The organism is Planomonospora parontospora (assembly GCA_014647935.1).
Lineage (GTDB): Bacteria > Actinomycetota > Actinomycetes > Streptosporangiales > Streptosporangiaceae > Planomonospora > Planomonospora parontospora.
On the sequence record BMQD01000022.1, the window covers coordinates 1 to 57,464 of the forward strand.

Below are 57,464 nucleotides of genomic sequence, written 5' to 3' on the forward strand. Positions count from 1 at the left end.
GTGGTACCTGCCACGACCAAACCTCTCTCGGTTCGATCTCCACGTTACGAGGGGAAGCTCAGCGGGGCTAAGCCGTGGATGTGGGGGCGTCCGCCACCGGCTCCCCGGCGCCTGCGCCGCCGGTTCGTCTACATGCTTTGAGGAACGCAGCACTAGGTCACGGATCGTGGACTCGCGGGTCCGTCCGCGGCTGCGGGTACTCCGGTCCACGGCGGGACCGGCCAGGACCGTCAGGACGAGCAGGCCGGACGCATGCACCACCGGATCGGCCACCTCAAGGACACCTCAAGGACACCGCGAGGCCACGGGGAGGCCACCGTGAGGCCGCCAGGTCGTCGGCGCGGATGCCGGCTGTTCCAGCGGGCCGGTCGCCCGAGCCCGGCTGCCGATGATGACCAAAACATCACCTGATATCCCCTATGACATGCTTTGCCGAGGGTAGGCAGGAAGTGGTCCGGCGACCGGCTGCGCCGCGGTGCGCTGTCTCCTGAGCCGGCACGTTTCTGGTGACCCCGGAAGTGGGTGGAGTGCGATGACGTCCTGGCCGCGGCCGGACGACGAGGCCGAGCGGGTACGCGAACTGGAGGAGCTGCACGCCCTCGACGCCGTCCCCGAGCCGCAGTTCTCCTCCATCGCGACCCTGGCCGCGCACATGTGCGGCACCCCGATCGGACTGGTCAACCTGGTCGGGCACGACACGCAGTACCTCAAGGGGCGCCACGGCATCACCTGGACCGAGATGGACCGGCGCGATTCGTTCTGCCAGTACACCATCTGCGGCGACCAGATCATGGAGATCCCCGACGCCCAGGCCGATCCCCGCTTCCGTGACAACTCGGTCGTGGTGGGGGAGCCGTACGTGCGCTTCTACGCGGGAGCGCCGGTGGTCAGCGGTCACGGTCACGCACTGGGCACGGTGTGCGTGGCCGACACCCGGCCGCGCCTGCTCTCGGACGACCAGCGCCAGGCGCTGACGACCCTGGCGGGCAACACCGCGGGGCTGCTGCAACTGCACCACCACGCCCTGCGGTCCGAGCAGATGCTGGCCCGGATGCGGGAGGTCGAGGAGCTGAAGAACCAGTTCCTGCGCACCGTCAACCACGAGCTGCGCACCCCGCTCACGGCGATCAGCTCCTACCTGCAGATCATCTGTGACGGTGACCTGGACGAGGCCACCGAGCAGAGGTTCCTGCGCGTCATCGAGCGCAACAGCGACCGGCTCCGTGACCTGCTGGACGAGCTGCTGCTGATGGCCAGCCTGAACGCCGGCACCGCCGCCTTCGCCCCGGGGCAGGCCGACCTGGCCGCCCTGGTCCACCGTACGGTGGCCGCCCTGGCCGAGCGGGTCCGCACCGGACAGCTGACCATGACCGTGCACGCCCCGCGGGCGGTGATGGCGTGCGCCGACGCCGGGCGGGTCCAGCACGCCCTGACCCAGCTGCTGGACAACGCGATCAAGTTCACCCCGCCCGGCGGCCGCATCGAGGTGGCCGCGTGGAGCGATCCGGCCCCGACCGTGGAGGTGTGCGACACCGGCATCGGTATCGGTGCGGCCGACATCGAGCACGTCTTCGACGACTTCTACCGCGCGCCCGAGGCGGAGGAGCGCGCCATCGGCGGCACCGGCATCGGCCTGTCCATCACCCGCAAGATCGTCGAGTTGCACGACGGCACCGTGCAGATAGACAGCCGCCCCGACAGGGGCACCCGGGTCCGCCTGATCCTGCCCGCCCCGGTGCCGTGCGGGTAGGGCGCCGACCGGTTCGGCCGCACGCGCGGACCGTCCCCGACCGGCCGCACCCGAAGGGCCGATCCGGTGGCCGGGCGGGCGGGCCCGGCGGTCGCGGGCGGCGTCATCGCGGACGGGACGGGACGGGTGAGGGCGGGACGGGCGAGGACGGTCGCATCACGACGGCAGGGGTCATCGCAGCCGGTGCTGCAGGGCCGGAGCCAGTTCGGTGGTGGTGAGCAGGAAGGCCACGATGTAATCGACGAGGTGGTCGCGACCGGTGTCCAGGTCGCCGCGGAACCAGTCGGTCAGCAGGTCCCACAGGCCGGCGGTGACGGTCAGGGCGGTCAGGTGGAGATCGGTGGCGGACAGGGGGACCTCGTCCAGCAGTTCACGGGCCTGCGCGGTGAAGACGCCCGCCAGGGTCCGGATGATGCGGCGGCGGCGTTGCTGCAGCAGTGGATGGGCGGAGAACTCGTGGGCCAGGATGCGGCCTCGGCGCGGGTCGGCGGACAGGAAGTCCACGATGGCCTCCACCACCGCGCGGGCGCGGGCGCGCAGGCGGTGGGGGGCGGCCGCGGCCGCGGCCAGGATCACGGCGGTGCCCTGGGCGGCCTGGCCGTCGACGACGGCCAGCAGCAGGGCGTCCAGGTCGGCGAAGTTCTCGTAGAAGTAGCGGTCGTTCAGGCCGGCCTGCCTGCACACGCCTCGCACGGTCGCGGCGGCCCAGCCGTGGCGGCCCAGTACTTCCAGGCCGGCCTCCAGCAGTGCGGCGCGGCGCTGAGCCCGGCGTTGTTCGGCCGACATCCCGCGGTAGGGGCGTGCGGAAGGGGTCGAGGAGGTCACGACATCCGATTGTGCCGCAGCCCTTGACACCCCGGCTAAATCTGGTGATCGTTGACACCAGAATTTCTGGTGTCAACGATCACCAGAAACGAGTCCCCCTGCCGCGCAGGGAAAGGCGGTCGCCTGTGACCACGCAAGAGCCGGCATCCTCCGTCCCCCTCACGGTGGCGGCCATCGACCTGAGCGACCTGAGGTTCTGGGCCCGGCCACCGGCCGAGCGCGCCCGGGCCTTCGCACTGCTGCGGGCCCAGCCGCACCCGCTGTACTTCCGCCTGCCCAGGGTTCCCTTCCTGCGGCGGGACCCCGGCTCCTGGGCACTGGTCCGGCACGCCGACGTGGTGGAGGCCAGCCGGCGTCCCGAGATCTTCAGCAGCGAGCCCAGCGCCACCAGTCCCACCGACATGCCGGGCTGGATGAGCGGATACTTCACCTCGATGATCGATATGGACGACCCGCGGCACGCCAAGATCCGCCGGATCATCTCCCGGGCGTTCACCCCCAAGGTGCTGGCCGCAGCGGACGACGACATCGCACGGCGGGCCGCGCGGATCGTCGAGGAACTGATCGCGGCGGGCCCGGGCGACTTCGTGGCCCAGGTGGCGACGCGGCTGCCGGTCGAGGTGATCTGCGACATGCTCGGCATTCCGTCTCGCCACCACGCCCAGGTGGTGAAGTCGACCAACATCGTGGTCGGTTACACCGATCCCGAGTACGTCGGTGCGACGGCGGACTACACCGGAGCCGAGGTCAGGGTCTCACCACTGCGTGTGATCCGCGTGCTGACCACGGTGATGCTGGCCGGATGGCGGCTGCACCGGCTGGCCGCCCGGCTCGGCCGCCGGCGCCGGCGTACGCCGGCCGATGACCTGACCTCCGCGCTGGTCAACGCCAACATCGACGGGGAGCGGCTGAGCCCGCGCGAGTTCGCCGCGTTCTTCCTGCTGCTGGTGGTGGCCGGCAACGAGACCACGCGCACCGCGATCGCCCACGGCCTGAAGCTGTTCACCGACCATCCCGACCAGCGGCGCCTGCTGCTGGAGGACTTCGAGGGCCGCATCGGCGGCGCCGTGGAGGAGATCGTGCGCCACAGCAGCCCCGTCATCTTCATGCGCCGCAACCTCACCCGAGACGCCGAGATCAACGGCCACCACTACCGGGCCGGGCAGAAGGTGACGTTGTTCTACGCCTCCGCCAACCGCGACGAGGCCGTTTTCGCCGACCCCGACGCCTTCGACATCACCCGCTCACCCAACCCGCACGTCGGTTTCGGCGGGCCGGGACCGCACTTCTGCCTGGGGGCGCACCTGGCCCGCCGCGAGATGACGGTGATGTTCCGCGAGCTGTTCACCCGCCTGCCCGACATCGCCGCCGGCGAGCCCGACCGGCTGCTGTCCAGCTTCGTCAACGGCTGCAAACGCCTGCCGTGCACCTTCACCGTCCCGCGGACCGTCCCGGGCGAGGGCACGCCCGGCGGTGATCGATCAGGAACCGGACCAGGCCGATGCCGGATGACGGGACGTCCGTAGCCGGTGCCCGCGGGCACCGGCCGGCATCGCCTACGCGACGTCGGGCCGGGTCATCAGCGGCGACCGCAGATGCAACGCCAGATCGGGACCGGTCAGCGGCACGACGTTCCACGTCGCCACCGCCGTGCCCGCGGCGGCGTCGACCACCAGCCGGACCCGGTGCGGGGTGGTGATGACGTACAGGTCGGCGGCGAACGCCCCGCCCTGCCAGGCGCCGGTCGCGACGACCGGGCGGCCCAGCGGAGAGCTCTCCTTCCACCGGCCGTGGCCGACCGCCACCTCCAGGGAGGCCCCGAGCCGCAGGAGCCATCCGCCGTCCACCGGATCGACGGTCACCGCGGTCCCGCCGGGCAGCGGCGAGTCCTCGCCGCAGGCGTCGATCCGGGCCTTGGCGGAGCGCTCCGGGGCGGCCCGGCCCGGCACCGGCGCGAGGGACAGCCGCCGCAGCCGCTCGGCGAGGATCTCGTCGTCCCGGGTGCTCGCGGAGTGGTCCAGGCCGGGCAGCAGGCACTCCCACAAGGGGTCGAGAACGGCCTCGATCTGCGTTTCGGCGGCGGTCACGGCGACCACGAGGTCGTGCGACGGGACGACCACGCACAGCTGGCCGAAGGCGCCCTGGCCGCGGTAACCGTGACGCGACATCCAGAACTGGTAGCCGTATCCGCAGAGCGCGTCGGGACTCTCCGACCAGCCCTCGACCTGCAGGGTCTCGATGTGCCGTCCGGTGGCGAGCTCCACCCATTCGCGCGGGACGAGCCGCCGGTCGCCCCAGAGGCCGCCGCGCAGCAGCAGCTCACCGAAGGCGGCGACGGCCTCGGTCGTCAGGTGCAGCCCGTGGAATCCGAAGGCGGCGCCGCTCGCCACCCGGTCCCATTCGGCGTGCTCGACGCCCATCGGTGTAAAGAGGCGCTCATCGAGCAGCTCCGGCAGGGTGCGGCCGGTGACCCGTTCGACCATCCGGGCCAGGACGAAGGTGGTCGCGTTGTCGTAGGAGTGCCGGGTCCCCTCGGCTTCGGGGAACGGGACGCGCAGGAAGCCCTTGACCAGGTCGCCCGGTTCGAGCCGCCAGGCCTCGTCGAGGCTGTCGCCGCGGTGTCCGGTCGTCATGGACAGCAGATGGTGGACGGTGAGGCGGCGTCCCTGCGCCGAGATGTCGGCCGGGACGTGGTCGGGCAGCACGTCCACCACCCGGTCGTCCAGCGAGAGCAGCCCGTCGGCGATCGCGAGCCCCACGGCGATCGAGGTGAAGGACTTGGTCAGCGAGTAGAGCAGGTGCGGGCGTCCGGCCGAGTACGGCGCCCACCAGCCTTCGGCGAGGACGTGGCCGTGGCGCACGACCATGATGGAGTGGCACTCGGCGGATCGCGCTTCGAGCCGGTCCAGCAGTGCGGTGATCGAGCGGGACGACACCCCTGAGGCGGCCGGTGTCGAGCGCGGCAGCAGGGCGCGTTGAGAGGGCATGCGGGGAACCTAACAAACCCACCGAATATGCCCAATCGATTTATGCGGCCCGGTTCGCCGTCCAGGAGTGCTCCGGTGATCACCGCCGGCGGTCGCGAGGTGGTCCGCGACCGCCGGCCCCGGGGCGGGGCGGCACCCGTCCCGCCCCGGAGCCGGTACCGCCGTGCCGGAGGAGCGGGGGTTGCTAGTCTCACCGCTGTGACGGTCAGAAACTCCCACTGCTCCTTCTGCGGTACGGCCTACACCCCGGACCAGGCCTGGCCGCGGACCTGCTCCGCGTGCGGGAACACCTCCTACCTCAACCCTCTCCCGGTCGCGGTGATGGTGCTGCCGGTGGACGAGGGCCTGCTGGTGGTCCGCCGTGACGTCGAGCCGCACCGGGGCGCGCTCGCCCTGCCCGGCGGCTTCATCGACCTGGGCGAGTCCTGGCAGCAGGCGGCCGTGCGGGAACTGCGGGAGGAGACGGGCATCGTCGCCGACGCCGCCGACGTCCGGCTGTTCGACGTGCTCAGCGCCCCCGACGGCACCGTCCTGGTCTTCGCCCTGGGCCCGCGGACCGCCGCGTCCGCTCTGCCGCCGGTCGCCCCCACCGCCGAGACGTCGGAGTGGCTGGTGATCGACCGGCCTCGGGAACTGGCCTTCCCCCTGCACACCCGGGTCGCGGCGGCCTACTTCGGCACGCGGCGCGGAGCGGCTTGAGTGCGGCGCGAAGAGGCGGCCCGCGGGGATGCCGTGCGGCGGACCGGCCCGGCGGGACGAGAGCAGGGCGGACCGGCCGCCGGGCCCGCCGGTCGGTGTGCATGAGCGACCACGATGTGTTCCTCGCCGACTGTCCCGCCCGCAGCACGCTGAACCTGATCGCAGACACCTGGTCGGTGGTCGTGGTGTTCGGGCTGGGCGGCGGCCCCCGGCGCTACAGCGACCTGCGCGACCGGATCGGCGGGATCAGCAACAAGATGCTCACCCAGACGCTGCGCAAGCTGGAGCGCAACGGCCTCGTCGAGCGGCGGGATCTGGCCACCGCGCCCGCAGGCGTGGAGTACCGGTTGACCGAGCTCGGCCGCAGCCTGCTCGGACCGGTGACGGTGCTGGCCCGATGGGCCGAGGACCACGCCGAGGAACTGGCCGGAGAGGACGGCGCCTGACCGGAGAGGGGCGGCGCCTGACCGCGCAGGGAACCAGGTGGTTCCCTGCGCCTCCCTAGCGTTACCGCCCATGAGAATCGGAATCTTCGGCGCCGGGGCGATGGCCGGCGCGCTCGGCGCGCGGTGGGCCGCGGCGGGGCACGAGTTGATGATCACCGGTCGTACGGCGGCCAAGGCGCGCGCCCTGGCCGACGGGTGGGGCGCTCGCACCGGCGGCTTCGGGGAAGTGGCCGAGTTCGCGGACGTCGCCCTCATCGCGGTGCTCCACCAGGGGATGGCGGCCACGCTGGACCGGATCGGTGACGCGCTGCGCGGAAAGGTGATCATCGACTGCAACAACCCGGTCGAGGTCGGGCACTTCACCCTGGTCACCCCGCCCGGCCGGTCGATGGCCCAGGAGATCGAGCGGGCGACCGGCGGCCACGTCGTCAAGGCGTTCAACCTCTGCCACGCGCGGGTCTGGCGAATGGACCCGCCGGTGTTCGACGGCCGCCGCCTCACCGTGCCCTACTGCGGTGACGATCCCGCCGCGCTGGACGTCGCGCGCCGGCTGATCACCGACCTCGGCTGCGAACCGCTGCCGGTGGGCGGTATCCGGCACGCCCACCACCTCGAAGCGATGGCCGCGATCGTGATCTCGTTGCTGTTCGGCGGGCACGACCCGCACACGGTCTTCAACCTCGTCGACCGCACCACCGTCGCCACGAGTGTGCAGCCGGCTTCGCCGGATCGCCGCCCGTGACCGCTTCGCGGAGTTCGAGCCGGAGCCCGCCCTCACCCACGGATCCGACCGGCGGCCCGCTCCCGTGACGCCGATGGAACGCCGATGGAACGCGCAGGACCCCGCCGGCGTTGTCACTGTCGTACGGCGTCCGCACGAGTGAGGAAACGATGCGCCTTCTACTCTTCCTGGCCTTCCTGGTGGTCCCGGTCCTGGAGATCTGGGCGCTGATCCAGGTGGGGCAGGTCATCGGCGGCCCGCTGACGGTCTCCCTGCTGCTGGCCGACAGCCTCCTCGGCGCCTGGATCGTCCGCCGCGAGGGCCGCAGGGCCTGGCAGAGCCTGCAGACCGCGCTGCAGGGCGGCCGGATGCCCGACCGGGAGCTCGCCGACGGCGCCATGATCGTCGCAGGCGGGACGCTGCTGCTCACCCCGGGCTTCCTCACCGACGTCGCCGGGTTCCTGCTCGTGCTGCCGTTCACCCGGCCGCTGATGCGCAGGCTCGGCACCTGGTTCTTCGCCCGCAGGATCCGCACGCTGGCCGCACGGGCCGCCGGTCCCGGTCTCGCCTTCGGCACGCCGTTCGGCCCGATGGGAGCGTCCTTCGACGAGGCGGCGCGCGGCCGGGCCGGCGGGTCCGGCCCGGTGATCCACGGTCAGGTGATCCACGACGAGCCGGCGGGACCGGCCCCGCGAGACTCCGGCCGCGACCTCACCGGTCGCTGACCGGCGGTCGCGCTCCGGGAGGGAGCCGGCCGCCGGCCGGTCGTGCGATCCGGACCGCATGACCGGCCGGCGGCTCTCACGACGAGCTGAGTTCGGCCAGGCGGCGCAGGGAGAGCCGGAACAGCGCCTCGTTCAGCGGGCGCAGCAGCGGCCAGCCGAGCCGCCCTGCGGCGCCGAACGGCAGGTCGAGTTCCTCCTCCCAGACGATCGTGCTGCCGCCGCCCTCGCGGGGCAGCACCCGGAAGGCGCCCTTGCCGCGCACCAGCCGCCCGGTGTGCCGGACCTCGACCACCGCCGGCGGATCCCAGCGGGTGATCTCCATGGTGTCCAGGAAACCGAGCGGGCCCACGCCGGTGAAGGCCGCCAGCCTGCTTCCGGCGCTGCGCCCGTCGCCGGCCGCGACGTGCGCGCGGGTCAGGACCATCCACTCGTCGTGCCGCGGCCAGTCGGTCAGGACGGCGAACACCCGCTCGGGGCCGGCCGCCGCGTCACAGGAGACGCTGATACGGGTCTTGGTCACGACCACGTCCTGCCCGGGAACCGGCCCGCTCTCACCGGACGTCCCCGGGCCCTTCCCGGCCCGGGGGCGTCCGGCGTCCCGCCCGCGCCCGGCGGCCCCGCCTCGCCGGGGCCGCCGCCGTACGCCGGGAGAGCGCGGACGGGACGGGAAAGGCCGCTCGGCTACGGGGCCGCGTCGGCGGGAGCGTCGACGTAGATCTCGCCGAACTCCACCGCCGGGGGAGTGAGGCCCGCGAAGTTCCGGTCGACCGCGGCCCTCTCGGCGGTGTTCGGGTAGGGGTTGGTGCAGCCGGTGCCCGCGCTCGACCCCGACATCAGGTCGGTGCACCGGCCGGTGCGCCGGTCGGGCAGGCCCAGGATGTGGCCGATCTCGTGGGTGGCGATGCGCAGCGGGGCGTAGCCCTGACCCGTGGCCTGCCGGCCCATCCAGACCGTGCCCCGGCCCCGCCCGACGGGCTGGGCGCGGGGCCAGCCGTTGTCCGCGAGGACGACGAAGTCGGCGGGGCTTCCCGCGACGAGGCGGACGTTGCTCACGCTGTCGTTCCAGATCTGGGCCGCCTGATCCACGGCCGAGCGGAACTCGGCGGCCCGGCTCGCGTCGTAGCGGACGACGCGGACCGCCGCCTGGGCGGTCCGGTCCGTCTGGACCGCAGGGGCGGGGGAGAGGGGAGCCGCCTGGGCGGGGGGCGCGGTCGCGAGGAAGGCGAGTCCGAGGGCGAACGCGAGGGCGGAACGGGGGATCCTTGACATCCTTGACATCTCTGTCGGGCCTCCTCGGCCGATGGGGGGTGGTCAGGCGAGGTGCCGTCACGATATTGACCGAGGAGTTCGCCGGGAATCTGGCAAAAATTCCCTATCACGGTGCTATGGGGGCCTGGTGGGAGGTCCCCGGCAGGCTCTCTGACAATGATCAGCATAAAAGAGTCAAAAGGCAGTTATGGGTCATATGCGGACGATTCTGTAGGATTTCCAGCCCACGGCCACGGCCGATCCGCCAATGGTTGGAGCACTCGATGCCGGATGGGCACTACGGCGTCCTCGGAGGCGCCCTGGACGGCCGCCACGGATCATCCGCCGCGCAGGCGAGGCTGCCGCGCCGGGAGGCGGCCCTCCGCTGCACGCAGGAGAACGCGCACCGCCGCTGCATCCTGCCGCCCGGCCACGTGCTGGACCACGTCTACCCTCCCCGCGGGCTCGGCGCCTCCTGACGAGGCGGGCTCCGGCCTGCCGCGGCGCGTCCGGGCCCCGAGACCGTGCGGCCGGCCCGGCGCCACGGATCTCCGACCGCCGAGGCCTCCTGCGGCAGGGAGATCGCGGACGTCTAACATCGGGCGGGTGGATCTCCTGGGGACGGACGCGGGCGAGCGGCCGCGGACGCCGGTGGAGGTGTTCGAGGAGCAGCGGCCCCGGTTGCGCGGTCTGGCCTATCGGCTGCTCGGCTCGGCCGCCGAAGCCGAGGACCTGGTGCAGGAGACGTTCCTGCGCTGGAGCCGAGCCGGCCGTGTCGATGTTCCGGCCGCCTGGCTGACCAAGGTGATCACCAATCTGTGCCTGAACCAGCTCGCTTCGGCGCGGCGGCGCCGGGAGAGCTACGCGGGCCCGTGGCTGCCCGAGCCGGTGCTCACCGGGGACGGCGTGCTCGGTCCGCTGGAGACCGCCGAGCAACGCGAATCGGTGTCACTGGGCCTGCTGGTCCTGCTGGAGCGCCTGAGCCCGGCCGAGCGGGCCGTCTTCGTGCTGCGCGAGGCGTTCGGGCACAGTCACGCCGAGATCGGTGACATCGTCGGCCTCGACGAGGCGTACTCCCGGCAGCTCCACCGCCGGGCGAGGGCGCATGTCGGCGAGTCGCGCAAACGGTTCGACGCGGACCGCGAACAGCATCGCCGTATCGTCGAGGGGTTTCTGGCCGCGACCTTGCGCGGTGACGTGGCCGGGCTGGAGCGGCTGCTCGCCGCGGACGTGGTCGCCTGGGCGGACGGCGGCGGGTCGACCGCGGCGCGGCGGCCCGTGTGCGGGCGTGAACGGGTGCTGCGTTATCTGCGTGGTCTCAGCGTCCGGCCGGAGGCGTCCGCGGTGACGGCGGCGGTCGCGGAGGTCAACGGCGAGTTCGCCGTGCTCCTGCGGCACGCGGGCGAACTGCGCGCGGTCATGGCCGTGGAGATCGGCGATGGCCGGGTCGACACGGTGCGGACGCTGATGAATCCCGCCAAGCTCGCGTTCGCCGCCGCTCAGCTCGTGTGAGGACGCTCACACCCGGGCGGTGTCACGAATCGGGCGGCCTGCCGGTTCAAATGGGGACTCGATCGGAGGAACCATGGCAGAGCGCGTTGTGGTACTGGGCGCCGGTTACGCCGGGCTGGCCGCCGCCAAGCGGGCGGCCCGGCGGTTGCGCGGCACCGATGCCCGGGTGACGCTGGTGAACGTGAGCGACCGGTTCGTGGAGCGGGTGCGACTCCACCAGCTGGCGGCCGGGCAGGTGCTCGCCGACCTGCCCCTGCGCGGCCTGCTCGACGGCACCGGTGTGGAGCTGGTGGTGGCCGGGGTGACGGGACTCGACCTCGGCGCGCGGGTCGTGCGGCTGGACACCGTCCCGTACGAGGTGGGCTACGACGTGCTGGTCTACGCTCTCGGCAGCGGCGCCGACCTGGACGCGGTGCCCGGGGCGGCCGAGCACGCGTTCACCCTCGCCGTCGCGGGCGAGGCGGTCCGGCTGCGGTCACGCCTGACCGAGGCCCGCACGGTCGCCGTGGTGGGCGGCGGACTGACCGGAATCGAGGCCGCGGCCGAGTTCAAGGAGGCGCATCCGCAGCTGGAGGTCCGGCTGATCTGCGCCGGTCCTGTCGGGGACGGGCTCTCCGCGACGGCTCGCCGGCATCTCCACCGCGCCTTCCGGCGGCTGGGCGTCACCGTGCACGAGCACACCCCGGTCGCCGAGGTCGGCCCGGACGGATTGTTCCTGGAGGACGGCCGCGAGGCACCCGCCGACACCGTGGTGTGGGCCGCCGGCTTCCGCGTCGCCGGCCTGGCGGCGGCTTCGGGACTGGCCGTGGACGGGCAGGACCGCATGCTGGTCGACGCGACCCTCCGCTCGCTCTCGCACCCCGGGGTGTTCGGCATCGGGGACGCCGCGAACGCGCAGGCCGCGGGCGGGCGATCGCGGATGTCCTGCCAGACCGGCCTGCCGATGGGACTGCAGGCGGGCGACGCGGTGGCCGGCCTGGTGACGGGACGAGACCTGCGCCCGGCCAGGATCCGTCATCTCTGGCAGAACATCAGCCTGGGCCGCCGCGACGGCGTCACCCAGTTCACCCGCGCCGACGACAGCCCGCTCGGCGCCGTCCTGACCGGCTGGGCGTCGGCACGCCACAAGGAGGCCGTCATCCGCGGCACCGTGTGGAGGCTGCGCCATCCCGGGCCCTGCGGTCCGGGCGCGTGATCCGTCACCGTCCGGTCCCCGCCCGGGGCCGGCGGAGGCAGGGGCAGGGTAAGGAGATCCCACTCCCCGCCACTTTCAACGTACAGCGCACAGGGGGGCTTGCGGCAAGACCCGGGTCCTGCCGCAGAATCGGCGGCCGGACGCGGTACCGACGAGGAAGCGGGGGCACGGCGTGGATGCGTTGACCGAGCGGTACGTGGTGGATCTTCAAGAGGTGGACGAGACGCAGGTCGCGGTCGTCGGCGGCAAGGCCGCGCAACTGGGCGGGCTGTCGCGGATCGAAGGCGTCCGCGTGCCGGCCGGGTTCTGCGTGACGACGGCCGCCTTCCGGCGGATCATGACGGAAGCGCCGTCGGTCGGCGACCGGCTCGACCGGCTGTCGCGCCTGGACCCGGACGACCGGGAGCCGATCCGCACGCTCAGCGCGGAGATCCGCCGGACCATGGAAGGGATCGCCGTCCCGGACGACCTGGCGGCGGCGATCACCCGCGCGCTCGCCCGGCTCGGCGGGCGGACCGCCTGCGCCGTGCGGTCCAGCGCGACGGCGGAGGACCTGCCGACGGCCTCCTTCGCGGGCCAGCAGGACACGTACCTGAACGTCGTGGGGCCGGCGGCGGTCCTCCGCCACGTCAGCCGGTGCTGGGCGTCGCTGTTCACCGAGCGGGCCGTGACCTACCGCCTGCGGAACGGCTTCGACCACCGGAAGGTCCGCATGGCCGTGGTCGTGCAGCAGATGGTCTTCCCGGATGCGGCCGGCGTCCTGTTCACGGCCGACCCCGTCACGGGCGACCGGAAGGCCGCCACCGTGGAAGCCGGCTTCGGCCTCGGCGAGGCCCTGGTCTCCGGCCTGGTGAACCCGGACGTCTTCAGGGTGCGCGACGGTGAGGTCGTCGCCCGGGCGGTCGCGGCCGGCCGGCGTGCCGGCCACGCCCCGCCGGCCGGGGGAACGCGGGAGGCGGAGGCCGACCCGGAGCGGCAGGGGCGGCCGGCGCTGACGGATGCGCAGGTCGTGCGGCTCGTCCGGCTCGGGCGGCGGATCGAAGCGCATTTCGGCCGCCCGCAGGACATCGAATGGTGCCTGGTCGGCGACGACTTCCAGATCGTGCAGAGCCGGCCGATCACCACGCTGTTCCCCGTCCCCGCGGCCCGCGACCGGGAGAACCACGTCTACGTCTCCGTCGGCCATCAGCAGATGATGACCGACCCCCTGAAGCCCCTGGGACTCTCCATGTGGCGGCTGACGGCCATGGTGCCGATGCACGAGGCCGGCGGGAGGCTGTTCGTCGACGTCACCCGGCGCCTGGCCTCGCCCGCGAGCCGCGCCGGCCTCCTGGACGTCATGGGGAGAGGCGACCCGCTGGTCAGGGACGCGCTGGAGACCGTACTCGACCGCCACGACTTCGTCCCGACGCTCCCGGACGGCGGTCCGGGCGGTCCCGGCGGGTCACCGGCCGGCGGCCCGCCCGCCCCGATCGAGACCGATCCGGCCATCGTCGCCGAGCTGATCGAGCGCAGCCAGGCCTCCCTCGCCGCCCTGCGGCGCGACATCCGGACGAAGACCGGACCGGCGCTGTTCGACTTCCTGCTGGAGGCGTTCCAGGAGCACAAGCGGGTCCTCGGTGACCCGTTGAGCATGCAGGCGATCATGGCGGGGATGGAGGCCACCTGGTGGCTCAACGACCGGCTGCGGGAATGGCTGGGCGAGAAGAACGCGGCCGACACCCTCACGCTGTCCGCCCCCGGCAACGTCACGTCGGAGATGGGACTCGCCCTGCTCGACGTCGCCGACGTGATCCGCCCGCATCCGGAGGTGGTGGCGTTCCTGCGGGGCGTCGAGGACGACGGGTTCCTGGACGGGCTGCCGGAGCTCCCGGGCGGGGCCGAGGCGCGCCGCGCCATCGAGTCCTACCTCGACCGGTACGGCATGCGCTGCGTCGGTGAGATCGACATCACGAGGCCGCGCTGGCGCGAACGCCCCGCCACGCTCGTGCCCGCCATCCTCGACAACGTCAGGAACTTCGAGCCGGGCGCCGCCGGGCGGCGCTTCGAGCGAGGACGGCAGGAGGCGCGGAAGAAGGCGCAGGAGGTGCTCGAACGCCTGCGGGCCCTGCCGGACGGGGAGCGCAGGGCCGACGAGACCGGGAGGATGATCGACCGGGTCCGGACCTTCATCGGCTACCGGGAGTACCCGAAGTACGGCATCGTCAGCCGCTACCTCGTCTACAAGGAGGCCCTGCTGGAGGAGGCCGGGCGCCTCGTCCGGGCCGGCGTGCTCCCTGAGCGGGAGGACGTCTTCTACCTCACGTTCCAGGAGTTCCACGACGCCGTGCGCTCGAACCGGGTGGACGGGGAGCTGATCCGCCGGCGCAAGGAGGAGTTCCGGTCGTACCACGCGCTCACGCCGCCCCGGGTGCTCACGTCCGACGGCGAGGCCGTCACCGGGGCCTACCGGCGCGACGACGTGCCGGTCGGCGCCCTGATCGGCCTGCCGGTCTCCGCGGGGACCGTCGAGGGGCGCGCCCGCGTCGTCCTGGACATGGCCCGGGCCGAGCTCGAACCGGGTGACATCCTCGTCACGGCCCACACGGACCCGAGCTGGACGCCCCTCTTCGTCGCCGTCACAGGCCTGGTGACGGAGGTCGGCGGACTGATGACGCACGGCGCGGTGATCGCCCGGGAGTACGGCCTGCCGGCCGTCGTCGGCGTGCCGGACGCCACCCGGCTGATCCGCGAGGGGCAGCGGATCCGCGTGCACGGAAGTGACGGGTACGTCGAGATCCTGTCTTGACCGGCGTCCCGGCGAGAGCCGACCCCGGCGGGGGAGCGCCGCGCCGCTGACCGGCCCGCCGCGCCGGTCCTGGGCGGTCGGCCGGTTCCGCACCCGCCCTAACCGGCCGGTCTGTTCCGCCGCCAGAACCGGAGCGCGGCCCGCACCGCCCTGACACCGGCCCGCACGGCCGCGATGGCCGCCGAGCCGACCGCTCCCACCAGGGGTTCGCGCTCCTCCTCGGCGGTGGGACCGGGGTCGGGCCCGCAGGGCGTGGAATCCCCTGCACGGCAGGCCTCCAGCTGGGCGGCGAAGGCCAGTCCGAGGAAGAGGGCCATCGAGCTGAGGAAGGACCACAGCAGCAGGGCCATCACGGCGGTGAGCGGGCCGTAGGTGGCGCCGAAGGTGCCGCTGCTCTCGATGTACAGGGCCAGGAGCAGGGTGAAGGCCGTCCACAGGACGAGGGCGACCAGCGCCCCGAAGGCCAGCCAGGTGTGGCCTGGCTGCCGGCGCCGCGGGGAGGCGCGGAACAGCACGGAGGTCGACAGGAGCGCGAGCAGGAAGCCCAGCGGCCAGCGCACCAGCGCGAAGGCGTCCTGGGCGCCCTCGCCCCAGTCGTACACCTCCGCCAGAGCGCGGCCGATCGCGCCGCCGCCGACCATCGCCGTGAAACCGGCCGTCATGAAGGCACCCGCGGTCAGCGCCATCACCAGGGCCCTGGCGTATTTGCGGTGGAAGGGACGGTCCCGTTCGACGCCGTAGATGCGGTTCGCGCCCCGCTCGACCTGGGCCATCGCGCTGGTCAGCGAGACCAGCGCGGTGAGCAGGCCGAACGAGAGGGCGAGGGTGCCGCCGGTCCGGCTCGCCTGCCGGTGGCTGTCGTCCAGCACGTCCCTGACCGCCTCGACGCCCGGGCCGGGGGCCAGGTGGCCCAGCGTCAGCTCCAGGGCCTGGCCGAGCCGCTCCTGGTCGATCACCGAGCTCAGCCCGACCAGGGCGATGGCGCCGGGGATGATGGAGAGGCAGATCTGGAAGGCCAGCGCGCGGGAGTTGGTGAGGCCGTCGCCGTACCGGAAGCGGGTGTAGGAGTCGCGGGCCAGATGCCAGCGGCCGTACCTGCGGAGTGTGGCCCACGCGTGGTCGGCGGAGAGCTCCTCGCCGCCCATGCTGCGGGTCTGCGGCACTCGTGTTGCGGTTCCCATGTCGGTGAGAACAATGCCGGAAAAGTCAGCCGGTGAACAGCGGAGGACGGCACGGGACCGCCGGTCGGTACGGGACCCCCGAACGGCACGGGACCTCCGGCCGGTACAGGAGGCAGCCCGGCCGGTACAGGGCCCCACTCGGACGGCGCGGGACCGCCCCCGGACGGCGCGGGACCCCGGCACCCGAGAGGTGCCGGGGTCCCGCCGCGGTCCGCGGCCCCGCCGGTCGGCGAGCGTCCGTCCTGGTCAGGCGCTCTTGCGGCGCTGGGCCCGGAGGATCGCCAGACGCTCGTTGAGGACCTCCTCGAGGTCCTCGATCGTGCGCCGCTCCAGCAGCATGTCCCAGTGCGTCCTGGGGGGTTTGGCCTTCTTGGCCTCCGGTAGCTCGCCGTCCACCCGGATCGCGGTGACACCGCACATGCGGCACTCCCACGTCGCGGGGATCTCGGCCTCGGCCGCGAACGGGACGTCGAACCGATGGCCCTTCGGACAGGTGTAGGAAACCTCCTGACGCGGGGCCAGATCGGTGTTGCGGTCGTTCTCGTAGCTGGTCGCCCCGAGTCGGGTACCGCGCAGCGCACGCTCGCCCATGTCTCAATGCCTCCTGAAGGGCCCCGTCGTGAGGGGTTGAACTCCCACGGCGTACAACGCTTGATACCGTGTGTGGATTCCCACACACGGCGTGATCCAATCGCGCTTTTCGCCGCCGTCCTCGGCGAAGTGCCCGCGGAGGGACCCTCAGAGGCGTTCGGGGACCGGGTTGCCGGCCGCGCGGATGGCCCTGGGCAGGTTGAGCGCGGCGAGCCCGGCCAGGCCGACCAGGAAGAAGACCACCAGCGAGAGGATGCCGAGCCGGTAGCTGTCGGTCAGCTGGAGCGCCAGGCCCAGGGTGAAGGAGCCGAGGAACGTCGAACCCTTGTCGCTGATCTCGTACAGGCTGTAGTACTCCGCCTCCTTGCCCTTGGGGATCACGTGGGAGAACAGCGAGCGCGACAGGGCCTGGGTGCCGCCCATCACGATCGCGATGGCGAACCCGAGGGCGAAGAACGCCGCCGCCGACCCCTTGGGCAGGAAGTAGGCCACGGCGACCACGGCGGTCCAGGCCACCAGCGCGTACATCACGATCCGCTTGGCGCCGAAGGAGGCCGCCAGCCTGCCGAGCAGCAGCGCGCCGCCGAACGCCACGAACTGCACCATCAGGATCGCGCCGATCTGCACCTGCTGGCCCAGCCCGAGCTCCTGGTCGGCGTAGGTGGCGGAGAAGGAGATGACCGTCTGCACGCCGTCGTTGTAGATGAGGTAGGTGACCAGGAAGCCCAGCGTCAGCGGGTAGTTGCGCAGGTCCTTGAGCGTACGGCCGAGCTGCCGGAAGCTGCCGGTCACGGCCCGCCCCACGGTCTCCCCGCTCCGCGCCGCGGCCCGCCGGTTGCGCAGCCGCAACATCGGGATGACCGTGAACCCGCCCCACCACAGGCCGGCGGAGGCCAGCGCCAGGCGCACCGCGTCACCCTCGGCGACGCCGAGGGACTCGTGGCCGAGGAACAACCCCAGATGGATCGCGAGCAGCAGACCGCCGCCGAGGTAGCCGAAGCCCCAGCCCCGCGCCGAGACCCCGTCGCGTTCGTCGGCCGTGGCGATCTGGGGCAGGAACGAGTTGTAGACGACGAACGCGGCGGCGAAGCTGACGCTGGAGACGATGAACAGGAGACCGCCCAGCAGATAGCGGTCACCGGACAGGAACCAGAAGCAGACCGTCGCGCCCGCGCCCAGGTAGGCGAAGGCCCCCATGATCTCCTTCTTCCGGCCGGTGTGGTCGGCCAGAGCCCCCACCATGGGCATCAGGATGATCTGCAGGATGGCGGCGACGCCGACCACGAAGGAGTAGTAGGCGCTGGGCCGGATGTCGAACCAGAGCACGGAGACGTACTCGGCTCCGGCTGCGGCGGTATCGGCGATCTTCTTCAGGTACGGCCCGAGGAAGACGGTCAGGACCGTGGTGGGGAAGGCCGAGTTGGCCCAGTCGTACCAGTACCAGCCGCGCTGCTCGCGGCGGCGGGACTGCGGGGTCTCTTCGACGGCCGGTTCGGCGGTCATGGCGTCCTCGGTTCGCTGGGGGAGGAGGGGATCGGGGAGTCGCGCCGGGTGGTCGGGGAGCCGCAGGGGAGCGGCCGGGGGACTACGGGGAGCCGCGGGGGATCGGCCGGAGGGGAGACCGCGGGGCGGCCGGAGGGGAGACCGCGGGGCGCCGCGCCGGGTCAGGCGGCGAGCCTGCCGGGGTGCCACTGGCCGCGGGCCTCGAGCACCCCGCGCAGCCCGGAGATGTTGTCCGTCATCACGCCGTCCACGCCGAGGTCGAGCAGGCGCTCCATCTCCACGGGGTTGTTGACCGTCCAGACGTGCAGCTGCATGCCCAGGGCGTGCGCCGTGCGGACGAGGGACGGGGTGGTGACCCGCAGGCCGCGGAATCCCACCGGGACCTGCGCGCACGGCACCCCGGCGCGGGCCAGCCGGGAGAGCAGCCGGCCGTAGGCGGCGGTGCTGGCGGCGGCGCGCAGGGTGGCGACGCCGCGCGGGCCGAGGGAGGAGCACACGTCGCGGCCGATGGCGGCGCGGGCGCGCAGCAGGCGCTCGTCGGAGAAGGAGGTGAGGCAGATCCGGTCGTAGGCATTGGTCCGCCTGACCACCTCGGCCAGCGGCGCGATGGCCGTCGACTCCTTGACGTCGATGTTGAAGCGCGCCTCCGGCCAGGAGCCCAGCAGGTCCTCCATCAGCGGGATCTCGTCCACGCCGCCGATCCGCGCCTCGCGCACCACCCGGTACGGCAGGGCGGCGATCCGGCCGCGCCGGTCGGTCACCCGGTCCAGGGTGTGGTCGTGGAAGGCCAGCAGCACGCCGTCGACGGTGGCGTGGGCGTCGGTCTCCAGGTAGGTGTAGCCGAGTTCCACCGCGCGGGCGAAGGCGGCGTGGGTGTTCTCCCGGTTCTCCGAAGCCCCGCCGCGGTGGGCGAAGGCGAGCGGTCCGGGATGGTCGAGAAACGGATAACGACGCTGCACGTGCAGGAGTATGCCCGGTATGAGCGGAGCCCGTCATCGACCGCGGGTGAACGTTTGGGTCACGGCCCTCAAAACCCTCCCCACCGGACCGTCCCCGCGGCGCCGGGCCACCCGGAGCCGGGCCCGCCCGCCGTACCGGGACGGACGGACGGCGGGTCCGGTACGGCGGGCGGACGGGCGGCGGGCGCGGGCCGTGCGGTACGGCCCGCGCCCGCCGCGCCACTACGTCCCGGGGTGGAACACCGCCCGGACGCAGCCGTCCTTCTTGTTCTTGAACAGGTCGTACCCCTTCGGCGCCTCGTCCAGGGGCATCAGGTGCGTGGCGAGGTGGGAGGTCTTCAGCTCGCCCTTGGCCATCCGCTCCAGCAGCATCGGGATATAGCGCTGCCCGTGCTGCTGCGCGCCCCTGACGGTCAGCCCCTTGTTCATCATCGCGCCGAGCGGGAACTTGTCCACGGTCCCGCCGAAGACGCCGAGGACGAAGACCGATCCGCCCTTGCGGCAGGCGTAGATCGCCTCCCGGACCGCGGACGGACGGTCCGTCTCCAGCCTCAGCTGCTGCTTGACCTGGTCGTAGACGCCCTGCACGCCGGTGTCGTGCGCTTCCATGCCGACCGCCTCGATGCAGACGTCGGGCCCCCTGCCACCGGTCCGCTCCCGCAGCTCGGCCCCGACGTCGGTGGCGGAGTAGTCGATCGTCTCGGCGCCGACGTGCCGCTCGGTCATCGCCAGCCGCTCGGGGTGGCGGTCGATCGAGATCACCCGCTCGGCGCCGAGGAGCATCGCCGCGCGCGCCGCCATCTGGCCGACCGCGCCGCATCCCCACACGGCGACCACGTCACCGGGCTTCACCCCGCCCAGGTGGGCGCCCATCCAGCCGGTGGGCGCGGAGTCGGAGGCGAACAGGGCGCTGGTGTCGTCCACCCCCTCCGGCACGGGGAAGGCGCCGTGGTCGGCGAACGGGACCCGGACGTACTCGGCGTGGCTGCCCTTGAACCCGCCCATGGCGTGGGAGTAGCCGAAGACGCCGCCGGGCTCGTACCCGAACAGGGCCTGCCCGATGCCGGGGTTGGTGTTGCCGTTGTCGCACAACGACCACAGGTCGTTCTCGCAGTACCAGCAGCGGCCGCAGGAGATGAACGAGCAGACCACCACCCGGTCGCCCATCTTGTGCCTGCGGACCTCCGAGCCGACCGCGACGACCTCGCCGATGAACTCGTGGCCGATGACGTCGCCGGCCCGCATCGCCGGGATGTAGCCGCCCAGCAGGTGCAGGTCGGAGCCGCACGTCGTGGTCAGCCGGACCTTCACGATCACATCCTGGGCGTTGAGGATCTGCGGGTCGGGGACCTCCTCGACCGAGAGCTCGTTCACGCCCTGCCAGCACAGCGCCTTCACAGCCGTCCCTCCCCGCTCGCCCGGCGGATCGCCAGATCCAGCACCTTCCCGGTCGCCGTGGGCCGGTTCGTGGAAGGTTCGTCGGGACGGAGGACCTCCCCGGTCTCGAGGAGGGACTTGGCCTCGCGAAGGGCCCTGCGCACCTCCTGGCGGGGGTCGTCGCCGCTGATCCGGGCGACCGCCCCGCGGGCGCCCTGAGGGGGCGGTTCGAGCAGCCGCGCGGCGAGCTCCGTACCGCGGCCGCCGGGAGCCTTGCGGACCCGCACCTCGACGGTGTCGCCGAGCCGCACCAGGGGTTCCGGCAACCGGCCCTCCGGCATGACCTCCTCGGGGGAGCGGTTGACCGTCACCGGCAACCACCTGTTCGCCTCCCGGGGATCACCGCCCGGGTCCGCGGCGCGGCGCGAGGACAGCCACCGCGCCATCCCCGCTCCGGCGCCCGCCAGGGCCACCGCGGCCGCCATCGTGGCCGTACGTCTCATGATCTCCACCTCTCAACGAAGGGTCTTCGAGGGTCGTCCGATCCCGCCGCGGCTACCCGGCCGGGCGGCCGCCAATCCGGGCCGCCCGGATCGGCGGCGCGAGAGGCCGTGCGGCGCGGCGGCCGCGCTGAGGGAAGGGACGGCGGGAGAGACCGCGATGGAGGGGGCGCGGCGGACGCGGTGAAGGGACGCGGCGGACGCGGTGAAGGGACGCGGTGAAGGGCCGCGGTGCGGAGCGTGCTGGGAGGGTGCGGCGTGGACGGAGGCCGCGTGGAAGGACGTGCGGTGCGAGAGGTCGTGGCCGCCCGGGCCGATACGGGTACCGGGCGGTCCGTACGGTCAGGCGGGTCGGCGCGGTGACCGCGGGGCGGTTGCGGGGCCCGGCGTCACATGCTGGCGCCCTGCCGGGAGCCGGCCAGGGCCGCGGCCCGTTCGTCCGGGCTGGTACCACCCCAGACACCGTGCATCTGGTGCGTGCTGAGCGCGTACTCCAGGCACTGGGCGCGCACCGGGCAGCGCCGGCAGACGGCCTTGGCGTGCTCGTGCTGCATGTGGCCCGGCCCCTGGAGCGAGATGGGGAAGAACAGCTCCGGATCCTCGCTGAGGCAGGCCGCGAGGCGGGACCAGTGTGTGATGAAGGCGATGTCATTCCGAGAAGTCACATCAAATCCAATGAATGTGGGATAAATCCGACCGATGTCGGCTCAACTTGTTCACTCGGATGCCCGCGCCTGTCGGGTTCATACGGGTTCGGGAGAGAAAAGGTCGGCAAAATCGGCGTCGGAGAATTCACGATCGGCGCAGCAGAGAGATGACTGCCCGCTCCACGCCGCCGTGGGTGGACAGCTGCCCGAAGCCGGCCTCGGCACCGAGCTCGGTGAGCGCCCGGGCGATGGTCCGGCCCTTCTCGTAGGCCTCGACGACACGGGGGTCGACGTAGGACGCGCGGGCGACGGCGGGTGTGTTGCCGAGGTAACGGGCCACCTCGGTCATCACCCTGCTGACCGCCCGCCTCCTGCCGGTCCGGGACCGGGCCCGGGTGGAGACCGCCAGGCCCACCGCGGCGAGCACGGTCGCGTGCCAGGTCCGGAAGTCCTTGGCCGACACCTCGCACTCGAACGCCTCGCGCAGGTAGGCGTTGATGTCGTCGCTGCGCACGTCCACCCAGCGGGAGCCGTCCCGGTAGCGCAGCAGCTCTCCGTCCTCGCCGGTCCGGTGCAGGGCGGTGACCACTTCGCACACGTCCGCGTCGACGATCTCCATCTGGCGGTGCTTGCCGCCCTTGGCCGGGTAGGCGCAGGTGACCCGGCCCGCCGCGCAGGTGACGTGCTCCATCCGCAGCGTCGCCAGGCCGAACGACTCGTACGACTCGCCGCCCACCCGGAAGAAACCGATGTCGAGCATCCGGGCCGCCGCGGCGAGCACCCGCTCGCGGGTCAGCTCGCGCTGCTCCAGGTGCTCGGCGACGCGGTCGCGGAACTTCGGCAGCCGGTCGGCCATCTCCAGCACCCGGTCGAACTTGATCCGGTCCTGCTCGACGCGCCAGACGTCGTGGTACCGGTACTGCCGCCGCCCGGCCGAGTCGGTGCCGACCGCCTGGATGTGACCGTCCGCCGACCGGCAGATCCACACGTCGGTCCAGGCCGGAGGCAGGGCCAGCGACCTGATCCGCGCGATGGTGCGGCGGTCGCGGACCGGCCGGCCGTCGGGGTGGTGGTAGCTGAAACCGCGGCCCCTGCGGCGGCGCCGGATACCCGGCTCCGCGGGGTCGCTCTGGCGAAGTTCGGTCATGGGCGGCCCCTACCCGCGCGGGCGCGGCATATGAACGGAGGGCGGGCGGGGGCCTGCGTAAACGGGAGGTCGGGAACGGGAACGCGGATTCCGGGAGCGCGTGGCGGAACGGAACGGATCACCGCGGGGACCTCCATGATCGGTCCGTGGGCATACCGAACCGATCATGGAGGTCCCCGTGGGGAAGCTGAACGACGACGCCAAGGAACTGCTCCGCCGGCCGGTGCACGGATGGGTGACCACCATGCGGCCGGACGGCTCGCTGCACAGCACCGTGGTCTGGGTGGACGTCGACGGTGACGACGTCGTCTTCAACACGGCCGTCGGCCGGGCCAAGGAACGGCACCTGCGCGCCGATCCCCGGGTGTCGGTGAGCGTCCTGGACCCGCAGGACGCCTTCCACCTGGTGAGCGTCTCGGGCACGGCGCGGCTGGAACCGGAGGGCGCCGACGCGGTCATCGACCGGCTGGCGAAGAAGTACCTGAACGTGGACTCCTACCCGTACCGCCAGCCGGGTGAGCAGCGCATCACGGTCCGGGTCGCCCCGGAGCAGGTGATCTACAGCGCGGGAAGCTGACCCGCCCCTGCGCCCCGCGTCCGCGCGCTCCAGACCTCGACGCCTCGACACTTCGACGCCTCGCCGTACCACCGTCCCGCCGGGCCGGGTCCCGCCGTACCACCCTCCTGCCGGGCCGCCGGGCGGTCGCTCCGCCGTGCCCGGCCGGGCACGACCCGGCGGACACCCCCTAACATGTCGCCCTGAACCATGACGATCGGGGAAGGGCGGGGTGTTGAAGGATCTCGGGGAGGGGTTCCGCGACTTCTGGCGGGAGCGCCACCTGTGCACGCTGACCACCCTGCGGTCCGACGGCACCCCGCACGTGGTCCCGGTGGGGGTGACGCTGGACGCCGACGCGGGCGTCGCGCGGGTGATCACCTCGGGCTCCTCGCGCAAGGCCCGCCACGTCCCGGATGCGGGGGAGGCGGCCGGCGAGGGCGTGCCCGTCGCGGTCTGCCAGGTGGACGGGCGGCGCTGGTCGACCCTGGAGGGCCGGGCGGTGGTCCGCCGGGACCCCGGGTCGGTCGCCGACGCCGAGCGCCGCTACGCCGAGCGCTACCGGACGCCCCGGGAGAACCCGGCCCGCGTCGTGATCGAGATCCGCGTCACCCGGGTCATGGGCAATGTCTGACACCCCCGCAGGCTCCGGCGCGGGCCCCGTCACCGTCGCGGTCGTCGGGATCGGCGCCGACGGCTGGGCCGGGTTGCCGGCGGCCGCGCGCCGCGAGCTGCACACCGCCGAGGTGCTCATGGGCAGTGCGCGGCAGCTCGCCCTGGTCCCCGAGCCCACCGCCGAGCGGGTCGTGTGGCCCGCACCGCTGCTGCCCGCGCTGCCCGGCCTGATCGCCGCCCACTCCGGCCGCCGCATCTGCGTGCTGGCCAGCGGTGACCCCATGTTCCACGGCATCGGCACGACGCTGGCCCGCCTGCTGGGGCCGGACCGGATCCGGGTGGTCCCGCACCCGTCGTCGGTCTCGCTGGCCTGCGCCCGCCTCGGCTGGGCCGCCGACCGGACCGAGGTCGTCAGCCTGGTGACCCGCCCGGTCGAGTCGCTGCGCGCCGCCGTCCACCCCGGCCGCCGGATCCTGGTCCTGGCCGCCGACGGCCGCTCCGCCGCGCAGGTCGCCGCGCTGCTCGCCGCCGACGGGTACGGCGGCAGCCCGGTGACCGTCCTGGAACGGCTCGGCGGCCCCGAGGAGCGCGTGGTCTCCGGGACGGCGGCCCACTGGGCGCTGTCCGTGACACACGATCTGAACGTGGTCGCGGTCGAGTGCCGGGCCGACCCCGGGACCGTGCCGCTGCCGTGCGTTCCCGGCCTGCCCGACGACGCCTTCGCGCACGACGGCCAGCTCACCAAGAGGGAGGTGCGCGCGGTGACCCTGTCCCGCCTCGCGCCCGTCCCCGGCGAGCTGCTCTGGGACGTCGGCGCGGGGGCCGGGAGCATCGCGATCGAGTGGATGCGCGGGCACCGGGCCAACCGGGCCGTCGCGGTGGAGCGCGATCCCGCCCGCGCCGCCGGGATCGCCGGGAACGCGGCCCGGCTCGGCGTCCCGGAGCTGAACGTGGTGACCGGGCCCGCCCCCGCCGCGCTCGCCGGCCTCCCGGCCCCCGACGCCGTCTTCGTCGGCGGCGGGGTCACCGTGCCCGGCGTGGTGGAGGCCTGCTGGGCGGCGCTGCGGCCCGGCGGCCGGCTGGTGGCCAACGCGGTGACCGTCGAGTCCGAGGCCGTCGTGGCCTCCTGGTACGGCGAGCTCGGCGGCGACCTGGTACGGCTGGCGGTCAGCCGGGCGGCCCCGGTCGGCGGTTTCACCGGCTGGCGGCCCCTGATGCCCGTGACCGTCTGGACGGCGGTCAAACCGACGGAGGAGCAGAGATGACGGTCCGGTTCATCGGGGCGGGGCCGGGTGCCGCGGATCTGATCACCGTGCGGGGGCAGCGGGCGATCGCGTCCTCGCCCGTGTGCCTGTACGCCGGGTCGCTGGTCCCGGCGGAGCTCCTGGCCGACTGCCCGCCCGGGGCGAGACTGGTGGACACCGCGCGGATGACGCTGGACGAGATCGTCGCCGAGATGCTCGCCGCCCACGCGGCCGGGCACGACGTGGCCCGGCTGCACTCCGGGGACCCGTCGGTGTTCAGCGCGGTGGCCGAGCAGATGCGGCGGCTCGACGCCGCGGCGGTGCCGTACGAGGTGATCCCCGGCGTGCCGGCGTTCGCGGCGGCGGCGGCCTCGCTGAAGCGGGAGCTGACCGTGCCGGGGGTGGGGCAGACGATCGTGCTGACCCGGACCTCCGCGCGGGCCACCCCCATGCCCGAGGGCGAGGACCTGGACACGCTCGGCCGGAGCCGGGCCACGATGGTGCTGCACCTGGCGGTGCAGCGGATCGAGCAGGTCGTGGGCGAGCTGGTCCCCAACTACGGCGCCGACTGCCCGGTGGCCGTGGTGGCCAGAGCCAGTCGTGACGACGAGGTGGTCCTGCGCGGCACCCTCGCCGACATCGCGGAGCAGGTGGGGGCCGCGGGGATCGTGCGCACCGCCGTGATCGTCGTGGGCCGCGTCCTGACCGCCTCGGAGTTCCCCGACAGCCACCTCTACTCCGCCGCCCGCTGCCGGGACGCGTGACCGGGAGCCGGGCCGGGGTTCCCTGAGCCTCTGCTCCGCCCGCTGCCGGGACGCGTGACCGGGAGCCGCCTCGGAGCTTCCTGAGCCTCGCTCCGCCGCCCGCTGCCGGGACGCGCGGAGGGGAGCCGGGCCGGTGCCGGTTCCGCCGGTCCGGCGGGTTTCCTCAGCTCTCCGGGCCGCCGGCCGATGGAAGGGCGCCGGAGTCCACGGCGGGAATGCGCGGTCTCGGCTGCGCACGCTCCCGTCCGACTGTGGTGCAGGCCGTCGCCCGCCGACCGACGGCCACCCCCTTCGCGGGCCGATCGACGGCCGGGACACACGGCGAGGAGAACCCTGATGAACCCGTCCTCACCTGAGGCGCCGGCCCGCCGGGCCGTCCACCCCCGTGTCTGGCTGGGCTTCCTGCTGCTGGGAGGCGTGCTGACGGCGGTCGCCTCGATCGCCACCGACCGGTCGCCGAGGTTGGAGGCTCTGCTCTGGGGGCTGGGGCAGGGCGCCTCGGCGCTGGCCCTCTTCGAGGGTGTCCGCCGCCACGGCCTGGGGCGGTCGCGGCCGTGGCGGCTGATGCGCGCCGCCGTTGTGGTGCTCTGGGCGGCCACCACGCTGGGCTGGGGCGTCGGCGGCGTGTGGCTGGGCAACTCCGAACTGCTGGAGCTGTACCGGATCGGCACCCTGGCGGCCTACGGCCTGTCGCTGACCGCCCTGATCTCGCTGAACCTGCAGACCAACGGCTCCCGCTGGGCGGCCCTGCTGGACGGCGGCATCATCAGCGTCGGGGTGGCCATGCCGCTGTGGACCTTCCTCATCGCCCCGGCGCTCGCCCAGAGCGGCCGGCTGAGCACCGCGCTCGTCCTCGCGCTCATCCCGCCGGTCATCGACCTGTTCGCCTTCGGCGTCATCACCCGCATGACCCTCGACAGCAGCCGTGCGCCGTGGCTGCGCCTGATGAGCGTCTCCTACCTCGCCCTGTTCGCCGCCGACGGCGCCTACCTGCTCGACCAGGTCGCCGGTCGCCCGGCCGGCTTCATCACCACGGCCGGCTGGATGAGCTGGTCGATGCTGATCGGAGCCGCGGCGCTGCACCCCAGCATGACCGGCGCCGGACGGGTCCGGCCCGCGGCCGCCTCCGGCCGGAACCGCGTCCTGGTCTTCCTGGCGCTGGCCCTGCTCAGCCCGGCGGCCTCCATCCTGGGCGGTTGGCTGCGCAGCGACGCCTCCTCGTACGGCGACCCGGCGGTCACGGTGCTGACCCTGCTCCTGGCCGTCCTGCTGGTGCTGCGGCTGAGCGTGGTGGCCGGGATCGCCGAGACCCGGGCCACCGACCTGCGCGACGCCCTGCGCCGGCAGGACGTCCTGCAGCGCAGTCTGGCCCACCGCGCCTCCCACGATCCGCTGACCGGTCTGGGCAACCGCTCCCTGCTGGGCGAGGTCCTGCAGGGGGCCATCGCCGACCACGCCGCCCACCCCGGCGGGCCCGCACCCGCCCTGCTGCTGCTGGACCTGGACGGGTTCAAGGACGTCAACGACACCTACGGCCATCCCGTCGGCGACGAGTTGCTGACCGCCGTGGTCCGGCGCCTGCGCGGCCTGATCACCGGCGACCAGATCCTGGCCCGGCTCGGCGGTGACGAGTTCGCCATCGTGCTGCCCGGCGCCGGTCTGGAGACCGCCACGGCCATGGCCGAGCGGGTGCTGTCCGCGGTGCGCGGCACCCCCTACGCCCTCGACGGCCGCGAGCTGTACGTGACCACCAGCGTCGGCGTCCTGGCCGAGGCCTCCCTGACCACCGCCAGCGACGCCCTGCGCGACGTCGATCTGGCCCTGTACGCGGCCAAGGCCGCGGGCAAGAACCAGATCGCGGTCTTCGACTACACCCTGCGCGCCGAGCGCCTGCACCGCGCCGAGATCGCCGCCGGTCTGCGCAAGGCCCTGGCCGCGGGCGAGCTCAGCCTGGCCTACCAGCCCGTCGTCGACCTCGCCTCGGGCGGCATCTACGCGGTCGAGGCGCTGCTGCGCTGGACCCCGGCCGGCGGCCGGCCCATCCCGCCGGACGTGTTCATCCCCGTGGCCGAGGACACCGGGCTGATCGTCGAGATCGGCGGGTGGGTGCTGGAGCAGGCCTGCGCCGACGCCAAGCGGTGGCACGAGCGGTACGGCATCGCCGTGACGGTCAACGTCTCGGGGCGGCAGCTGCGCGAGCGCACCTTCCGGGACGCGGCCCTGGAGGTGCTGAGCCGTCACGCGCTGCCGCGCAACGCGCTGACCATCGAGGTGACCGAGAGCATGCTGCTGGCCACCGGCCCGGCCGAGACCCGGCGCGTCGTGGACGTCCTGGCCGACCTGCGCGCCCACGGGGTGCGCATCGCGCTGGACGACTTCGGCACCGGCTACTCCTCGCTGGCCTACCTGCGCACCCTCCCGGTGGACATCCTCAAGATCGACCGTGCGTTCACCGCCCCGCTCACCGGCGCGGACCACCGCCGGGCCCGGGCGTTCACCAAGGCGATCGTGGAGCTGGCGGCCAGCCTGGACCTGTCCACCGTCGTGGAGGGCGTCGAATCCCGCGAGCAGGCCGCGGTCCTGCAGCAGATGGGCTGCCCGCTGGCGCAGGGCTACCTGTTCTCCCCGCCCGTCTCCCCGGAGCAGGTCGACGACCTGCTCCGGGTGACCCCGTGGCGGCACGCCGCCTGAGCGGCGCCGGCGGCGCCGGTCACCCGCGGGCGCGCCGTGGTGCGCGGCCGAGCCGGCGGCCCGGGGCCTCAGCCCCGGGCCGCCGGCGTCCGGCCGCTGAGTGCGTGCAGCAGGCGTCCGAAGCCGCGGGTGGCGAGGCGCGGCGGCACGGCGCCGTTCACCCGCATGAGGTGCTCGCTCTGCAGCAACGTCCTCGGGCCGGACACCGCGAGGCTGTGCGAGGCGACCGCGGAGGCCAGCGCCGCCCGCCGCCTCCGTGCGGCGGAGTACGCGCCGACGACCGCGGCCGGATCGGATACGGTGTTCAGGCGGTCCACCAGCGCCGCGACGTCCTCGAGCGCCTGGTTCGTGCCCTGCGCCGTGACCGGCGGCATCCCGTGCGCCGCGTCCCCGAGCAGCGCGCACCGCCCGACGCCCCAGCGGGACGGCACCTTGTGCCGGGTGTGCGGGAACACCTCGACGTCACCGTCCTCCAGCGACGCCAGGAGCCGGCCGACCGGCGGGCCCCATCCGGCGAACCGCCGGCGCAGCATCTCCAGCGGCCTGCCCCACGGCGGTGCGCCCGGCGGCCACGGCACGTCGAAGAACCACTGCATCAGCCCGTCACCCGCGCCCATGAAGCCGAAGTCGCCTCGCCGGCCGATCATCAGCGTCGTGACCGGCCCGGGATCGAACGGGGCCGGCGTCAGGCCCTGACAGGTCGCCGCACCGGTCAGGGGCGCAGGGCCGCCGCCCAGGAGGAGGGCGCGCACGCGCGAGTGCACCCCATCGGCTCCGACCAGGAAGTCGCCGCCGTACTCCCGGCCTGCCCGCGTCCGCACCCGTACGCCGCCGGCGTCGGTGCGCAGGTCCGCGACCTGCTCGCCGAAGCGCACGGTCCCCGCCGGCAGCCCGCCGTCCAGGAGGGTGATCAGCGATCCGCGCGGGATCACCCGCGCCGCCGAACCGAACCGTTCGGCCAGCGCCTCCAGGTCGACCTCCAGCACCCGGCGGCCGCCGGCGGTCCGCAGGGACAGCGTCGCCAGCCGCTGCCCCTCGCCCTCCAGGCCGACCCCCAGGCCGTCGAGGATCGCCGTGCCGTTGCACCACAGGGTGACGGCCCCGCCCCCCAGGCGCAGACCGGGTGCCTGCTCCAGCACCGTCACCTCGTGCCCCGCGGCGATCAGCCCCCGCGCCGCCGCGAGCCCGCTGATCCCCGCCCCCACCACGAGCACCCGCACCGGCGGCCTCCAGATGAACTCTACAAGCAGTAGTACTACTTGTTATAGAGCATCGGGGGTGCCTCTACAAGACCCGGTGCGCACCGCTCGCCGGGCCGGAAACGGACCGTTCGACCGGTGGGGCCGGGCGCGGCGGGGCGGCGGGCACGGTGATCACCCGGCATGGCGGGCGGTGGGCATGATGATCACCCGGCGCGGCCGACGATCACCCCCGCGCGGTCGATGACCACCACGTCCACCTCCACCGGCGCTCCGCGCAGCACGCCGGCGGCGGTCGCGCGGGCCCGCCCGGCGACCAGGTCGCCCAGGGGCAGGCCCTCCTCCTGGCACAGGCGCAGGGCGTGCAGTGCGGTGTTGGCCGACAGGACCTGCCGGGCCAGGGCGTCGTCCCCGCCCGCCGCGCGGGCCAGCTCGGCGAGCAGGCCCGGGTTGACCTGGGAGCGGCCGGAGTGGAGGTCGAGGTGGCCGTCGGCGAGCTTGGAGAGCTTGCCGATCCCCCCGGCGATCGTCAGCCGGGGCACGGGATGCCGCCGCAGGTACTTCAGCACCGCCCCGGCGAAGTCGCCCATGTCCAGCAGCGCGTCCTCCGGCAGGCCGTACAGCTCGGCGGCGACCCGCTCCGAGGTGCTGCCGGTGCACCCGGCGACGTGCGGGTGCCCGGCCGCGCGGGCCACGTCGATCCCGCGCCGGATGCTGTCGATCCACGCCGAGCACGAGTACGGCACGACGACGCCGGTGGTGCCGAGGATGGACAGGCCGCCCAGGATGCCCAGGCGGGGGTTCCAGGTTTTGCGGGCCAGCTCCTCGCCGTGCTCCACGGAGATCTCCACGACCACGTCCCCGGTCCCGCCGCAGCGGGCGGCCACCTCGGCGACGTGCTCGCGCATCATCCGCCGGGGGACCGGGTTGATCGCCGGCTCGCCCACCTCCAGCGGCAGGCCCGGCTTGGTGACCGTGCCGACGCCGGGACCGGCGGTGAACACCACGCCGCCGCCCGGGGCGCCGTGCCGCACCGTCGCCGAGATCAGCGCGCCGTGCGTCACGTCGGGGTCGTCGCCCGCGTCCTTGACCACCCAGGCCGTCGCCGCGCCCGAGGTGAGGGACTCCCTCGCCAGCGCGAACGCCGGGCGCCGCCCCTTCGGCAGGGAGATCTCCACCGGGTCGGGGAACTCACCGGTCAGCAGCGCCGTGTAGGCGGCGGTGGTCGCCGCCGTCGCGCACGCGCCGGTGGTCCAGCCGTGGCGCAGGGGCGCGCTCACCGCCCGACCGCCTGCCGGTACGGTGTCCCGGTGATCGGGCACGTGAGGGAGAGGACCCCCGGGACCCGGCGCCGGAGAACGCGGACGCTCCGCGAGGGGAGAGGGGTGACGGGGTGCTGAACGTCCTGGTGCTGGGCGGCACCGACGAGGCGAGGAGGCTGGCCGCGGCGCTCGCCGGACGGGCCGGGACGCACGTGGTGTCCTCCCTGGCCGGCCGGGTGCGCGACCCGAAACTGCCGGTGGGGGAGGTGCACGAGGGCGGGTTCGGCGGTCCCGACGGGCTCGCCGCCTGGCTGGCGGAGCGCCGGATCGGCGCCGTGGTGGACGCCACGCATCCGTTCGCCGCCCGGATGACCGCCTCGGCGGTCGAGGCGGTCCGCCGTACCGGGCTTCCGCTGCTGATCCTGCGCCGGCCCGGCTGGCAGGCCGGGCCGGGCGACGACTGGCGCCGGGTGCCGTCGCTGGAGGCCGCGGCCGCGCTGCTGCCCGCCCTCGGGGAGCGGGTCTTCCTCACCACCGGCCGCCGCAGCCTGCCGGTCTTCGCGGACCTGGACGGGCTGTGGTTCCTGGCCCGTTCGGTGGATCCGCCCGAGCCGCCACTGCCGCGCCGGGTGGAGGTGCTGCTCAGCCGGGGCCCCTTCACCCGCGAGGGCGAGCTCGCTCTCATGCGCGGGCACCGGATCGACGTGCTGGTCACCAAGGACAGTGGCGGCCAGATGACGACCGCCAAGCTGCACGCCGCCCGTGAGCTGGGCCTGCCGGTCGTGGTCGTGCAGCGCCCGCCCGCGCCCGGCGGCGTGCCCGCGGTGCCGACCGTCGGGGAGGCGGTCGCCTGGCTGGAGACCGTCGCCGGTGCGGCCGGGTAGGGCCGGGGTCGACGGGGCGGGACGACCGGTCAGGGCCGGGGGTGACAGGGCGGGAGGACCGGGCGGGGCCGCGGACGCCCTCGTGGGACGGCCGGGCAGGGCCGGGGACGGCGGGGCCGGGCGGCCCCGCCGTACACCTGCCGGGCACGTCATGCCGGGTAGCGGCGGGGGGTGAAGACCACCCGGCGGCCGTCGCCGCGGTCGGCCACCCGCGTCGTCGAGGACCCGACCAGCAGCAGGCAGCGCATGTCCACCGCCGCCGGGTCCAGCTCGGCCAGGGTGGTCACCGTCACGCTCTCGCCCGCCCCGCCGACGTCCCGGCCGACGACCACCGGCGTCTCCGGCGCGCGGTGCTCCAGCAGCAGGTCGCGGGCCGCGGCCACCTGCCAGGTCCGGCTCCGGGAGGCGGGGTTGTAGATCGCCAGCACCAGGTCCGCCCGCGCCGCCGCGCTGATCCGCTCCGCCACGACCTCCCACGGCTTGAGCAGGTCCGACAGCGACAGCACGCAGTAGTCGTGCCCGAGCGGCGCCCCCGCCCGGCTCGCGACCGCGTGCGCCGCGGTCAGGCCCGGCAGTACCCGCACCGGCACGCCGGAGAAGCGCGGCTCGCAGGCCACTTCCAGCACCGCGCTCGCCATCGCGAACACCCCGGGATCGCCGGAGGAGACGACGGCCACCCGGGACCCGGCCCTGGCCAGCTCCAGCGCGTGCGCGGCCCGCTCGGCCTCCACCCGGTTGTCGGTGGCGTGCCGGCGCTGGCGCGGGTTGGGCGGGACCCGGTCCAGGTAGGGGCCGTACCCGACGAGCTCGTCGGCGGCGGCCAGGGCCTCCTGCGCCTCCGGCGTCAGCCAGGGCCGGCCGGCCGGGCCGAGCCCGACGACCACGACCTCGCCGGTCCTGCCCGAGGTGCCCGTCCCGGTCGCGGTCCCGGTCGAGGTGCCGGTCGCGGTCCCGGTCGCGGTCCCGGTCGAGGGCCGGACGCCCGCCGCCGCCTCCGTCGTACGGGCCGGACCGGCGGGGGCCGGGCCGGCGTTCACCGGGCTGGGGATCAGGGCCAGCGAGAAGTACGGCACGCTCTCCGGGTCGACCTCCGCCAGCGGGGCCAGGCGCTGCCCGGCGGTGGTGGCACGCTCCACGTACCAGGCCTCCTCCAGACGGCCCGCCTTCTCCAGCGCGTCGCGGACCTTGGTGAACGTCCGGCCCAGCTTGAGCACCGCGGCGGAGTCGGCGGCCGCGAGCCGCTCGGCCAGCACCTCGGCGGGCAGGGTGCCGGGCAGCACCGTCAGCGTCTCGTCGCGCTCCACCAGCGGCCGGCCGAGGACCGCCGCGGCCCCGCTCACCGAGGTGACGCCCGGGACGACCTCGGTGGTGTAGCGGTGCGCCAGGCGCTTGTGCATGTGCATGTAGGAGCCGTAGAAGAGCGGGTCGCCCTCGCACAGCACCACCACGTCGCGCCCCGCGTCCAGGTGCGCGGCCAGCCGGAGCGCGCACTCGGCGTAGAAGTCGTCGATCGCGCCCTGGTAGCCGCCCGGATGGTCGGTCGTCTCCGTGGTGAGCGGGTAGATGAGGGCCTCCTCGATCTGGCCCTCCCGCAGGTACGGCGCGGCGACCGAGCGGGCGATGCTCCGGCCGTGCCGGGCGCTGTGGTAGGCGATCACGTCCGCCGCACCGAGGAGGCGGGCGGCCTTGACGGTCACCAGCTCCGGATCACCCGGTCCCAGCCCCACCCCCCAGAGCCGTCCCGCGGCGGCGGGCCCGTCGTGCCCGGTGCGCCCGTCGTGTCCTGCGGCCGCACCGGCCGCACCGGTCGGGTCGTCGGTCATGGCGCTCACTCCTGTTCGCTGGCGATCGCGTTGACGGCGGCGGCGGCCATCGCGCTGCCGCCCCTGCGGCCGTGCACGACCAGGTACGGCAGGCCCGCAGGGTGTCCGGCGAGGGCCTGCTTGGACTCGGCGGCGCCGATGAAGCCGACGGGGACGCCGAGTACGGCCGCGGGCCGTCCCGCACCCTCCTCGACCATCTCCAGCAGCCGGAACAGCGCGGTGGGCGCGTTGCCCACCGCGACCACGGCGCCCTCCAGCCGGTCGCGCCAGAGCTCCAGCGCGGCGGCGCTGCGGGTGGTGCCCAGGCGCTCGGCGAGCTCCGGCACCCGCGGGTCGCCGAGGGTGCAGACGACGTCGTTGCCGGCCGGGAGACGGTGGCGGGTCACTCCGGAGGCGACCATCATCGCGTCGCACAGCACCGGGGCACCGGCCAGCAGCGCGGCCCGTGCCGAGGCCACGACGCCGGGAGACCAGCCGAGGTCGTCGACCAGGTCCACCATGCCGCAGGCGTGGACCATGCGGACCGCGACCCGCGCGACGTCCTCGGGCAGCCCGCTCAGGTCGGTCTCGGCGCGGATGGTGGCGAAGGAACGGCGGTAGATCTCCGCGCCGTCGCGGACGTAGTCGATCACGTTTCCCCTCTGGCGGCCGCCACCGCGGCCGCGGTCTGTCCGATGTCCGCACAGGACAGGCTGAGGCCGTCCGCGTCCACCCGGTAGCCGTCGCCGGTCGCGACCACGTCCACGACCCGCCCGGCCGGACGGCCGCAGCGGCGCCCGCAGCCCGCCCAGTGCACGGGGAGCGTACCGGTGCCCGGCGATCTCATCGAACGCGAGGCGGCGTCCGCCTCCACGAGGCCGATGACGGAGGCCGCGTCGGCCCGGACGTCGGCGAGGGACTTGGCGCAGCCCGGGCGGCCGGTGCAGGCGCTCACGCCGGTCCACGGCGAGTCCGGGTCCGTGACCAGCCCGGCGCCCGCCAGCCGGACGGCCGCCTCCGCCGCCTCCGCGCGGGTCAGACCGGGCACGACCACCCCCCGCCACGGCGTGAGCCGTACCTCGTTGGCCAGCCCGGCGAGCAGCTCCGCCTGTGCCGCGGTCAGCCGCCCCAGCGGCACCGCGATGCCGAGGGCCACCCGGTCACCGGGATCCCCGCCCCCGTCTCCGTCCTCCTTCCGGTCCCCGTGCCCGCGGACCGGCTCGATGACGCCCACCGGCCCGCGCGCGGCCGGGTGCGGCGCCACCGGCTCGCCGAGCTCGGCGCCCGCTCCCGCGTCCGTCGCGGGAAGCGGCGCCGCGGTGCCCGCCGGGGTCTCCACCGGGGCGGTTGCGGAAGCACCCGCCGGGGTCTCCACCCTCGCGGCCGCGGAAGCGCCCGCGAGGGTGACGGCCGAGCCGGCCACCTCGGCGCGGACGCGTGCCACGACCCGGCCGGAACCGCCGGGCAGCTCCCCGATCCGCCAGACGGCGACCCCCGAACCCGCGAGCTCCGCCAGGAACGCCCCGGCCACCGCGAGCAGCGCGGGAACCGCCTCGGACACCGGAACACGCAGGCCGCTGTCGGCGCCCGCGACGAGGACCGCGACCAGGTCGGGAGCGAGAGGCAGGATCCCCGCGTCGGCGCCGAGCCCGGCGACGTCACCGCGGCCGTCGTCGACGGCGAACAGGAACCGGCCGGGCAGGGCGGCCAGCTCCGGGCGGGCGCACAGCGACCGGTCCAGTTCGGCGACCAGCGGGCCCGCGTCGAGCAGCCCGCGGCCGTCGCAGCCGGCCAGCGGGGAGGCCAGGATGTTGCGGACCCGCTCGTGGGTCGGCGAGGGCAGCAGGCCCGCCTCGGCCATCCGCGCCGCGAAGCCGGACTCCTCACCCAGCCCGCGGACCTGGACGTTCGCCCGGGAGGTCAGCTCGATGACGCCGGTGCCGCACTCGGCGGCGGCTCGGGCCAGCTCGCGCAGCCGGGCCGAGGGCAGGCGGCCGCCGGGAACCCGGATCCGGGCCAGCCCGCCGTCGGCGGCGGCGTGCGTCTGCAGCGCTCCGGGACACGCGTCGGACCGTGACCGGCCCGGAAGGCCGGGCGCGCCGGACGCGCCGGAGGAGCCGGGACCGTCGGACGCGCGGGAGGAGCCGGGTGCGCCGGACGCGTCAGGGGGTCCGGGACGGCCGGGCGCGCCGGAGGAGCCGGACAGGCCGGGAGTTCCGGAGGGCCTCGGCCCGCCGGGTGCGCCGGAAGGGGCGGGGAGCCCGGGCCCGCCGAGCGCGTCAGGGGAGCCGGACATACCGGGATTTCCGGAGAGGTCGGGAACGGTCACGCCGAGGATGCTAACGCCGGGTTCCTCCGGACGACCGAACTGCCGTACGCTCATGGTCGAGCGAAGGCAATGGGAGGAAGCCGGTGTGAATCCGGCGCGGTCCCGCCACTGTGACCGGGGAGCGACCCCCAACCAGGCCACTGTCCGCGTGCGGACGGGAAGGCCGGGGGGAGCGTCGATCCGGGAGCCAGGAGACTCCGGCCCTCGCGTCCGCCGACGACCCGGGGCGAGGACCCCGAGGGAGGAAGAGTCTCCGTGCGCCCTTCGCCGTGCCCCCGTCCCGAGGGACGTGCCGCGTGATCCTGCTGCTCTCCACCTCCGACACCGACCTGCTCAGCGCCCGGGCGAGCGGCGCCGCCTACCGGCTGGGCAACCCCGCCCGGCTCGCCGCCGCGGACCTGCCACCGCTGCTGGAGGGCGCCGACCTGGTCGTGGTCCGGCTGCTCGGCGGGCGCCGCGCCTGGGAGGAGGGCCTGGACGCCCTGCTCGCCGGGCCCCGGCCCGTCGTGGTGCTCGGCGGCGAGCAGGCGCCCGACGCCGAGCTGATGGAGCTGTCCCGCCAGTGGGGGGTCCCCGGCGGCGTCTGCGCCGAGGCGCACGCCTACCTCGCCCACGGCGGCCCGGCCAACCTCGCCGAGCTGCACCGGTTCCTGTCCGACACCGTGCTGCTCACCGGCCACGGCTTCGCACCCCCCCGGCCCACCCCGGCCTGGGGGGTGCTGGAGCGCGAGGCCCGCCGGGACACCGCCGGAGACACCGCCGGGGACGCCGTCGGAAACGCCCCGGTCGTGGGGGTGCTGTACTACCGGGCCCACCACGTCGCCGGGAACACCGCGTTCGTCGAGACGCTCTGCGCGGCGGTCGAGGACGCGGGCGCGCGGGCGCTGCCCGTCTACTGCGCCTCCCTGCGCGCCGCCGAGCCCGCCCTGATCGAGACCCTGCGCCAGGTCGACGCCCTGGTGGTGACGGTGCTCGCGGCCGGGGGCACCCGCCCGGCGACCGCGTCGGCCGGCGGCGACGACGAGGCGTGGGACGTCGGGGCGCTGGCCGAGCTGGACGTGCCGATCCTGCAGGGACTCTGCCTGACGAGCAGCCGGGACACCTGGGAGGGCAGCGACGACGGCCTGTCGCCGCTGGACGCCGCCACCCAGGTGGCCATCCCCGAGTTCGACGGCCGGATCATCACCGTGCCGTTCTCGTTCAAGGAGACCGACGCCGACGGGCTCACCGTCTACGCCGCCGACCCCGAGCGGGCCGCGCGGGTGGCCGGCATCGCCGTACGGCACGCCGCGCTGCGGCACGTCCCGCCCGCGGAGCGGCGGATCGTGCTGATGCTCTCGGCCTACCCGACCAAGCACTCCCGGATCGGCAACGCCGTCGGCCTGGACACCCCCGCGAGCCTGGTGCGGCTGCTGGCCGCGCTGCGCGGGCACGGCTACGACATCGGCGCCGAGGACGAGCTGCCCGGCGTGGCCGCCCAGGACGGCGACGCGCTGATCCACGCGCTGATCGCGGCGGGCGGGCAGGACCCCGACTGGCTCACCGAGGAGCGGCTGGCCGGCAACCCGGTGCGCATCGCCGCGCGCACCTACGCCGAGTGGTACGGCACGCTCCCGGCGGACCTGCGCGAGCGGGTCGAGGCGCACTGGGGGCCGCCGCCCGGCGAGCTGTTCGTCGACCGGTCGCGCGACCCGGAGGGCGAGATCGTGCTGGCCGCGCTGCGCGCCGGGAACGTCGTGGTGATGGTCCAGCCGCCGCGCGGCTTCGGCGAGAACCCGATCGCCATCTACCACGACCCGGACCTGCCGCCGAGCCACCACTACCTGGCGGCCTACCGGTGGCTGGCCGACGGGTTCGGCGCGCACGCGGTCGTGCACGTCGGCAAGCACGGCAACCTGGAGTGGCTGCCCGGCAAGTCCGCGGGCCTGTCGGCCTCCTGCGGCCCGGACGCCGCCCTGGGCGACCTGCCGCTGGTCTACCCGTTCCTGGTCAACGACCCCGGAGAGGGCACCCAGGCCAAGCGCCGCGCCCACGCCACCCTGGTCGACCACCTGGTGCCGCCGATGGCCCGCGCCGACACCTACGGGGACATGGCGCGGCTGGAGCAGCTCCTCGACGAGCACGCCTCGATCGCGGCCATGGACCCGGCCAAGCTCCCGGCGATCCGCGCCCAGATCTGGACGCTGATCCAGGCGGCCCGGCTCGACCACGACCTGGGGGTCGGGGACCGCCCGCACGACGCGGAGTTCGACGACTTCCTGCTCCACCTGGACGGGTGGCTCTGCGAGGTCAAGGACGTGCAGATCCGCGACGGCCTGCACGTGCTGGGCGCCGCCCCGCAGGGGGAGGTGCGCGTCGACCTGGTGCTCGCCATGCTCCGGGCCCGCCAGATGTGGGCGGGGAGCGAGGCGCTGCCCGGCCTGCGGGAGGCGCTGGGCCTGGCGGAGGACGGCAGCGCGGACCGGGCGGGCGTCGACGGGGCCGAGACGCTGGCCCGCTCCCTGGTCGAGGCCATGGAGGGCGGCGGCTGGGACCCGGCCGCCGCGGCCGGTGCGGTCGCCGCCGTACTCGGATCGGGCGGTGCCGTACCCGGATCGGGTGGCGGTGCCGTACCCGGACCGGGTGGGCCGGGCGGCGCGGCCGTTCCGCCGGGGGCCGCCGCCTCCGGAGCGGACCTCGCGCTGGTGGAGCGGATCCTGCGGTTCGCGGCGACCGAGATCGTGCCCCGGCTGGCGCGGACCACCGACGAGATCGGCGCGATCCTGCACGCCCTCGACGGCGGGTACGTGCCCGCCGGGCCGAGCGGGTCGCCGCTGCGCGGGCTGGTCAACGTGCTGCCGACCGGGCGCAACTTCTACTCGGTCGATCCCAAGGCGGTGCCGAGCCGGCTGGCCTGGGAGACCGGGCAGGCCATGGCTGACTCGCTGCTGGCCCGCTACCGGGAGGAGACCGGCGGCTGGCCCCGCTCGGTCGGGCTCTCGGTCTGGGGGACCAGCGCCATGCGCACCGCCGGGGACGACGTGGCCGAGGTGCTCGCGCTGCTCGGCGTCCGGCCCGTGTGGGACGAGGCGTCGCGCCGGGTCACCGGCCTGGAGGCGATCCCGCTGCCCGAGCTGGGCCGGCCCCGGGTGGACGTCACCGTCCGGATCAGCGGGTTCTTCCGGGACGCCTTCCCGCACGTCGTGGCCATGCTCGACGACGCCGTACGACTGGTCGCGGCCCTGGACGAGCCGGAGGAGGACAACTACGTCCGGGCCCACGTGCTGGCCGACTCCGGCCGCGGCGACCGGGCGACGATGCGGATCTTCGGTTCCCGCCCGGGCGCCTACGGGGCGGGGCTGCTGCCGCTGATCGACAGCCGCAACTGGCGGGACGACGCCGACCTGGCCGAGGTCTACGCGGTCTGGGGCGGGTTCGCCTACGGCCGGGGCGTCGACGGCGTCCCGGCGCGCGAGGACATGGAGACGGCCTACCGGCGGATCGCGGTGGCGGCCAAGAACGTCGACACCCGCGAGCACGACATCGCCGACTCCGACGACTACTTCCAGTACCACGGCGGCATGGTCGCCACCGTCCGCGCCCTCACCGGCCGGGCCCCGGCCGCCTACATCGGCGACAGCACCCGTCCGGACGCGGTCCGCACCCGGACGCTGTCGGAGGAGACCTCCCGGATCTTCCGGGCCCGCGTGGTCAACCCGCGCTGGCTGGCCGCGATGCGCCGGCACGGCTACAAGGGCGCCTTCGAGCTGGCCGCCACCGTCGACTACCTGTTCGGCTACGACGCCACCACCGGGGTCGTCGCCGACTGGATGTACGACCGGCTCGCCGCGGCCTACGTCCTGGACCCGGAGAACCAGGCCTTCCTGGCGGAGTCCAACCCGTGGGCGCTGCACGGCATCGCCGAGCGGCTGCTGGAGGCCGCCGACCGGGGCATGTGGGAGCACCCGGACCCGGAGATCCTGGCCGGGGTGCAGGAGGTCTACCTCAAGGCGGAGGGCGACCTGGAGGGCCGGGGATAGCGCGGCGCCGCCCCGCGGGGAGCCCTCGCGGGGCGGCACGACGATCGGCCGGGCGGCTTCTTCCGCGGTCCGTCTGCGCGGAGGGGCCGTCTCAGACGGTGAAGCGGTTCACCAGTTCGCGCAGTGACGTGCTCATCTCCGCCAGCTCCGCCGCTGCCTGACGCGACTGCTCCACCCCCTCGGTGGTCACCGCCGCGGCCTCGGCGACGCCGGCGATGTTGGCGGCGATCTCGTTGCTGAAAGTCGCCGCGTCGGCGACGTTGCGGTTCATCTCCCCGGTGGTGGCGGTCTGCTCCTCCACCGCCGCGGCGATCGCGGCCTGGTGGTCGTTGATCCGGCCGGTGATCTCGCTGATCCGGCTGATCGCCTCCATCGCGCTGGTGGTGTCGGCCTGGATCGCGGTGACCCGCCGGGCGATGTCCTCGGTGGCCTTGGCGGTCTCCTGCGCCAGGTCCTTGACCTCGCCCGCGACGACCGCGAAGCCCTTGCCGGACTCCCCGGCCCGCGCGGCCTCGATGGTGGCGTTCAGCGCCAGCAGGTTGGTCTGCTCGGCGATCGAGGTGATCGTCTTGACGACGTCGCCGATCTCGGCCGAGGAGGTCTCCAGCTGGGCCATCATCGTGTTGGTGGTCTCGGCCACGCGCACGGCCTCGGCGGTCACGGAGGCGGCCGCGGAGGTGCTGCGGGAGATCTCCTCGATCGCCGCGCCCATCTCCTCCCCGCCCGCCGCCACGACCTCCACGTTGCGCGAGACGTCCGCGGCGGCGGCGGCGACCACGCCGGACTGGACGCTGGACTCCTCGGCCGAGGCCGCGATCTGCTCGGCGACCTGGGACAGCTGCACCGAGGAGGCGGCCAGCGAGGCGCTGTGGTCCGCCAGCACCGTCACCGTGGTGTGCAGGGATTCGGCGGTGACGTCCACGGCGTCGCCCAGTCGGCCGAGTTCGTCGCGGCGCGTCATCCGCAGCCGCACGGTCAGGTCGCCGTGGGCCAGCCGGCCGAGGGCGGACACGACCCCGCGGAGCGGGCGCACCACCGACCGGGTGGCGGTGATGCTCAGGCCGGCCGCCACGATCAGCGCCGCGAGCAGCGTGCCGAGCAGGATCCGCTCGCTGTCGCTCCTGACTTCGGCCGCCTCCTTCTGCAGCGCGACCACACGTCCGGCCAGGGAATCGGTCAGCGCCGCGTTGATCTCCAGGCTGGCGGAGTAGGCCTCGGCGGCCTCACCGCCGTTGATGCTGTTCATGGCCTCGGTGCGGGCTTCGCGGGTGTCCTGGGCCAGCAGCTCCATGATCTTGTCGTCCCAGGCGAAGAAGTCGTCCCAGGCGGGGCGGAGCTTGTCGAACCGCGCGCGCTCAGCCGGTGTCAGGTATTCGACGTGCGTGGCGTCGATCGTGTCGTAGAGGGCCTGCTTGCTCTCCAGCTCGCCCTTGCGGTTGTAGGCGTCGGGCCCGGTGGCCGCCTTGCCGCCGAAGGCGCCGGCGTCGGCCACGACCAGTCCCTGCCAGCCGGTGATGTCGGCGGCGTAGTAGCTGAGCTTCTGGACATCGTCTTCGACCTGCTTCAGCTGATCCATGCGCATGCTGATGTCGTGCTGGCTGCCCATCCCGGAGCGACCCACGGCGACCGAGACGATGATCAGTAGCGTGACCAGGAGAAACGAGAGCCCGAGCCGTTTTCCGACTTCCAGGTTCTGCAGGCGGGACATGCGAGACCTCCAGGAGGTTAGAGCCGCTGGGCGGCGGCAGATGACCGATCGGCGCAATCCGGACGCACCAAAGAGGAACCCGGATAACGAAACGCTCAGGAACCCGGTCCTTTCAGCGGGGCCTGCTCCGGCCGCCGCCCACAGGCCCGGGCCTCGGTGCCGGGCTGAGTCCTCCTGAGCGGCCCACTCCTGCTGCCGATCCCCGGCGGCGGCCCGCGTCACGGCGGCCACCACGGCGGCTGGGAGGACGTGCACCGGGAAATGCATTAGGAATTTATATAAACTACTGATATAAATTTCCCCGTGCTGGATGTCACCGAACTGACCGCGGTCCTGGAGGACCTGACCCGGATGCACATCCGCCTGCCCGTGAGGCAGCGCCTGAGCTTCACGACGCTGTCGGTGCTGCACACGCTCGAAGGCCGCGGTCCGATGCGGTTGACCGGGCTCACCGCCGCCGAGCAGGTCACGCAGTCCGCGATCACCCAGCTGGTCGCCAAACTGGAACGCGACGGGCTGGTCGAACGCCGGCCCGACCCCTCCGACGGCCGCGCGGTCCTCGTCCACGTCACCGACGCCGGCGCGGCGGTCGTGAGGAGCCGGCGGGCCGAACGCGTCGCCGGCCTCGAAAGACTCGCCGCCGCACTCACCCCCGCCGAACGCGACGCGATCGCCGCCGCCCTCCCGGCCCTGGCCCGCATCGCCCGGGCAGGGGACGAACCAGGAGGACACCCGTGATCGACCCGACCCCGATCCACGTCCCCGACGACGTGCTCACCGACCTGCGTGCACGTCTGGCACTCACCCGCTGGCCGGAGGACGCGGGCAACCAGGACTGGTACTACGGCGTGAACCGCGCCTACCTGCAGGAGCTCGTCGAGTACTGGCGCACCGGCTACGACTGGCGCAGAGCGGAAGCCGCGATCAACGCCTACGAGCACTACCTCGTCGACGTCGACGGCGTCCCGGTGCACTTCATGCGTCGGCCCGGCGTCGGCCCGGAGGGCGGACCGGCCCCCACCCCGCTGATCCTCACCCACGGCTGGCCGTGGACGTTCTGGCACTGGGCCAAGGTCGTCGACCCGCTCGCCGACCCGGCCGCGTACGGCGGCGACCCCGCGGACGCGTTCGACGTCATCGTCCCCTCGCTACCCGGATTCGGGTTCTCCGGCCCGCTGCCGGACCACCCCGACCTGAACTTCTGGAAGATCGCCGACATCTGGCACAGCCTGATGACCCGAACCCTGGGGCACGCGAGGTACGCCGCGGCGGGCTGCGACGTCGGCGCGCTGGTCACCGGCCAGCTCGGCCACAAGTACGCCGACGAGCTGTACGGCATCCACATCGGATCCGGCCAGAAGCTCACCCTGTTCAACGGCGACCGGGCCTGGGACCTCTCCGCCGGGCGGCCAATCCCGGAAAACCTGCCCGCCGACGTCCATGCGCAGGTCATCGCCGTGGAGAAGCGGTTCGCCGTCCACCTGGCCGCGCATGTGCTCGGGCCGAGCACGCTCGCGTACGGGCTGTCGGACTCCCCGGCCGGCATGCTCGCCTGGATCCTCGAACGCTGGGTGAACTGGAGCGACAACCACGGTGACGTCGAGACCGTCTTCAGCAAGGACGACCTGCTCACGCATGCGATGATCTTCTGGATGACGAACTCGATCGGGACGTCGATCCGCACCTACGCCAACAACAACCGGTACCCGTGGCGGCCGTCCCACGACCGGCAGCCGGCGATCGAGGCGCCCACCGGCATCACGTTCGTCGGCTACGAGAACCCGCCGGGCGTCGGCACAGGCCAGCGTGTCCGGCACTTCCTCGGCACCGACCGCGCGGCGTGGTACAACCACGTCAACCTCACCGCGCACGACCGCGGCGGCCACTTCATCCCCTGGGAGACCCCCGACGAGTGGATCGACGACCTGCGCCGGACGTTCCGCGGCCGCCGCTAGTCTTCTGAGTCGGGAATCCTGTTCATATGCAGGCTTGTCGTGCGGCGCGTACAGGGCGGCCGAAGGCCGAGTCGATGCTGACCAAGGAGGAACGGGCCGCGCTCGAGGAGTGGGTGCGGCGCCGTTCCGCGCCGCAGTCATGGGCGCTGCGCTGCCGGATCATCCTGGCCTGCGCGAGCGGGATGGCCGACAAGGCCGTGGCCGCTCAGCTCGGCTCGACCCAGCACGCGCTGGGGCGCCGGCGGGCCCGGTTCATCGGGCACCGGATCGCGGGGCCGGGCGACCTGCCACATCAGTGAACGTTCGCCCTGTAGTGCCTCAGATGGCGGATGCCACGGATCTCGACGAACGTGACGTCCGAAACCCGCCAGCATGCTCGCGGTCGATGGGGTGAGAATCCGTTCGTGATCGCTGAAACGCAGGGAATCCGCATCCGGCATCGCGGGCGTGAACCACAGGTCCATCCCACCGCCTACATCGCCCCGACGGCCACACTGGTCGGTGATGTCCGCGTGGGGCCGAGGGCGCGGGTGATGTACGGTGCGGTGCTCGATGCCGAGGGGTCCCGGATCGAGGTCGGGGAGGCGGCGGTGATCTGCGAGAACGCGGTGTTGCGCGGGTCTGCGGTCGCCGGCGATCAGCCGGTGCTCGTCGACGACCATGTCTTCGTGGGGCCGCATGCCACGCTGCTGGGTTGCGAGGTCGGCAGGTGCGCCTATGTGGCGACCGCAGCGACGGTCCTGCAGTGCGCGCGGTTGGGTGCCGGCTCGGTTGTCGCTGTCGGCGCGCTCGTCCATGCGCGCACCGTTCTGCCGGACGAGTACTTCGTGCCGCCGCACACCGTGGCGCTTGACGCGCCGGTGCGGCTGCTGGCTCCTGGCGATCCGGGCTTGGCCGAGGCCGTCGGCCGGGTGGGCTTCGCACAGGTGGCGTTCGGTGTCGATGCGGAGTGGACCGACCGGATCAACCGGTACGAGCACATCGCGGAGGTGCGCGTCGCCGAGTTCGGCGCGCACGCGGACGATGAGGTTCTGAATCTCGGCTAGTGCCGTGCCAGGCAACGTTTGCCCTGCTGGAGTACGGTCAGCCCATGAACGGCGATGCGCAGCCGGGTCTGGATGAGATCGACGACGAGGGGCAACGGCTGCTCGGACCGTCCGCCGCGGCACCGGGTCGGTGGTGACCTGGCGGCGCGCGCGGATGGTGCTGCCGTCGGACCAGGGCATGTCCGTGACGGAGATCGCCGAGGTGGCGCCAAGATCTGGAAGGCAGGTGGTGGGCGGAGCTGACGCGCGACCTCTGCCGAGGGGCGTGCCATCCATGACGGCACCGGCCAGGCGGGAAGCCTTCCATGCGGCGGTGTGCACGGCGTCGCCGACACGGCCGGGCCGCCCACCGGGGGAACCATGAAAACACCATGAAAACGATCACGGGCAGTGATCCGCCTGACCAGGCCGGCATGGCCGGACCGGCTCTGCCGACTTGACACGGCCCGCGCGCCAGGTGATCGTCAGGGCCCGGCCTCCCCTCAGGTCGCTCGCGAACCGCCCTTCACGGCAGGGAGACCCATGCCTGTACGGAAAACCCTCCTCGCCTTGCTGGCCGCGCTCGCCGTCGCCGTGGCGCCGGCCTGGTCCGGAGGGACCGGCGCCGCCGCGGCGCGGCAGACGCCGCCCCTGGCCGCCCCCGCTACCGCCACCGGGGGCACGGGACTGCGTTGGGAGGCGTGCGCCGGGGTGAGCACGCCGGACCTGCGATGCGCACGGGTCACCGTCCCGCTCGACCACCGCCGCCCGCGTGGCCGCACCATCTCCGTCGTCATCTCCCGATTGGCCGCCACCGACCCGGCGCGGCGCCGGGGCGTTCTGCTCACCACCGGCGGCGGACCCGGCGGGCCGGGCGTCCCGCTGCCCGCGAGCCTCGCCCCGGCACTGTCCGCCGAGGTCCGCGCCCGCTATGACCTGATCGGGTTCGACATGAGATTCGTCGAACGCAGCACGCCCATCGGCTGCGGACAGCCCGAGGAGGAGCCCGGCGGGTTCTGGGTACGCCCCGCGGTCCCCGGACGCTTCCCCGCCGAAGCCGCCGAAGCCCGGCGCTACGCCGCAGACTGCGTACAGGCCTCCGGCTGGGCCCTGCCGCACGCCACCACCGCGAACGCCGCCCGCGACATGGACCTCATCCGCGCGGCCCTCGGCGAGGAGAAGATCTCCTACCTGGGCGGCTCGTACGCGGGACTGCTCGGCACCGTCTACGGCACGCTGTTCCCGCAGCGCGTGGACCGGTTCGTCCTGGACAGCCCGGTGAACGCCGACACGATCTGGCGGCCCTACGAGATGGGCCGCACCCCTGCGTTCGAGGAGGGAACGGTGGCCCTCGCCGCCTGGGCCGCCGGGCGGCACTCCGAATACGGTCTGGGGGAGACCACCGCACAGGTGCGCGCCACGCTCACCGGGATCCTCGACCGGGCCGCCCGGGCGCCCATCGTCATCGGCGATCAGGCCTGGACCGCCGGCGAGCTGGGTGCCCTGCTGGTGGCCGGGATCTACGACGAGCGCGCCTTCGGCGTCGTCGCCGCGGCCTTCGCCGCCGTCGCGGCCGGACGGGAGCCGTCCCTGCCGTTCCCCATCCGCCCTCCGCGGCCCGAGGACGTGCCCGGCGTGCCCGCCGACCACCACACCGCCACCAACATCGCCTACCGCTGCGCCGACGCCCCCTGGCCGCGCGACCCGCGCGTCTACCTGCGCGACATCGCCGCCCAGCGGGACCGCCACCCGCTGTTCGGCCCGGTCAACGCCAACATCAACCCCTGCGCCTTCTGGCCGCCCGCAAGGGACGAACCGGTGCGGCTCGACGGCGACCGCACGCCGGCGGCCCTGGTCGTCGCGGCCCTGCGGGACGTGGCGGTGCCGCCGTCCGTGAGCAAGGCCGTGGCCGCGCGCATCCGCGGGTCACGCCTGGTCACGATCGACGCCCACACCCACGCCCCGTTCCCGCACTACGGGAACGCCTGCCTCAACGCCACGGTCACCCACTACCTCACCACCGGTGCACTGCCGGCCGCCGACACCGCCTGCTGACCCCGCCGCCCAGCGCACCCACCTCTCAACCGTCCGACGACGCGCTCCAGGGCCGTGGTGATGAGCGCGGTGACCTGTTCATCGGTCACGGTCCGCGGACCGCCGGGACGTGGCAGGTCGCCCGGCCACGCGATCCGGTGCCCGATGAACCGGGCCCGCCGGCGCCCCAGCGCGTGCTGGGTCGAGCCGAGCTGAGCGGCCACGGCCTTGTCGGCCATCCCGCTCGCGCAGGCCAGGATGATCCGGCAGCGCAGCGCCCATGACTGCGGCGTGGAACGGCGCCGCACCCACTCCTCGAGCGCGGCCCGTTCCTCCTTTGCGCGCGCACGGATTTCGGAACGGCGGGGACGCCGCAGCGGACTTCGGACAGGGGTCAGTCGCCCTCGGTGCGTCCCAGCCGCCAGTAGCCCATGAAGGCCACCGAGGAGCGGTCGATCCCGGCCTCCTGCACCAGGTGGCGGCGGAGCAGCTTGACCGCTCCGGCCTCGCCGGCCAGCCAGGCGTAGAACCCGCCCGCGGCGGGGCCGGTGGGCTGGGGGACCTCCCAGAGGATGCCGGCGTCCACGTCGACGTCCTCCAGTGCGGTCTCGGCGCCGGGGGAGACCTCCGGCGCCGCGAGCTCGCGGACCGCCTCGCGCACCGCGGGGATCAGCAGGTCGCCGTGGCGGGCCCCGTCGCGGGGGAGCCAGGTGACCCGCACGCCCGGCGGGACGTCGAGCGGGAGCGCGTCGGCGGCCTGGGGGACCTCGAGCAGGATCCGGGCCCGCACCGCGGGGGACAGGGTCTCGGCGATCGAGCAGATCGCGGGGACCGCGGTCTCGTCGCCGGCCAGCAGCAGCCGGTCCGCACCGGGCGGGGGCGCCCACTCCTGCCCACCGACCGGGCCGGGGCACTCCGCGTTGGGACCGAGCACCACGAGCCGGTGGCCGGGGGCGGCGTAGGTGGCCCACCGGGAGGCGGGGCTGGTGTCGCCGTGCAGGACGAAGTCGATGTCGAGCTCGCGCAGCGCCGGCCGTACGGCGCGCACGGTGTAGGTGCGGATCGGATTGCGCAGCGCTTCGGGGAGCATCCGCCAGCGCCCGTACCAGGAGTCGTCGTCGCCGAGCGGGGTGAAGGTGCCGTCGGGCAGCGGGAGGACCACCTTGACCCGCTGGTCGAAACCGCACTGGGCGAAGGCGGCCAGATCGTCACCGGTGAGGGTGATCCGCACGAAGCTCGGGCTGAGCCGGTGCGAGCGCAGGACTCGCACGTGGAAGAAGCGGTAGGCCGGGATCTCCCTGGCCTGCTCGGGAGCCGGGGCGCTGTTCACGGTCATGGGGTCGCCTTCTGTCAGGAGGTTGCATGACCAACTTAGCTTTGCCTAACCTAATCGATCAAATCCTGGCGGTGTTCCGCTCCGGCGCGGCGGCGTCCGGAGCGCCGGTGCCGCCCGCCCGGAGCGGGGCGCGGCCGCCACCGGGCCACGAGGAAGGTCCAGCCGAGCACCAGGCAGGCCAGCACCGTCAGCGGGGCGGGCTCCAGGAGCACCGGGAGCGCGCCCCCGGCATCGGACAAGGTCAGGGCGGTGGTGTCCGCGGCGGGCGCGGGGCGCACCTCGACCGGTCTGCCCGCCGGCGCCGCCTCGCCCTCCACGGCGCTCCGGGCGAGGTTCTCCTTGACCTTGCGCGGGAGCCCGTAGCCGACGACCTTCTCCTGGTCGCGGACCTTGCGCTTCAGCCAGACCCGGTCGACGTTGGCCTCGATCGTGTGGATCGTTCCACCGTCGACGCGCTCCACGATGCCGACGTGGTCGACGCCCTTGATGTCGTCGCCGCCGGACCAGTCGAAGAAGACCAGGGCGCCGGGTTCCGGCTCGGCGCTCCAGGCGCCGTTGGTCTCGAACCAGCGGGCGTGCGAGGGGGTCCAGGCGAACCGGCCCACGTAGTCCGCCACGTCCGCCTTCTCCGCGGCCCAGGCGATGAACATGTCGCACCAGGGGGCCGTGCGGTACTGGGGATCCCGGACCACGGCGGTCGAGTACCACTCGCCGAACTTGGTGTGCTGCCCGGGGCGCTCCCGGTACCCGAGCTCCGCCACCACGACTTCCAGCAGTTCATCGCCTATCGGATCCACGCCCGCCCGTCACCTTCGTCCCCCGCCCTCCGGAAAGGGGTCATCAATCGACAAGGCTGGACTTTAACCCGGTAAACCCGGACAAGGAGGACGATCTACTGAGCGATACCGAATTCGACGGACGGGGGGAAGTACGGCGGTCCACCGTCTACCATCGGCCGTCCCCGGTCACCGCCGCGTCCCGGTCGAATAGCATTTGCGCGACACCACGCGACGGGAACGGGTTCCTCCATGTTCGACGACAAGACGCAGGAGACCCTGCGCCGCCTGCTGGACCTCGCCGAGCATCCCGCCACCCCGCAGGCCGAGCGGGCGCTGGCCCTGGCCCGGGTCCGGGCGCTGGTCATGATCCCGGACGGCGACGCCCGCCGCGCCCCGGTGACCCCGGCGATGGAGGCGGGCATCCTCAAGGGGATCGCGCCGCTGACCCGCCGGGTGGACGAGGACCTGGTCGACGAGGTCCACGGCGACCTCTACGCCTTCGGCACCCGCTACCGGGTGATCGGCGAGGTCGCCGACGAGATGGCCCGCGTGCTCGAACGCTGGGCCGCGACCGTCCCGGCCAAGCGCCACCGCCACGAGGAGGCGGTCCGCGTCACCGCCGCCAAGCTCGCCTACCTCCTGCAGCGCAGGGACCTGTTCCGCGGTTCCGGGCGGGGCGGCCGCCCCAGGGCGAGGTGAGGGAGCGGGACCGACCGCTCGGGGCCGGGCCGGGTCCCCGCCCGGGCCCGACGCCCTGACGCGTGCTTCCCCGCTCCGCTCCGGCGTCCGGAGGCCCGGGCGGGGAGGCCCGGCGGCGTCAGCCGGTCACCCGGCCGCCTCGTGCTCCGGCTCGGCGTCCGGCAGCTCCATCCGGTCGAGGGGCTCGGTGGCCGGCCCCTGCAGGACCGAGCCGTCCACGCCGAACCGCGAACCGTGGCAGGGGCACTCCCACGTGCGCTCGGCGTCGTTGAAGCCCACCACGCACCCCAGGTGGGTGCAGACCGCCGAGACCGCGTGGACCTGCCCGTCCTCGTCGCGGTAGACCGCGCAGCGCTTCCCGCCCACCTTGAGCACCGCGCCCTGCCCCGGGCCCAGCTCCTCCAGCGCGTCGGCCGGTCCGGTGCCCAGCCGGTCCCCGACGAAGTGGGCGGCGACGGCCGCCTGCATCTTCAGCGCCGGTCCCGCCTCCCGGAGCGGGTGCAGCCGCCGGGGGTCGTAGAGCCGGGTCCACGACCGCTGCCGGCCGCGGATCAGGTCCGTCAGCAGCAGGCCCGACATGACGCCGTTGCTCATGCCCCAGCCGCCGAACCCGGTGGCGACGTAGACGTGGCGGGCGCCGGGGTGGAGCGGCCCGATGAAGGGCAGCCCGTCGGTGGTGTGGTTGTCCTGGGCCGCCCACCGGTAGGCGATCTCGGTGGCGCCGAACCGCTCGGCCGTCCACGCGGCCAGCCGGTCGAACCGCTCGCCCACCCCGCCGGCGCCCGGCTCGAACTGCTCGCCGGTCACGATCAGCAGCCGCCGGCCCTCGCCGTACGGCGCCGTCCGGACGGAGCGGGTGTTCTGCTCGGTGGTGATGAACATGCCGCCGGGATCGGCTCCGGCCGGGATGGCGGCGGCGACGACCAGCTCGCGGTGCGGCTTCATCCGGGTGAACAGCATGGCGCGGTCGAACACCGGGTAGTGGGTGGCCACCACGACGTCGCGGGCCGTGACGGTGGCCCCGCCCTCGGTCCGCAGGCTGCACGGCTCGCCCTCGTCGAGCGCCACGACACGGGTGCCCTCGAAGATCCGCACACCGCGGGCGGTCATCGCCTCGGCGAGGCCGAGCAGGTACCGGCGGGGGTGGAACTGCGCCTGCCCGTCCACCCGCACAGCCCCGGCGACCGGGAAGGGCAGGGGGGAGGAGGTGGTGAACTCCGCGGCCAGTCCCGCCTCCGCCGCGGCCTCGGCCTCCCGGCGGAGCTCCTCGACGCCGTCCTCGGACTCCACGTAGGTGTAGGAGGGGAGGCGCTCCAGTTCGCAGTCGACGCCGAGATCGGCGGCGGTCCGCGCCACGTGCTCGACCGCCTCCGTCTGGGAGGTGGCGTACAACCGGGCGGCCTCCGCCCCGGCGGACTTGGCCAGCCTGGCGTAGATCATCGTGTGCTGGGCCGAGAGCTTGGCCGTGGTGTTCCCGGTGACGCCCTCCGCGACCCTCCCGGCCTCCAGCACCGCCACCGACAGGCCCTCCTTCACCAGCTCCCACGCCGTGCTCAGCCCGGCGATCCCGGCGCCGACCACGGCGACGTCGACCTCGAGGTCCTGGGTGAGCACCGGGTACGGCCGGCCCGCCGCGGATTCGATCCAGAAGGATTGCGTAGTCATGCGCGGCTCCTGCCCGCCAGACGGCGCCTCTCACGTCCGGCCGGCCCCCGCGGGGCGGCGGTGAGGTCTTCCCGCCGGGCCGGTGGGGCATGACTAGGGTTGGCCGGGCAACCGGACCCCCGTCCGGCCGCCCGGCCGGGCACCGCCGACGAACGCACCAGGAAGACTCCGCGACGTGACACCACTCGACACGCCCCCCGGCACGACCTCCATGACCCCGGCCGAGGCCGGGCGCGACCGGCGGGCCGAACGGATCCTGGACGCCGCCGCCGAGCTGCTGGCCGCCCGGGGATACCGGGGGGCCGCCGTCGAGGACGTCGCCCGCCGCGCGGGCGTGGGCAGGGGCACCGTCCACCTGCACTTCGCCACGAAGGAGGCGCTGTTCCTGACGGTGCTGATGCGCTCCCAGCGGCGGATGACCGGGCGCCTCATCGAGGACATGCGGGCGGACCCCGCCGCGGTCCTGCCCGGTGAGCTGGCCCGGTCGGCCTACCTCCTGATCCACCACGACCCCGTCGCCCGGGCGGTCCTCACCGCCGACTCCGAGAGCCTGGACTCGCTGGGCAGGAGCGCCCCGGCGCTGACCGGGGACCTCGTCGAGACTCGCGAGCGGGTCGCCGACGGCTACTTCGAGGTGCTCCGTACGCACGGCCTGGTGCGCGCGGACTCCCCGCTCCGGCTGCAGCGCCACGCGTTCGCCGCGGTCCTGACCGGCTTCCTGCTGAGCGGGCCGGCGGCCCCGGGGGAGGAGCCGGGCGTCGAGGCGAGGGCGGGCATGCTCGCCGGGGTCGTGCGCTCGGCCTTCGAGACGCCCGCCGGCCCCGAAGCGGTGCGCGCGGCGGCGCCCGAGGTCATCGCCCTCTGCCGGAGCCTGCACGACCGGCTGCACGAGGAGATCGGCCGCCAGAAACTCACCTGACATCCACGAGGGGGAGCCCATGAGCACTCCGCAAGGCCCTGCCGCGACCGGCGCGTTCGACCTGACGGACCCCGCGCTGCTGGACGATCCGCACGGCGGGTTCGCGCGGATGCGGGAGCGGGCGCCGATGGTGCGCGGCACCATTCCCGGCGCCGCCGCCCCCGTCTGGCTCGTCACCCGCTACGACGACGTCAAGACGGTCCTGGGCGACACCCGGTTCGTCAACGACCCGGCGCACGTCCCCGGGCGGGGCGCGGAGAACATCCGCGAGCAGGTGATCCGGGCGCGCGGCATCCCCCCGGAGTACGCGCGGTACGTGCTGGACGGCATCCTGGACGCCGACGGCGAGGACCACATCCGGCTGCGCAGGCTCGTCTCCCGGGCCTTCACCGCGCGCCGGGTCGCCGAATTGCGCCCGCGGGTCGCCGAGATCGCCGAGGACCTCCTCGACCGGCTTCCCGGCGCGGCTGAGGACGGCGTCGCCGACCTGATGGAGCACTTCGCCTACCCGCTGCCGATCACCGTCATCTGCGAGCTGGTCGGCATCCCGGAGGAGGACCGCCCGCGGTGGCGGGAGTGGGGCGCCGCGCTGTTCGCCCCGGATCCGGCGGGGTTCGGCGCGGTGCTGCGCGACATGGTCGGGCACATCGAGGAGCTGATCGTACGGCGCCGCGCCGCCCCCGGCGACGACCTGCTCACCGGGCTGGTCCACGTCCATGACGAGGACGGCGACCGGCTCGGCGACGCCGAGCTGGTCACGATGGTCCTGACGCTGGTCCTGGCCGGGCACGAGACCACCGCCCACCTGATCGGCAACGGGACCGCGGCCCTGCTCGCCCATCCCGGGCAGCTGGCCCTGCTCCGCCGCGAACCGGAGCTGATGCCCCGCGCCGTCCACGAGCTGATGCGCTGGTGCGGTCCGGTCCACCTGACCCGGACGCGCTACGCCGCCGAGGACGTCGAGATCGGCGGCATGACGGTCCGCCGGGGCGAGGCGGTGGTGGCCGTCCTGGCCGGGGCCAACCGCGACCCGCGCGTGTTCGACGACCCCGACCGTCTCGACATCACCCGTGAGCCGGACGGGCGGCGGGAGGACCACGTCGGCTTCGGTCACGGGCTGCACTACTGCCTGGGCGCCGCACTGGCCCGGCAGGAGGGCGAGGTGGCGCTGGCGGCCCTGCTGCGCCGTTTCCCGCACCTCGCCCTGGCCGTGCCGCCCGGGGACCTCCCGCGGCAGCCGCTGCCGGGCATGTGGCGCCTGGCCCGGCTGCCCCTGAGGCTCTGAGTCTCCGGGGCGGCCGGGCCACCGCGGGCGGCGACCCGGCCGGCCCGGCCGGGATCAGTCGCCGAACGAGAACCAGTTGAGGTTGACGAAGTCGGCGGGCTGCCCGCTGCTGAAGGTGATGTAGACCGTGTGGGTCCCGGTCACCGGGGTGATGTTGGCGGGGACGGTGCGCCAGCTCTGCCAGCCTCCGGTGTTGGCGATGGCGAAGTCGCCGATCGGCGCGGCGGTCGGACTGCCCAGGCGCACCTGGACCAGCCCGCTGACCCCACCCGCCGCCCCGGACGCGACCCGGGCCTTGAACTGGGTGGCCGCCGTGCTCCCGAACCGCACGTTGTCGAAGCGCAGCCAGTTGCCGTTGCCGATCCCGCCGACGTTCTGCCCGCCGCCCGCGTCCGTGGTGGACTCGACCATGACGCCCGACTGCGCCTGGTGGGCTTCGGCCTGGATGGTCGAGCGGGCGTCCACCCCGCCGGGGTCGCCGGTGGGGGTGACCGTCGGGGTGGGTTCGGGTCCGGAGCCGCTCTGCCAGACGGCCACGTAGTCGACGAGCATCGGCCGCCCGGAGACCGTGGCCGCGGTCGGCGTCTGCCCGCCCAGCGCGTTGGGGAACGCCCCGCCCATCGCCACGTTGAGCAGCAGGAAGTACCCCTGGTGGGAGGTCATGTTGTTCCAGGTCGTGGCGTCGAACTGGTTCTGGCTGAGACTGTGGAACAGCTGCCCGTCGACGTACCAGCGCAGCTGGCCGGGGGAGACGGAGCGGTCCCACTCGAAGCGGTAGGTGTGGAACGCCGACTGGCAGGACGCCCCGGGGCAGGTACGGCTGGCGCCCAGGCCGGTGGTCTCGTTGCAGGGCCCTCCGGGGTTCACCCCGCAGTGGAGCACGGCCCAGACGGAGTTGATCCCGTTGACGTTCTCCATGATGTCGAACTCGCCGATGCCGGGCCAGTTCCAGTAGTTGCCGCGGTACGGGCCGCCCAGCGCCCAGAAGGCGGGCCAGTAGCCCAGCGCGGCGTCACCGGTGACGTTGGGCATCTGGATCCGGCCCTCGATGCGCAGGATGCGGCCGTCGGCGGGTTTGAAGTCGGCGCGCCGGGTCTCGATGCGGCCCGAGGTCCACTCGCTCCCGTTCTTGACCGGGGTGATGCGCAGGTTGCCGCCGCCGTCGAGGCTCAGGTTGGCGGGGTCGGAGGTGTAGCGCTGGATCTCGCCGGTACCCCAGTTGGCGGGCCCTCCGGGGTAGGAGTGGCCGGTGTCGATGATCCAGTCGGCGGAGGAGGGGAGGGATCCGGCACCGCCGTTGAAGTCGTCGCTCCAGACCAGGGACCAGCCGGAGGGGGTGGACGGGACGGCGGCGTTGGCGGCGACGGCGGCCATCGGCAGCGTCAGTGCCGCGACGATGACCGGGATCCATCTCAGAGAGCGATTTCTCATGCGTGGACGGCTCATTCGAGGCCTCTCTCGATGGGGGGACGAGGGGCGGTCGATCGTCGCTGCAGCATGAAGACCGATTAACGCTACTGTCGCGCGAACGTTAATTCCGGTCAATATCTACGGTAAAAATTTAGAGAGCGCTCTCCGGTTCGGCCGCCGTGCCGTACGGCTGCCTGGAGGCGTCGGTGGCGCCGGTGGTGCGGTGAGGGCGGGTCCCGTTCCGTTTCCGGGCGGGTGCCGGAGCGGTGTCCCGCCCGGAAACGGAACGGGATCCGGCGGGCGCCGGAGCGTGCCGCCCGCCGGGACCCCTCGGCGGAGGGTCAGCCGCCGATCTTCCCGACCCCGGCCCCCGCGGTGACGATCGCCTTCACCGAGGCCGGATCGTCCAGGGTGTAGCGGTAGTAGGCGCTCGCCTCCTGCACCGTCCCGCTGCAGTCGGGCCTGCCCGAGTCGTCGGCGAACACGTTGTCGCGGGCGACGCACCTGCCCGACGGCCCGGCGTAGTGGTTCGTCACGGGTTCCTCGACCCGCTCGAAGTAGTTGCCCTCGACCAGGCAGCCGGCGTCCGCCTGGCAGGCCACCCCGGTGTCGGTGTTGTAGACGTAGTAGTTGTTGAACACGTGGACCGGCTCGCCGAACCGGACCCGGGGGTTGCGCTGCGGCGTGCGGTCGAACCAGTTGTGGTGGTAGGTGACCTTGAGCCGCCCGGTGTCCTGCGCGCCGTTGTCGTCGTCATGGCCGAGCAGCATGTTCTTGGTGTGGTCGTGCGTGCGGTTCCACGACACGGTGACGTAGGACGAGCCGCGCTTGATGTCGACCAGCCCGTCGTAGCCGCAGCACAGGTCGTTGTGGTCGATCCAGACGTGGTGGGAGAACATCTGCACGTTGATCGCGTCGTCGGTGGCGCCGCGGAACGTCAGGTTGCGGACGACGACGTTGTGCACGGCGTCCGCGGGCGGCGAGGTGACCGCGTCGTCGGCGGGCAGGCCGATGTTGAACCCGCCGCCGCTGATGCCCGCACCGGAGCCGATGCCCACGATGGTCTTGTCCGAGGCGACGTCGTGCATCCCCGCCGGAACGGTGATCATCCCGCGCACGCAGATGTTCAGCGGACCGCTCCGCCCGATCGCGGCGAGCAGCTCACCGGCCGTGTCGACCTCGACGGTGGGCCCGCCGGCGCCTCCCGTGGTGCCGTTCTGGCCCCAGGCGTCCACCGAGGCGAACCCGGCGGGCGCGCCCGAGGTGGGGCAGGACCCCGGAGGCGGCGTGTCCGTGACCGTGGGGGTGGGCGTGGGGCTGGCCGACGGCCCGCCCGGACCGGGGACGTCGGTCACCAGCACGTCGTCGAACGCGGCGCTCGCGTAGTGGCCCGCGAGGCCCGCCCTGCCGGAGGGGAAGGCGGAGTCCGTCGCCGAGACGACCTCCACGCCGTCGACGAAGCCGCGCAGCGTCGTGCCGAACGCCTCCAGCCTGAGCGTGTACCACCTGCCCGCGGTCACCGCCGCCGGGGCCGAGTCGAGGGTCGCGGGCGCGCCGCCGCTCCGCTTGCCGAGGACGACCGAGCCCGTGCTGCTCAACCCGAGGAAGTAGTGGGAGCCGGTGCCCTGCGCTCTGGCCAGCACCGCGACATACCTGCCGCCGCCGTTGAACGCGATCGGCTTCACCCGCGCCTGCACGGACTGGTCCGACCAGCCGACGCCGGTCACGGCCCTGGCGTCCGCGCCGGTGCCGCCCTGCCGGTACACGCGGGAGCCGTCGGCGACCACCGACCAGCTCCCGCCGGACTTCGACCACCCGGCGGCGTCGCCGTCCTCGAAGTCGTCGCCGAGCAGCGTCGCGGCGGACGCGCCGGGCACCGCCACCAGGGTCAGCACCCCGAGCAGCGCGGCGGTGACGGCCGCGAGCGCGGTCAGCAGCGGACCGGCGCTGCGCTCTTTCCTGATTCGCACTGTGGAACCTCCAGTTCCGAGACGCCGCCCGGGCGTGCCTCGGCCCGGCCGGACGAGCTGGTACGGAGTCAGGGAAAGCGCTATCCGCTCTCTCCGCACTTGTACGCCCCGCAGCGGGGCGGGTCAAGGGGTGCGGTCCGCCGGGATCCCGTCGCTCTGTCGGGCGGGACGGCGGTCCGCTGCGGCGGAATCCGTCGGGCACGTCGGTGAACCAGCTGTGAACTGGGAGACCGGGTGGCGGGGAGAGGCCGATCGGCGGGCGGCGACGCCTCGAGGCGACGGTGTGGAGCGCAGGGGCGGGTCACTCGGAGCGAGGGATCTGCGGCGTTTAACCATTGACTGGCCGGTGTTGTTAACGTACGTTCACCGTAGTCAAGGAAAGCGCTTTCCATTCTCCCTCCTCTCGTCGCGGCTGACATACCGCTCATGCCCGGGAACGGGTGCGGACGAGCCGGCCGCTTGCGACGCCCCCTTCCGCCGAAGCACCGCAGGCCGTGCCGGCGGCGCATGCAG

At 73.8% G+C, this 57,464-nt stretch carries 49 protein-coding genes and 1 riboswitch; of the genes, 25 read left to right on the forward strand and 24 right to left on the reverse strand.

The window, feature by feature from the left end; translation table 11 throughout:
- Positions 1-532 precede the first annotated feature (532 nt).
- Entirely contained in the window at positions 533-1,750 is a 1,218-nt protein-coding gene (locus IEZ07_RS27555) for a GAF domain-containing sensor histidine kinase (protein ID WP_191897424.1), read from the forward strand.
- Positions 1,751-1,921: 171 nt separating this feature from the next.
- Here the strand turns inward: IEZ07_RS27555 and IEZ07_RS27560 are convergent, their stop codons facing one another.
- Positions 1,922-2,575 carry a TetR/AcrR family transcriptional regulator gene (locus IEZ07_RS27560; protein ID WP_191897425.1) on the reverse strand — a complete coding sequence of 218 codons (654 nt, stop codon included), beginning with the start codon at positions 2,573-2,575 and terminating at the stop codon, positions 1,922-1,924.
- A 125-nt stretch (positions 2,576-2,700) separates the two neighbouring features.
- On the opposite strand from IEZ07_RS27560, the gene IEZ07_RS27565 reads away from it, so the two are divergent.
- Positions 2,701-4,101: a cytochrome P450 gene (locus tag IEZ07_RS27565; protein WP_191897426.1), complete on the forward strand. Its 1,401-nt coding sequence runs from the start codon at positions 2,701-2,703 to the stop codon at positions 4,099-4,101.
- Between the two features lie 30 nt (positions 4,102-4,131).
- Here the strand turns inward: IEZ07_RS27565 and IEZ07_RS27570 are convergent, their stop codons facing one another.
- Entirely contained in the window at positions 4,132-5,562 is a 1,431-nt protein-coding gene (locus IEZ07_RS27570) for a serine hydrolase domain-containing protein (RefSeq protein WP_191897427.1), read from the reverse strand.
- Between the two features lie 198 nt (positions 5,563-5,760).
- Between IEZ07_RS27570 and IEZ07_RS27575 the strand changes: the two genes are divergently transcribed.
- The 4 genes from IEZ07_RS27575 to IEZ07_RS27590 all read left to right on the forward strand — a co-directional run bounded on the left by IEZ07_RS27575 (position 5,761) and on the right by IEZ07_RS27590 (position 8,153).
- Positions 5,761-6,261, forward strand: coding sequence for an NUDIX domain-containing protein (locus tag IEZ07_RS27575; RefSeq protein ID WP_204054647.1), 501 nt, complete (start codon positions 5,761-5,763; stop codon positions 6,259-6,261).
- Positions 6,262-6,362: 101 nt separating this feature from the next.
- The gene (locus tag IEZ07_RS27580; RefSeq protein WP_191897429.1) at positions 6,363-6,707 is read left to right on the forward strand and encodes a winged helix-turn-helix transcriptional regulator; all 345 of its coding nucleotides are present in this window, start codon (positions 6,363-6,365) and stop codon (positions 6,705-6,707) included.
- A 70-nt stretch (positions 6,708-6,777) separates the two neighbouring features.
- Positions 6,778-7,449 (forward strand): NADPH-dependent F420 reductase, encoded by a 672-nt coding sequence (locus tag IEZ07_RS27585; protein ID WP_191897430.1) that lies wholly within the window; start codon positions 6,778-6,780, stop codon positions 7,447-7,449.
- Positions 7,450-7,598: 149 nt separating this feature from the next.
- Positions 7,599-8,153 (forward strand): FxsA family protein, encoded by a 555-nt coding sequence (locus tag IEZ07_RS27590; RefSeq protein WP_191897431.1) that lies wholly within the window; start codon positions 7,599-7,601, stop codon positions 8,151-8,153.
- A gap of 76 nt (positions 8,154-8,229) precedes the next feature.
- Here IEZ07_RS27590 and IEZ07_RS27595 read toward each other — a convergent pair whose 3' ends face one another.
- A complete protein-coding gene (locus IEZ07_RS27595) occupies positions 8,230-8,673 on the reverse strand; it encodes an SRPBCC family protein (protein WP_204054646.1) in 444 nt (147 codons plus the stop codon).
- Between the two features lie 161 nt (positions 8,674-8,834).
- A complete protein-coding gene (locus IEZ07_RS27600; protein WP_191897432.1) occupies positions 8,835-9,422 on the reverse strand; it encodes a snapalysin family zinc-dependent metalloprotease in 588 nt (195 codons plus the stop codon).
- 263 nt (positions 9,423-9,685) lie between these two features.
- Between IEZ07_RS27600 and IEZ07_RS27605 the strand changes: the two genes are divergently transcribed.
- From IEZ07_RS27605 to rph, 4 genes are all read left to right on the forward strand, one after another.
- Positions 9,686-9,880: a hypothetical protein gene (locus IEZ07_RS27605; RefSeq protein WP_068897365.1), complete on the forward strand. Its 195-nt coding sequence runs from the start codon at positions 9,686-9,688 to the stop codon at positions 9,878-9,880.
- A gap of 127 nt (positions 9,881-10,007) precedes the next feature.
- Positions 10,008-10,913, forward strand: coding sequence for an RNA polymerase sigma factor SigJ (gene sigJ, locus IEZ07_RS27610; RefSeq protein WP_239320772.1), 906 nt, complete (start codon positions 10,008-10,010; stop codon positions 10,911-10,913).
- A gap of 73 nt (positions 10,914-10,986) precedes the next feature.
- Complete coding sequence (locus IEZ07_RS27615; RefSeq protein WP_191897433.1) at positions 10,987-12,108, forward strand: NAD(P)/FAD-dependent oxidoreductase; 1,122 nt, start codon at positions 10,987-10,989, stop codon at positions 12,106-12,108.
- Positions 12,109-12,289: 181 nt separating this feature from the next.
- Positions 12,290-14,896 (forward strand): rifamycin-inactivating phosphotransferase, encoded by a 2,607-nt coding sequence (gene rph, locus IEZ07_RS27620; protein WP_191897485.1) that lies wholly within the window; start codon positions 12,290-12,292, stop codon positions 14,894-14,896.
- A gap of 98 nt (positions 14,897-14,994) precedes the next feature.
- On the opposite strand, the gene IEZ07_RS27625 is transcribed toward rph, so the two are convergent.
- From IEZ07_RS27625 to IEZ07_RS27660, 8 genes are all read right to left on the reverse strand, one after another.
- The gene (locus tag IEZ07_RS27625) at positions 14,995-16,077 is read right to left on the reverse strand and encodes a YihY/virulence factor BrkB family protein (protein WP_191897434.1); all 1,083 of its coding nucleotides are present in this window, start codon (positions 16,075-16,077) and stop codon (positions 14,995-14,997) included.
- 246 nt (positions 16,078-16,323) lie between these two features.
- A complete protein-coding gene (locus tag IEZ07_RS27630; protein ID WP_068897362.1) occupies positions 16,324-16,668 on the reverse strand; it encodes an RNA polymerase-binding protein RbpA in 345 nt (114 codons plus the stop codon).
- Between the two features lie 147 nt (positions 16,669-16,815).
- A complete protein-coding gene (locus tag IEZ07_RS27635; RefSeq protein ID WP_191897435.1) occupies positions 16,816-18,171 on the reverse strand; it encodes an MFS transporter in 1,356 nt (451 codons plus the stop codon).
- 161 nt (positions 18,172-18,332) lie between these two features.
- Positions 18,333-19,130, reverse strand: a complete 798-nt coding sequence (locus IEZ07_RS27640; protein WP_068897360.1) for a glycerophosphodiester phosphodiesterase family protein — start codon at positions 19,128-19,130, stop codon at positions 18,333-18,335.
- Between the two features lie 222 nt (positions 19,131-19,352).
- On the reverse strand, positions 19,353-20,528 hold the full coding sequence (locus IEZ07_RS27645; protein ID WP_191897436.1) for a zinc-dependent alcohol dehydrogenase: 1,176 nt from the start codon (positions 20,526-20,528) through the stop codon (positions 19,353-19,355).
- Complete coding sequence (locus IEZ07_RS27650; protein ID WP_191897437.1) at positions 20,525-21,010, reverse strand: hypothetical protein; 486 nt, start codon at positions 21,008-21,010, stop codon at positions 20,525-20,527. The genes IEZ07_RS27645 and IEZ07_RS27650 overlap by 4 nt, the downstream gene beginning before the upstream one ends.
- Before the next feature lie 386 nt (positions 21,011-21,396).
- The gene (locus IEZ07_RS27655; RefSeq protein ID WP_373868887.1) at positions 21,397-21,672 is read right to left on the reverse strand and encodes a WhiB family transcriptional regulator; all 276 of its coding nucleotides are present in this window, start codon (positions 21,670-21,672) and stop codon (positions 21,397-21,399) included.
- A 127-nt stretch (positions 21,673-21,799) separates the two neighbouring features.
- Positions 21,800-22,801 (reverse strand): DNA topoisomerase IB, encoded by a 1,002-nt coding sequence (locus IEZ07_RS27660; RefSeq protein ID WP_191897438.1) that lies wholly within the window; start codon positions 22,799-22,801, stop codon positions 21,800-21,802.
- Between the two features lie 178 nt (positions 22,802-22,979).
- Between IEZ07_RS27660 and IEZ07_RS27665 the strand changes: the two genes are divergently transcribed.
- From IEZ07_RS27665 to IEZ07_RS27685, 5 genes are all read left to right on the forward strand, one after another.
- On the forward strand, positions 22,980-23,378 hold the full coding sequence (locus IEZ07_RS27665; RefSeq protein ID WP_191897439.1) for a PPOX class F420-dependent oxidoreductase: 399 nt from the start codon (positions 22,980-22,982) through the stop codon (positions 23,376-23,378).
- 211 nt (positions 23,379-23,589) lie between these two features.
- A complete protein-coding gene (locus tag IEZ07_RS27670) occupies positions 23,590-23,991 on the forward strand; it encodes a pyridoxamine 5'-phosphate oxidase family protein (protein WP_191897440.1) in 402 nt (133 codons plus the stop codon).
- Positions 23,984-25,237 carry a precorrin-6y C5,15-methyltransferase (decarboxylating) subunit CbiE gene (gene cbiE, locus IEZ07_RS27675; RefSeq protein WP_191897441.1) on the forward strand — a complete coding sequence of 418 codons (1,254 nt, stop codon included), beginning with the start codon at positions 23,984-23,986 and terminating at the stop codon, positions 25,235-25,237. Before IEZ07_RS27670 ends, cbiE begins: the two co-directional genes overlap by 8 nt.
- On the forward strand, positions 25,234-25,980 hold the full coding sequence (cobM, locus tag IEZ07_RS27680; protein WP_191897442.1) for a precorrin-4 C(11)-methyltransferase: 747 nt from the start codon (positions 25,234-25,236) through the stop codon (positions 25,978-25,980). Before cbiE ends, cobM begins: the two co-directional genes overlap by 4 nt.
- Positions 25,981-26,316: 336 nt before the next feature.
- Positions 26,317-28,671, forward strand: coding sequence for a putative bifunctional diguanylate cyclase/phosphodiesterase (locus IEZ07_RS27685; RefSeq protein ID WP_191897443.1), 2,355 nt, complete (start codon positions 26,317-26,319; stop codon positions 28,669-28,671).
- A 68-nt stretch (positions 28,672-28,739) separates the two neighbouring features.
- Here the strand turns inward: IEZ07_RS27685 and IEZ07_RS27690 are convergent, their stop codons facing one another.
- Together IEZ07_RS27690 and IEZ07_RS27695 are read right to left on the reverse strand one after the other, a co-directional pair.
- Positions 28,740-29,891 carry an FAD-dependent oxidoreductase gene (locus tag IEZ07_RS27690; RefSeq protein ID WP_191897444.1) on the reverse strand — a complete coding sequence of 384 codons (1,152 nt, stop codon included), beginning with the start codon at positions 29,889-29,891 and terminating at the stop codon, positions 28,740-28,742.
- 185 nt (positions 29,892-30,076) lie between these two features.
- Positions 30,077-31,150, reverse strand: coding sequence for a cobalt-precorrin-5B (C(1))-methyltransferase (locus tag IEZ07_RS27695; RefSeq protein WP_191897445.1), 1,074 nt, complete (start codon positions 31,148-31,150; stop codon positions 30,077-30,079).
- A gap of 116 nt (positions 31,151-31,266) precedes the next feature.
- Between IEZ07_RS27695 and IEZ07_RS27700 the strand changes: the two genes are divergently transcribed.
- Positions 31,267-32,016 carry a cobalt-precorrin-6A reductase gene (locus tag IEZ07_RS27700; protein ID WP_204054653.1) on the forward strand — a complete coding sequence of 250 codons (750 nt, stop codon included), beginning with the start codon at positions 31,267-31,269 and terminating at the stop codon, positions 32,014-32,016.
- Between the two features lie 149 nt (positions 32,017-32,165).
- Here the strand turns inward: IEZ07_RS27700 and IEZ07_RS27705 are convergent, their stop codons facing one another.
- From IEZ07_RS27705 to IEZ07_RS27715, 3 genes are read right to left on the reverse strand one after another with little or no spacing between them, the layout of a single operon-like run.
- On the reverse strand, positions 32,166-33,839 hold the full coding sequence (locus IEZ07_RS27705) for a precorrin-2 C(20)-methyltransferase (protein WP_239320766.1): 1,674 nt from the start codon (positions 33,837-33,839) through the stop codon (positions 32,166-32,168).
- A gap of 5 nt (positions 33,840-33,844) precedes the next feature.
- Entirely contained in the window at positions 33,845-34,471 is a 627-nt protein-coding gene (locus IEZ07_RS27710; protein WP_191897447.1) for a precorrin-8X methylmutase, read from the reverse strand.
- Positions 34,468-36,147 carry a ferredoxin-like domain-containing protein gene (locus tag IEZ07_RS27715; protein WP_275413867.1) on the reverse strand — a complete coding sequence of 560 codons (1,680 nt, stop codon included), beginning with the start codon at positions 36,145-36,147 and terminating at the stop codon, positions 34,468-34,470. The genes IEZ07_RS27710 and IEZ07_RS27715 overlap by 4 nt, the downstream gene beginning before the upstream one ends.
- Positions 36,148-36,221: 74 nt before the next feature.
- Positions 36,222-36,344: riboswitch (cobalamin riboswitch) on the forward strand.
- A gap of 99 nt (positions 36,345-36,443) precedes the next feature.
- Between IEZ07_RS27715 and IEZ07_RS27720 the strand changes: the two genes are divergently transcribed.
- The gene (locus tag IEZ07_RS27720; protein WP_191897448.1) at positions 36,444-40,166 is read left to right on the forward strand and encodes a cobaltochelatase subunit CobN; all 3,723 of its coding nucleotides are present in this window, start codon (positions 36,444-36,446) and stop codon (positions 40,164-40,166) included.
- Positions 40,167-40,257: 91 nt separating this feature from the next.
- Here IEZ07_RS27720 and IEZ07_RS27725 read toward each other — a convergent pair whose 3' ends face one another.
- Positions 40,258-41,874, reverse strand: a complete 1,617-nt coding sequence (locus IEZ07_RS27725) for a methyl-accepting chemotaxis protein (protein WP_191897449.1) — start codon at positions 41,872-41,874, stop codon at positions 40,258-40,260.
- A 303-nt stretch (positions 41,875-42,177) separates the two neighbouring features.
- On the opposite strand from IEZ07_RS27725, the gene IEZ07_RS27730 reads away from it, so the two are divergent.
- The 5 genes from IEZ07_RS27730 to IEZ07_RS27750 all read left to right on the forward strand — a co-directional run bounded on the left by IEZ07_RS27730 (position 42,178) and on the right by IEZ07_RS27750 (position 46,909).
- A complete protein-coding gene (locus tag IEZ07_RS27730) occupies positions 42,178-42,612 on the forward strand; it encodes a MarR family winged helix-turn-helix transcriptional regulator (RefSeq protein WP_239320763.1) in 435 nt (144 codons plus the stop codon).
- Positions 42,609-43,829: an epoxide hydrolase family protein gene (locus IEZ07_RS27735; RefSeq protein ID WP_191897450.1), complete on the forward strand. Its 1,221-nt coding sequence runs from the start codon at positions 42,609-42,611 to the stop codon at positions 43,827-43,829. The genes IEZ07_RS27730 and IEZ07_RS27735 overlap by 4 nt, the downstream gene beginning before the upstream one ends.
- Before the next feature lie 74 nt (positions 43,830-43,903).
- Entirely contained in the window at positions 43,904-44,128 is a 225-nt protein-coding gene (locus IEZ07_RS27740; protein WP_204054644.1) for a hypothetical protein, read from the forward strand.
- Between the two features lie 105 nt (positions 44,129-44,233).
- Positions 44,234-44,875, forward strand: a complete 642-nt coding sequence (locus IEZ07_RS27745; protein ID WP_191897451.1) for a gamma carbonic anhydrase family protein — start codon at positions 44,234-44,236, stop codon at positions 44,873-44,875.
- A gap of 522 nt (positions 44,876-45,397) precedes the next feature.
- Positions 45,398-46,909, forward strand: coding sequence for an alpha/beta fold hydrolase (locus IEZ07_RS27750; protein ID WP_191897452.1), 1,512 nt, complete (start codon positions 45,398-45,400; stop codon positions 46,907-46,909).
- On the opposite strand, the gene IEZ07_RS27755 is transcribed toward IEZ07_RS27750, so the two are convergent.
- From IEZ07_RS27755 to IEZ07_RS35990, 3 genes are all read right to left on the reverse strand, one after another.
- Entirely contained in the window at positions 46,864-47,196 is a 333-nt protein-coding gene (locus IEZ07_RS27755) for a COG3415 family protein (RefSeq protein WP_191897453.1), read from the reverse strand. The genes IEZ07_RS27750 and IEZ07_RS27755 overlap by 46 nt on opposite strands.
- A gap of 86 nt (positions 47,197-47,282) precedes the next feature.
- Positions 47,283-48,224, reverse strand: coding sequence for a siderophore-interacting protein (locus tag IEZ07_RS27760; protein ID WP_191897454.1), 942 nt, complete (start codon positions 48,222-48,224; stop codon positions 47,283-47,285).
- A gap of 50 nt (positions 48,225-48,274) precedes the next feature.
- Entirely contained in the window at positions 48,275-49,021 is a 747-nt protein-coding gene (locus IEZ07_RS35990) for a CHAP domain-containing protein (RefSeq protein ID WP_204054643.1), read from the reverse strand.
- A gap of 231 nt (positions 49,022-49,252) precedes the next feature.
- On the opposite strand from IEZ07_RS35990, the gene IEZ07_RS27770 reads away from it, so the two are divergent.
- On the forward strand, positions 49,253-49,702 hold the full coding sequence (locus IEZ07_RS27770; protein ID WP_191897455.1) for a hypothetical protein: 450 nt from the start codon (positions 49,253-49,255) through the stop codon (positions 49,700-49,702).
- 126 nt (positions 49,703-49,828) lie between these two features.
- Here IEZ07_RS27770 and IEZ07_RS27775 read toward each other — a convergent pair whose 3' ends face one another.
- Positions 49,829-51,367, reverse strand: coding sequence for an FAD-dependent oxidoreductase (locus tag IEZ07_RS27775; protein ID WP_191897456.1), 1,539 nt, complete (start codon positions 51,365-51,367; stop codon positions 49,829-49,831).
- A 175-nt stretch (positions 51,368-51,542) separates the two neighbouring features.
- Between IEZ07_RS27775 and IEZ07_RS27780 the strand changes: the two genes are divergently transcribed.
- Together IEZ07_RS27780 and IEZ07_RS27785 are read left to right on the forward strand one after the other, a co-directional pair.
- Complete coding sequence (locus IEZ07_RS27780; RefSeq protein WP_191897457.1) at positions 51,543-52,286, forward strand: TetR/AcrR family transcriptional regulator; 744 nt, start codon at positions 51,543-51,545, stop codon at positions 52,284-52,286.
- A gap of 19 nt (positions 52,287-52,305) precedes the next feature.
- Positions 52,306-53,571 carry a cytochrome P450 family protein gene (locus IEZ07_RS27785; protein ID WP_191897458.1) on the forward strand — a complete coding sequence of 422 codons (1,266 nt, stop codon included), beginning with the start codon at positions 52,306-52,308 and terminating at the stop codon, positions 53,569-53,571.
- A gap of 54 nt (positions 53,572-53,625) precedes the next feature.
- On the opposite strand, the gene IEZ07_RS27790 is transcribed toward IEZ07_RS27785, so the two are convergent.
- Positions 53,626-55,002 carry a glycoside hydrolase family 16 protein gene (locus IEZ07_RS27790; protein WP_191897459.1) on the reverse strand — a complete coding sequence of 459 codons (1,377 nt, stop codon included), beginning with the start codon at positions 55,000-55,002 and terminating at the stop codon, positions 53,626-53,628.
- 320 nt (positions 55,003-55,322) lie between these two features.
- Positions 55,323-56,951, reverse strand: coding sequence for a pectate lyase family protein (locus IEZ07_RS27795; RefSeq protein ID WP_239320760.1), 1,629 nt, complete (start codon positions 56,949-56,951; stop codon positions 55,323-55,325).
- Positions 56,952-57,464 lie beyond the last annotated feature (513 nt).

Excerpts from the sequence above, each read along its gene's own strand:
- IEZ07_RS27770 (WP_191897455.1), top strand. The coding sequence starts at position 49,253 with ATGTTCGACGACAAGACGCAGGAGACCCTGCGCCGCCTGCTGGACCTC.
- IEZ07_RS27615 (WP_191897433.1), top strand. The coding sequence starts at position 10,987 with ATGGCAGAGCGCGTTGTGGTACTGGGCGCCGGTTACGCCGGGCTGGCC.
- IEZ07_RS27725 (WP_191897449.1), bottom strand. The coding sequence starts at position 41,874 with ATGTCCCGCCTGCAGAACCTGGAAGTCGGAAAACGGCTCGGGCTCTCG.
- IEZ07_RS27630 (WP_068897362.1), bottom strand. The coding sequence starts at position 16,668 with ATGGGCGAGCGTGCGCTGCGCGGTACCCGACTCGGGGCGACCAGCTAC.
- IEZ07_RS27685 (WP_191897443.1), top strand. The coding sequence starts at position 26,317 with ATGAACCCGTCCTCACCTGAGGCGCCGGCCCGCCGGGCCGTCCACCCC.
- IEZ07_RS27785 (WP_191897458.1), top strand. The coding sequence starts at position 52,306 with ATGAGCACTCCGCAAGGCCCTGCCGCGACCGGCGCGTTCGACCTGACG.
- IEZ07_RS27570 (WP_191897427.1), bottom strand. The coding sequence starts at position 5,562 with ATGCCCTCTCAACGCGCCCTGCTGCCGCGCTCGACACCGGCCGCCTCA.
- IEZ07_RS27555 (WP_191897424.1), top strand. The coding sequence starts at position 533 with ATGACGTCCTGGCCGCGGCCGGACGACGAGGCCGAGCGGGTACGCGAA.
- IEZ07_RS27775 (WP_191897456.1), bottom strand. The coding sequence starts at position 51,367 with ATGACTACGCAATCCTTCTGGATCGAATCCGCGGCGGGCCGGCCGTAC.
- IEZ07_RS27740 (WP_204054644.1), top strand. The coding sequence starts at position 43,904 with ATGCTGACCAAGGAGGAACGGGCCGCGCTCGAGGAGTGGGTGCGGCGC.
- IEZ07_RS27760 (WP_191897454.1), bottom strand. The coding sequence starts at position 48,224 with ATGACCGTGAACAGCGCCCCGGCTCCCGAGCAGGCCAGGGAGATCCCG.
- IEZ07_RS27590 (WP_191897431.1), top strand. The coding sequence starts at position 7,599 with ATGCGCCTTCTACTCTTCCTGGCCTTCCTGGTGGTCCCGGTCCTGGAG.
- IEZ07_RS27635 (WP_191897435.1), bottom strand. The coding sequence starts at position 18,171 with ATGACCGCCGAACCGGCCGTCGAAGAGACCCCGCAGTCCCGCCGCCGC.
- IEZ07_RS27750 (WP_191897452.1), top strand. The coding sequence starts at position 45,398 with ATGCCTGTACGGAAAACCCTCCTCGCCTTGCTGGCCGCGCTCGCCGTC.
- IEZ07_RS27660 (WP_191897438.1), bottom strand. The coding sequence starts at position 22,801 with ATGACCGAACTTCGCCAGAGCGACCCCGCGGAGCCGGGTATCCGGCGC.
- IEZ07_RS27625 (WP_191897434.1), bottom strand. The coding sequence starts at position 16,077 with ATGGGAACCGCAACACGAGTGCCGCAGACCCGCAGCATGGGCGGCGAG.
- IEZ07_RS27790 (WP_191897459.1), bottom strand. The coding sequence starts at position 55,002 with ATGAGAAATCGCTCTCTGAGATGGATCCCGGTCATCGTCGCGGCACTG.
- IEZ07_RS27580 (WP_191897429.1), top strand. The coding sequence starts at position 6,363 with ATGAGCGACCACGATGTGTTCCTCGCCGACTGTCCCGCCCGCAGCACG.
- IEZ07_RS27585 (WP_191897430.1), top strand. The coding sequence starts at position 6,778 with ATGAGAATCGGAATCTTCGGCGCCGGGGCGATGGCCGGCGCGCTCGGC.
- IEZ07_RS27600 (WP_191897432.1), bottom strand. The coding sequence starts at position 9,422 with ATGTCAAGGATCCCCCGTTCCGCCCTCGCGTTCGCCCTCGGACTCGCC.
- IEZ07_RS27650 (WP_191897437.1), bottom strand. The coding sequence starts at position 21,010 with ATGAGACGTACGGCCACGATGGCGGCCGCGGTGGCCCTGGCGGGCGCC.
- IEZ07_RS27705 (WP_239320766.1), bottom strand. The coding sequence starts at position 33,839 with ATGACCGACGACCCGACCGGTGCGGCCGGTGCGGCCGCAGGACACGAC.
- cobM (WP_191897442.1), top strand. The coding sequence starts at position 25,234 with ATGACGGTCCGGTTCATCGGGGCGGGGCCGGGTGCCGCGGATCTGATC.
- cbiE (WP_191897441.1), top strand. The coding sequence starts at position 23,984 with ATGTCTGACACCCCCGCAGGCTCCGGCGCGGGCCCCGTCACCGTCGCG.
- IEZ07_RS27605 (WP_068897365.1), top strand. The coding sequence starts at position 9,686 with ATGCCGGATGGGCACTACGGCGTCCTCGGAGGCGCCCTGGACGGCCGC.